Genomic DNA, 55,259 nt, shown 5'->3' on the forward strand with positions numbered 1-55,259 from the left:
CGGTGGAGCACTCACCACACAGGGCATCTTCGACGGTGACGCCGCAGCAGCTGGCGTCAACCTCGTGATGAGCCCCGGTGCCGTCTGGTGGGGCAACTATCTCTTCCGCGACACCTGGAAGATTCCTGCCGGCGAGATGAGTGCAAGCGCACCGTTGACCTGGGAAGGCGAATCAAGCCCGACCGCCGGTAACGAAGGTGGCGGCCTCTGGGGCGTCTCCTCGCACATCACCGGAAAGCAGCTCGAAAACACGCTGACCTTCGCCACCTTCGTCGCGACTGACCCGGCATGGCAGGTTGAGCTCTCAACCGGTCTCCCCGGCTATGGCCCGATTCAGGATGCTTGGCTCGACAAGCTCGCAGAAGACGGCTACTTCGCTGATGTTTCCTCCGTGCAGCAGGCATTCAAGGATGCAGCGGCAGCAGTAGCGCCGTACTCCTACATGCTCTACGACACCGGTGCAGCCTGGACCGAAACGGTCAGCCCCACGCTGATCGCGGATGGATCCGTCAGCGATGCACTCAGCACCTTCGGTACTGAACTCGTCAACCGCGCCAACTCGGTCGGCTACACGGTCACCGCCGAATAGAAGTAACCAGCTAGGCACAGCAGGTGTGGGGGTTTCAGATCCTTGAGGCCCCCACGCTCTGTTCCACTCCCGAACTCATAGGCGAGGACTACATGAGCAGCTCAACGCTAGCCACGAAAGGCACGGAGCCACCGGCCACCGGCCCCCGTGCATCCACCACACCCCGGCGTCACCGTACACGCCACGCGGAATCACGCGGCGCCTGGATTCTGCTTGCCCCCTACCTCGCGCTGCTTCTTGTTGCCGCAGCGATCCCCATTGGCTATGCCTTCTGGATCGCCCTGCAAAAAGCTCCAACACTCGTCGACCCCACCAGCGGATTCGGCGGCTTTGACTCGTTCATCACGGTAATCACCGACTATCGGTTCTCCGGAACGTTCATCAACATCTTCTCCGTCATGATCGTGTGGTTGCCGCTCATGATGGTCGGCATCGTCGGCCTAGCCTTGCTGGTTCATGCCAGCCCCGGCCGCTTCGGCGACACAATGCGGTTCTTCTACTTCATCCCGGGAGCGTTGAGCGGAATCGCGAACTTCGTGCTCTGGGTTTACCTCCTTCACCCCACCCAGTCACCGCTCGCGCCGCTCTGGCAAGAAGTCGGGTTCGGGTCGCTGAAAGAGATCGTGACCGACGGCAACATGCCGATGATCCTCACCGGAATGTTGTTCTTCCAAGGTGTCGGAACCTGGATCATCGTCGTCAACGGTGGCCTCAACGGCATCCCTGACGAAATCTTTGAAGCCGCCAAGATCGACGGCGCGAGCGCCTGGGATCTGGCGTGGCACATCAAGCTTCCGCTCATCCGCCCCTGGATTGGCTACGCCGCCCTCATGAACCTTGCCTATGGATTCCAGCTCTTCTTGGAGCCCTACCTGCTGCGACAGATTTCGTCTGGCGCGATCGCCGGCGAATGGGCACCAACCCAATTGGGTTACGCCTTCGCTTTCACTAACCGAAACTTCCCGGCCGCAGCAGCACTCTCCATCATTCTGCTCGTAATCACCCTCAGCATTGGAGTCGTCATCGTGATGAAGAGTGGACTCTTCGGCGACGAAAAGGAGAAGAAGCGATGAGCAACAGCGCTCCCGGCGTCGTCGGCGCCAAACACTGGACCGTCGGCCGAATTGCCCGCATCACCGTCATGGTGATCGTTGCTGCCGCCTTCATCCTTCCCATCATTGGCTTCATTGCGATGGCCTTCCGCAGCCAAGAGGGTGTCCTTGCGGGCACCGACGGATTCCTTGGTCTCGGCGGTGTCTCGTGGGACAACGTTGTGTTCAGTTGGAGCCAGATCAACGGCTTCGGCCCCGGTGATGGTGGCCTCTTCACCCGCTGGGTAGGAAACTCCCTCGTGATTGCCATCGTTGGTGGGGTGCTCGCCCTTATCGCGGCGCTTCCAGCGGGGTATGCGCTAGCGCGACTGCGATTCCGTGGCCGCAAGGTGCTGCTCTTCGCCACCCTGCTCGCCATGGTGATGCCGAACACTGTTCTCGTCATCCCGCTGTTCCTCGAAGTGAACGCGATCGGAGCCGTCGGCCAGCTCTGGCCGGTCGCCGTCATCATGGGCTTCTTCCCCTTCGGCACCTACCTCGTCTATATCCACTTCATGACGACCATGCCGCAAGAGCTCGTAGAAGCAGCCCGCATCGATGGCCTCAGCGAGATTTCTACCTTCTTCTACGTGGCACTGCCCATCTCGAAGCAAGTCGTCGCGCTCGTCGCGTTCTTCTCCTTCGTGGCCAACTGGACGAACTTCTTCCTGCCGCTGGCTCTACTAACCTCGAACCAGGAAAACAAGACGATTTCGATCGGCATCCAAGAGCTCATCGGCGCGAGCCCACTGTTCAATGCAACAGTGGCGGCCGGCCTCGACGTGAAGCTCTACATGCCCCAGCTCGCGCTCGCCACGTTCATCTCCATGATCCCGCTGCTGATCGTGTTCCTCACGGCCCAGCGTTTCCTGATGCGTGGACAAACCGTTGGTGCGGTGAAGGGATAACCATGAAACGAGTAGCCCAGGTCATCGGCCTCCCACCCGAGAACCGCGACGAGTACGAGCGGTACCATGCCGCCGTGTGGCCAACGATTCTCGAACGACTCGCGGCCAGCAACATCCACAACTATTCGATCTATCGTCACGGCGACCTGCTGTTCTCGTACTTCGAATACACGGGGGACGACTACGAAGCCGATCAGGCAGCGATTGCCGCGGACCCCGAGACGAAGCGGTGGTGGGCTCTTCAAGAACCGCTGCAGCAGCCTCTGGATGATCGTGCCGAAGGCGAGTGGTGGAAAGAGCTGCCCGAGGTCTTCCACGTTGACTAACTGACCAGCCACCTAGCGATACCGCGCACCGCAGCGCACCAGATGCGCCTCACCCGCGCAGACATACCTCTTATTGGTTCTGAGCAAGGAGAACTCTTCAGCATGACTACTATCACCAGCGTCGACGTCTATGACGTGCGTTTTCCGACGTCGCTCACCGCCGACGGCTCAGACGCCATGAATAAGGATGGCGACTACTCGGCCGCCTACGTTGTACTCCGCACCGACGAAGAGGGCGTCGCGGGTTACGGCTTTACCTTCACGATTGGTCGAGGCAATGACATCTGTGCGCTCACTGCTGAGCAGCGGGCTGCACCGCTTGTTGGCCGGGATGTCGATGAGATCGTCGGCGACCTCGGCGGCATTTACCGCGAGCTGAAGTCTGACTCGCAACTGCGCTGGCTTGGACCAGAAAAGGGTGTCGAGCACTTGGCGATGGCCGCCGTGATGAATGCCGTGTGGGATCTTGCTGCTCGCCGTGCGGGTAAGCCGCTGTGGCGTTTGCTTGCCGACATGACTCCTGAGCAGCTCGTCGACACCGCCGATTTTCAGTACCTCACCGACGCCCTCACTAAAGAGGAAGCGATCGCGATGCTTCACGAGCTCGCTCCCACCAAGGAGCAGCGCATCGCCGAACTCACCGAGTCGGGGTACCCCTGCTACACGACGAGTGCCGGCTGGTTGGGTTACTCCGACGAGAAGCTTCGCCGTCTCTGTCAGGAGGCTGTGGATGCTGGCTACCGCCACATCAAACTGAAGGTCGGCGCAAACCTTGACGAGGACATCCGTCGCTGCGGTATCGCTCGCGAAGTGATCGGTGCCGACGCGAAGCTCATGATCGACGCCAACCAGGTGTGGGATGTCAATGAGGCAATTGTCTGGGTGAAGGCGCTTGCCGAGTTCAACCCGCTGTGGATCGAAGAGCCGACGAGCCCGGATGACGTGCTCGGCCATGCCGCGATCCGTAAGGCTGTTGCTCCGATCGGTGTCGCCACGGGAGAGCACGGCATGAACCGTGTGCTCTTCAAGCAGATGTTCCAGGCCGAAGCCATCGACTTCTGCCAGCTCGACTCTGCCCGCCTCGCGGGCCCGAACGAGATCATCGCCGTGTACCTGATGGCCAAGAAGTTTGGCGTTCCTGTCTGCCCGCACGCTGGTGGCGTTGGCCTCTGCGAGCTCGTGCAGCACCTCTCGATCTTCGACTACGTTGCCGTGTCAGGCACGCTCGAGAACCGGGTAACCGAGTTCGTCGACCACCTGCACGAACACTTCGTTGACCCCTGCATCGTCGAGAACGGCGCCTACCGGGTGCCGATGGCACCGGGCTACTCGGCGCAGATGCACGAGTCGTCGGTCGCCGAGTTCTCGTTCCCCGCGGGGAGCTACTGGGTGGGTGTCGCTGCGGCTGTCGCGTCGTAGTTGCGGGGGCGCCGCACGATCACACCGGAGACATCGTGCACGAGCGGGAGTTCGTACCGTCGGCTGCTGATCGTGTTGTAGCCCGCAGCAGCTTCACGCGTCTCTCACGCCTCGACTCGGTTGTAGCCGTAAACCTGCATCCACCCGAGAGCGAGTCCACTCGCTATCGCAAGCGTGACTCCGACGGGATATGCGACGGGAATGCCTTGTGTGCCGATAACGATCAGAGTGAGCCCGACGGCGGAGAGAGCAACGCACACTGTGATGAATTGAACCGCGCTTCGATGAAGGCGTCGTGCGCTTGTTCCGGGCACGAGCGGCATCCGTCGAGCTTCAAGCATCACACCCACGCTTTCCACGTGCGGATCACGCGAGAGGTGCGGCGCGCCATCCACTTGTCGAGCTCGGGGTCAGCGCCGGGCGCTCCGAGCAGCGTGGGGGAGAGGAAGCCGAGATACGGGCGCGTCTGGAGTTTCACCACTCCGAACTGCCCGAAGGCTTCAATCTGCTCCGCAATTTCGGCCACCTGGGCGTCGATGCCGCCGGGTTCGGTGTTGCTTTCGAAGACGAGATCGGGGCCGGCCTCAAGAACGTAGCCGCCGTCAGAAACCACGGTCACAGAGATGTCGACAGCGTCGGGCGTGGGTGGTGTGAAGTCAACCGTCGCCGTAAATGTGTTGAGAAATTGCGGATGCACGACGACCTCAATTGTCGGAAAGCGGGCGGCAATCCGCTCGGCCACCTTCTCGGCAACGGGTACTGCAATGTTCGTGGTCACTTCGGCAGCTCCGGTCCGTTAGGGATCAACTCGATTCGACCGCGACCCTGATGGCGGTCCCACGGAATCCACGTCGCTGAAATGCGAAGCACGCCCCGCCCACCATGACGCTCCCACCCCACTCGGGTTTTTAGGCCGCGCAGGTTCTGGGTCCCGTAGCCCGCTGGTCCGCCGACGCCATACTGGTACCGCACTAGGGCGTGCACGAGCTCCGGCAGTGTTGCATCGGCCGAAACCTCTATTCCGCGCTGCTTCACCCAGTCATTGTTCAAGTAGCTGCGCAGTCGTTGTGCGAGCTCGGCGGGTTCCGGCTCACTGTTGACGTTCACTTCGATCGAGACGAGTTCCCCGTGGGCTGACAGGGTCAGCGTGCGGCCGAGTGCATCAAACCCCTCGTACTCTTCGTTGACAACGTCGATCGCTTCAACGGCAAGGCAGGCAGCTTCGATGGTGAGGAACATCGAAAGGTCACCGTTTTCATCGAGAACGATCGGAAGCGTTGCATCCATCACGAGATCGCCTTGCCTGCACGCAGCAACTCAGACTTCTCGAAGTCGAGAGCGCGATCAAGACTCGCTAAGGCGCGACGCTGTGTGCGATCGAAGCGCAGGATGTCGCTGAGCCGGGGTTCTGGGCTGCCGAACTCGCCAAAATCCGCAGCCCCCTCCTGCCAAGTAATGAGGAAGGACTGAAGTGACTCCTGTGGGTCGTCTAGCTGGCCCCACATCTCGCGATAGCTGCTTACGATGAGAAAGCGGCAGACGCGCGCCGCTTCGGTGAAGTTGTGCAGGGTCACGTCCAGCAGTTCGACCTCAACTTCGTGTGCGTCGTCGCGGAAACTGAACGCTCTGCGCTCCTCCCGCTGGGATACGGTCACACCTTCTGCGAGACGCTGGAGTGTTATTCGAACCGCATCGGAAGCCGAAAACAGGCCTACCTGAAACCCGACGCTCAGTACCTCCTCGGTGAGTAGCCTCGCCGGGAGAAAAGTCTCGGCAGGCATCACGCTCGGGCACACGAGCCCCACGGAAACACGCTGGTTGGTGAACCACTGCTCACGGGACTGCAGATCCTTCACGTACCCGTCAGCTCCCTCGCAATTCCTGCGCGGTACAGGACACTGTCACGCTAGCGGTTGAGCACGTTCAATCGCTAGGGAAACTGAGCATTAGTGGGCGCTTGTGCCTCTATTGGGGTGGGGGCTCACTGCGGTGCGCGAGGGAGCAATGAGCCAGAGACCAACGCTGAGTAGCGCAATGGGCGCAATGATAAGAGCGAGTAGGGCCCAAGCGGGAGCAACCTGCCATGCTGCTGGGAGGATCCAGAACTGGGCAGGCGTAAGGGCAAGAGTGCCGATTCCGACGCCAAAAAGGATGCGAAACCGCGAGGGGTCGGCTGCCCAGAAGCCCACGAGGCTGATTGACCACACGACGATGCCGATGACTGCGCCGATTGTTGAACCGGTCAGCACGAAGAGCACCGGATTGGTCGTCGTTGATGATGGTGCCGGAAGGAGGACACACACTAGGACGAAGAGTGCACCGATGGCTGCACCAGCGAAAGCGGCTAGCGCAGTTGCGCGAGAATCGCGAAGCCTGCCGGTGGTGGGGCTCTGTGGGTTCATCGCAGCTGCCGGGCGCCGAGGGAACGTCGTGGTGGCACGAGTCCGGAGGGCGCGGGCTTGCGTTCAGGGGGGAGGGCGCGCAGTCGCACCGACGAGTTAATGAAGTACCCAGCGATGAGCAGCGTCTGCAGCAGAGAGAGAATGTGCGCTACCCAAGCGATCAGCCCTACTGCGGGCTCAGCGACGAGAAGCCATACTTCGTACCCAGCGAGCCACATCTCGAGCGCTCCGAGAACGAACCCGGCGGTGGGGCGCGCAGTCGCGCGCCACCAGGGCCGAGGAGGAGTGATGGGCTCGGCGCGGCCGCGAAAGGTGCGCACCGCCACTACGAACGCAAGCGACGTGAAAGCGACGCCGAACAAGAGTGAGACGGCCGATGATGCTCCGACGGCATCCAGCAGAAGATAGCAAAGTTGAAGCAACGCTATTGCCGTGACAAAGAAGAGCAGCTTTGCCCACCACGCCATGAATCGCAGGGGATCGGTCGTGAAGCCGCTCATGCATTTTCGGGCCTCCCGCTCGGTGAATGTTGAGTTCACTTCGAAAGCTACACCAGTCGATGCACCTGGGGCACGTGCTCAACACCGTCAAGCGGGTAGACCACTTGGCGGTACTGGCCCGGGGCGTTTGCGGCGAGCACAACTCTGAAGTGGGGCTGCATCCCTGTAGTTCCGCTGGATTTGGTTGGCGAAAACGGTCGCGTCACCCAACCGACACGCCGCGTACCCCCCAAAATGGGGGTACGCACCCACGGGGAGGGGGAGTATCTTCACCACTACCCCCTTTGGGGGGTCAGAACGATCAGAGCAGTTTAACCAACCCGCCCCCGCAGTGCGTGCCGATTGGCACGCCATCCCGCAGCGCGCCCCCGCAGCGCTCCTATTAGCGTCCCCTCTAGGCCGACACCCGAAATGTCGTGATCCCGATGCAAGCCATGATCGAATCTCCCCTGTCATCCGCCCAGCAGCTGCACCAACTTTCTGTGCAACGCCCGGAAATTCAGGCGTGCCAGATCGGGAGTTGACCGATGAGTCAGCTCCGAAAGTTTCCTGAAGCAGAGCCCAGCGACAACGAACGTGCACGACTTCGACTGGTCGATGGCGTTGAATTCGAACCCCATGCTCCGAGCAATCCCCACCCTGACTCTGGGGTGGCGTGGGCTCGTGCCTACCAAACACGACTGCTCATTTCGGATGCCGCCATCATTGTCGTCACGATGATCGCTGCGGTGTTTACCCGGGCGGTCGTCGATAGCACCCCCGGTTTCATCTCAGAGTTGCCGCCAATCGTGTGGCTGGGGTTGGGCGCGATTGCGCTCGTGTGGATCCTGGTGCTTGAGGCATTTCACACCCGGGATTGGCGCATCATCGGTTCCGGTCCCAATGAATATAAGCGCGTAATCACGGCATGCATGACCGCGTTCGGGCTGCTGTCGGTCACGGTATTGGTGATTGAGGTCGGCTTCCCAGGCAAAGCCACCGTGGTGACTATGGCGTTGGGCGTCGTTGGCCTGCTCGTCAGTAGGTGGGCGTGGCGTCGGTGGCTCACGACGCAGCGTCGGTACGGGCACGCGCTCTCGCGCGTGGTGGTGGTGGGCACGCGCTCCGAGATCGACTACGTGGTGTCCCGCATTAAGGGAAACCTGAGCACTGCGTTCAAACTTGTCGGGGTTCTCACCGACCCAGAAATCAGCGCCCCCAGGACCGCTGGCGCTCCCCACCCCTACAGCTTCACGCCCGAAGAGGTAGTGGAGGCCGCAGCGGATCTCGGGGCTGACGCCGTGATCGTCGCCGGCGATCACGGCTTTGGCAATGACTTCATCCGCAATCTCGCCTGGAGATTGGAAGGCACCGCGGCTGAGCTGATCTTGGCTTCGTGCCTTGCCAATGTGGCTGGACCCCGCATCCACTTTCGGCCAGTGGAAGGTCTGCCGCTCATCCACGTAGAAATTCCGCAGTTTGATGGTGGCAAGCATGTGGTGAAGCGAGGGCTCGACATTGCGGTCTCTGCGATTGCCCTCATCGTGCTGGCGCCGCTGTTTCTGCTTCTGGCGCTCATCATCCGTGCCGAAAGCCCGGGTGGCGCGTTTTACAGCCAAGTGCGGGTGGGTCGAGATCTCGAGACGTTCCGAATGTTTAAGTTCCGTTCGATGGTCTCGGATGCCGACGCCAAGTTGGCCGAACTGCAAACGGAGAACGAGGGCTCCGGTGTGCTCTTCAAACTGAAGAACGACCCCCGCGTGACCAGAGTGGGACGTTTCATCCGTAAGTACTCTCTCGACGAATTGCCCCAGATCTGGAATGTACTCAAGGGGGACATGAGCCTTGTCGGCCCCCGACCGCCCCTACCCAGCGAAGTGCGCGCCTATAAAGGGAAGGTCAATCGTCGCCTCTACATCAAGCCAGGCCTGACCGGCATGTGGCAGATCAACGGCCGCTCCGACCTGAACTGGGAAGACAGCATGCGCCTCGACCTCTACTACGTCGAGAACTGGTCCGTCGTCGGTGACCTTGTCATCATGTGGCGCACCTTCAAAGTGCTCGTCAAGCCGGTCGGAGCCTACTGACGATGTGCGCGCACCGCTATTCACCTCAACCAGCATGTCTCCCCCCAGACGCCCTCACCGTTGTCATCGGGAGATCGGTGAGGGCAAAACCCGTCGCTGATATGCGCCACGAGAAGTGGGATTTTCGTGTACCCGTGCAGGCCGACATGAGAGGAGCTGTCGTGAACGGAACCGATGGCACGCTCGGGAGGCCTCGGCGCCCTCCGACACTCACTCATCACCGCCGCACGGCAAGTCCACCAGCTCACGCGAAGCGGACTGCGCAGTCAGCGGCGGGCGCCCGATCATGAGCCACAAAGGCCACCCCATTAAGAAGAATGAAGCCGCGTCGGGAGGGCCGTGCGCGCGTGCCCTTATTAAGAGGAGTAGCTCTGTTCGAAATGGAGCGGTTAGCGTGAGGCCCGGTGTGGGTCGTCGACGATGCGCGCGCGGAGGGCGCGAACGCTGGCAGCCCAGGAATAGCGGGTGCTTTCTGCTGACTGTGGAGCGGCATCCGAGGCTAGCGTCACGCCGTCCGTGGACGGATGCTCGCGCGCGGGCGCCGAACGGATTGCCGCAGCGATAGCCGCCACATCATCAGGGTCGGCGAATGTCGCCTGCGCTCCAGCTAGTTCGTGAAAGACAACGATGTCGCTCACGACAACTGGTGCGCCGAACGAGAGCGCCTCGATGACGGGAAGCCCGAAGCCTTCGTCACGAGTGAGAAAGAGCAGCAGCGCCGTGTGGGCGTAGAGCCATGCCAATTCGTCGTCGTCGATGAAGCCGAGAAATCGGATGGCGCCGCTCCTCACTGCAGCGTCTACCGCAGCCGGCAGCTCAGCGCTGCGCCCTTGCGGTTCGCCGACGATCACGAGCGGAGTGCGCTCGGTGGCGCGACCTGAGGCAAGGGCTGCCTCGATGGTGTTCGCCAGATTCTTGCGGGCATTGAGTCGGCCAACACAGAGCAGAAAATCGCCTGCTAGGTCGTCGAGCCCCGGCGGCTTTCGTGGAGCGGACTCCGTGAGCCCGCGCCCCACGGCCAGCCCAATCGGCGTGACCGGGCGACCCTGGCTCAGCCGGCTGATGCGCGCAGCCTCCGTCGCCGACGATGTGAACAGCCACGTCGCCCGCCGAGAGCTCAGCGGCATGAGCGCAAAGTACGCGCGCTCCTTGAGCGTGAACCACTCGGGCGACGTGAGAAACATGTAGTCGTGGATGAAGACCGCTGAGCGACCCAACGCTGGCGTGAAATTGTGGGTGATGGTGACATCCGCGTGCAGTCGTCTCGCGATAAAGGGCAGCTCGACGATCGCACTGACGCCCTGAGGTCGGAGGCGGGTGCCGACAACGTCCGCGCTCGCGGGCAGCTCTGAACGCGCAGTATCGATGGATGCTCGGGGCACCGCCACCGTGACCTCGTCATTGGGGAATTCGCGCAGCCAGGCCCACACGAACTCGCGCAGCACTTGACGGTTCGAGGCCGGACCTCGAACCCACCAGAACCCGTCAAAGAGAACGCGCATGACCCCCATGCTAGACCCGGCGCTTCCGCTGCCCACCGGGGAGAGCTCTCGACCCAGCCCCGAGCCTGGGGCTATGGTGAAACATGACCGCCACAGGGGAACGCCCAGAAGTGCCGGAAACATTCGGTGCGATTGTCCGCTCGCTCGCGTCCGCTCAAAAGCCCGGCCGGGGTGCTCCGCCGTATTCGCGGTGGATCAACCGCCGCCTTGGCCGCCTGCTCGCCGCCGCGGCCTATCTCGCCGGGCGCACACCCAATCAGGTCACCGGCCTCAGCGCGCTCATGACGGCGATCGCGCTTGTGCTCGTGGCCACCGTGCAGCCGAGCTGGTGGCTCGGCATCCTCGTGGCATTCCTGCTGCTGCTCGGGTACGCCCTCGACTCTGCTGACGGCCAACTGGCGCGCTTGCGCGGCGGCGGTACGAAAGCGGGAGAGTGGCTCGATCACGTGGTCGACGCGTTCAAGATCGTGATTTTTCACGGTGTCATCCTGATCTCGCTGTACCGTTTCGACACTGGATGGCCCGACACGATCCTGCTGATTCCGCTCGGCTTCATCGTGGTGTCGTCGGTGTTCTTCTTCGCGATGATTCTCACCGATCAGTTGCGCCGCATTGCCTCCGCCGAGCGCGGGCGCGCCTACGCCAAGCCCAGTGGTGGTGGTGGCTGGCTGCAGACGATTGTCGCGATTCCCACCGACTACGCCGTGTTGTGCCTCGGCTTTGTTCTCTTTGGCTGGATGAACGGCTTCGTGGTGTTCTATGGACTGCTGTTCCTCGCCAACGCGCTCATCCTGCTCGCTGTGCTTGGGCGCTGGTTCCGCCAGCTGCGCGCTATCGACGCGAGTTAGTTCTCGAACTCGCGCACGAGCGCCACGGTGCTCTCGATGTGAGAGCGACTGGATGCCCCGAACACGATTGATTCGATTCCGGGCTGGGCATAGATCCACTCCAGTGCCTCTCGCGGGGGGATCGCTCCCGACGCAAACACCGACATCGCGACAGCACGGAACGGCCGCTTGGCCAACGCATCCTGATAGGCCTCAACGCCGCCCGACATCCGGAACCCGATCTTGTTGATGTTGGAACACACGAGCGGATTCTCGATGCCGGCCTGGTCGAGGTGATCGAGCAGCATCGGCAGGTTCATGGTGATGAAGCCGGGCTCGGCGCCGTAGCGGGTGCGCACATGGTTCGCGAAGATCGCAAAGGCGTCGGTAAAGCCGAGCCCCAGCAGCAGATCGACGACAACGTTCTGCAACCAGACCACAGGCGTGCGCACGCCAGCGAAGCCGGCCATCTCGGCATCCACCAGCAGGGTGATGATGCCCTCGATGTCTTTCTTGGCCAGCGAACGGCCGCCGCGCATCATCGCGTTGAGCATGCCTTCGCCGGGCATGAAGCGATTGAGGGCCCCCAAGATTCCGTTCTCGGTGACCGCGTCTGCGTACTTGTGCGCGTAGGGCATGCAGGGGAAAAACGAGAACCCGTCGTAGCGCTCGGGGTCAGCGCGCACCCGCTCCACGACATCGGCAATGCGGTCGTGCGTTGTGCACATGAGAGTGCGGATGCCGCTGGCGTAGGCATCGTCGATGACCGCCATGATCGCATCCAGATCCTGAAAGCGCATGGCCTGCTCGCGCGCTTTCTCCTCGGAGCGATGGTTGATGCCAAAGAACTGGTTATCGCCAAACAGCACCGGGTCGAGTTTCGACGAACCGGGAGTGGTGAGCGGGCCGCCCGAGTCGGCGGTGCGCGGGGCGGTGGTGCTCATGAGCGTCTCCCTAGAAGGCTTCCACGGCGGGCTTTGGGTGCGGTCGAAGCCGTGGTCTCGCCGACGAGGGTGGTCGTGGCGGGCCCGGCAGCGGCATCCGCTGTCAGCAGTTCGATGATGCGGTCGGTGATGGCAGCACTCGCGAAGTCGTTGGTGGCGGGCAGCGAGGGGTCACCGATGCGCTGCACGAAGTGATCGAGTTGGGCGCTGTACTCCTCTCCGCGGAGGTAGAACCACACCTCATCGGTGAGCTCGGTGGTCGACTTGATCGTCCAGCCGGGTTCGTAGCCCTCGAGTTCGGGGGCGGTGCTGCGCAGGTAGACCTGAATCTCTTGGCGGTCGGCAATGATCTTGCCCTGAGTGCCGAAGATGCTCACCCGGGTGGTCATCTTGCGGTACGACTCGTCTGACCAATTCACCGAGAGCTGCCCGCTCACACCGTCGGCAAAGTAAATCGTGCTGTAGACCTCGTCTTCGGTGTTCTCCGAAAAGACGCTGCCCAGAATGGTGCCGCCGACGCCGGTCGCGTTGCCGACAAACCACGTCGCGAGGTCGAGTGGATGCGCGGCATAGTCATAGAGACAACCGCCGCCCTCGGTGCGCTTGCTGCGCCACGTCGTGCCCTTCGCCTTGAGCACGACCGGGCCATACGACTCGGCCTGCAGGTGGGTGACCCGGCCGATCGCGCCCCCCTCCAACAGTCGCTTTGCCTCGCGGAAGGTGCCGACGAAACGGTTGTGATAGCCGACCTGCGTGACAAGGCCACGGACGGCTGCGACTGCCGCAAGCTCGGCGGATTCCGCTGCGGTGAGCGTGAGGGGCTTCTCGCAAAACACGTGAAGGCCGCGGTCGAGAGCCGTGCGCACCATCGCCGCATGAAAGCGGGTCGGGGTCGCGATGAGCACCGCATCGAGTTCAACGCTGTCGAGCATCTTCTCGAAATCGGTGAAGGTCTTCAGGCCCGTGTACTTCGACAGCACCCCCAAGATGTAGCCAGCCGAATCGACAACTGCCTCCACCGAGACGTCCGGATGCGCCCGAATCATCGACAAGTGTGAGAGCCCCATTTTGCCGAGCCCGACCACTCCCACGCGGATCATGCGTTAGCTCCGGCCTTAGCGGGGAGGTGCTCGGCGAGGAGCTCCGCGTACTGCCCCGCGACGCGTTCCCACGTGAACTCGGCGGCATGCCTGGCGCGGCTGGCGGCCGCGAGCGAAGCCCGGCGATCGGGCGACGAGAGCAGCGTCGTGATGTGGGCGGCTGCGTCATCCACGCCCGAAAAATAGAGTGCACCGTCACCGGCTACCCAACGGTTGTAGGGATTGTCGTGAGCGATCACCGCATTGCCGGCGGCCATTGCCTCGACGAGCGAGGGGTTAGTGCCGCCAACGGTATGGCCGTGCAGGTAGCCAAGGGAATGGAATCTCAAAGACGACACCTCATCGGGTTCGTAAATCGGGCCGACGAACAGCACCTCGTCGCTGGCGGCGTCGCGCACCGCCCGCGCATAGGGATCGCTGTCGTCGTAGGTGCCGAAGATCGCCAACTGGTGATCGCGGCGTTCTCGGGAAAACGCGGTGACAAGTTCGAGAATCGTGTTCTCGGGGATGGGCCGACAGATGAGCGTGAGATAGCGCCCGGGCGTGAGGCCGCGACTGGTTACCGGCAGAGTGTCAGCGGCTTCGACAGCGTGGGCGCCGTACGTGATCGTGACGAGTTTCGAGCGTCGAGCGCGCGTGGCCAAATAGGTTTCGATGACCGGATGATCGGCAATGAGTCGATTGCCCACCCAACACGCGATCCGTTCGTTTATCCACAGAATTGCCTGCCGACCCTTGCCCCAGCGGGAACGAGACCACTCGATGCCGTCCATGTTGATGACATTCGGGATGCGCTTGAGGCGCTGCAGGATGTTGAACACGGCCGTGTTGTAGCCAAACGTGAGGCAGATGTCGCGGTGTCGAATCGCATGCCGGATCGAGGTGAGGTCGAAGCGTGCGGTGCCCAACCATCCTTCGCGTTCTTCCGGAATCAGTACCCGTTCGATGCCGTGCCACAGGTCTGTCGTGATGGGGCCGGTGCCCGGAACTTGGCAGTAAACAACAGGACACCAGCCGTGGTCGCGCAGAAAAATGGCGACGTTCTCGGCTGCCGTTTCGAAGCCGCCGTACGCGGCAGGAATGCCGTGAGTTCCGAGGAGGCGCACAATTGGTTCGCGCTCGGCAGGGGAGTGTGGGTCGTTCAACTTTCCCTCCTCCGTTGACGGACTCAAGAACTTCGACCAGACTCCCCACTGTCTGGCTTGGAAGTGTACGCCGCTCGCGTTTTACGCTGTGGCCCCAGAACAGGGGGTACGGTGCTGAAGGGCGCGGGTGTACCGTCCAGTACCGACCACTCCCGAGGCACGGAGCTGCCATGACTATGTCGAAGCACCCAGGAACCGAGTTAGAGCCTGAAGCCGTGGCGGCCACGCCGTCGTGGCTGGGCACCCGCCCCCGTCGCATGATTGCGGGCGGTATCGTCGTTGCGCTCCTCGTCGTGCTCGGGGTGGTGCTGTTTGGGCAATTCGCGCCGACCGCGAATCCCGGCGTTTCCCCCGGGGCGACGCCGAGTTCAGGGGCAGCGACGGAGTCGCCAGCAGCATCAGCGACAGCGGCACCGGTCGACGGGCCAGCCGTGCCCGATGTCACACCCGTTCCGATCGAGGAGCCAGCGGACGTCACCCCCGGCCTCGTGGCAAAAGTCACCAAGGTTGAGGAGGTCGATGGCACCGCTCGCGGCCCCGGTGAAGTCGCTGGTCCGTCGTTGCGCGTGACGGTCACGATGACGAACTCGACCTCGTCAGTGGTCTCGTTGCGCACAACCGTGATCAGTTGTTACTTCGGTGCCGACCGCACGCCGGCGCCCGAACTTCGTGAGCCGGGCGGCTCACCGCTGCCGGCATCCCTCGCGGCAAATTCGGCGATCGATGGCGTATACATTTTCACTGTTCCTGCTGATCAGCGTGGCAATGTCACCCTTCTCGTCGACTACTCCGTCGACGTGCAACCGGTTGTTTTCCAGGGGGATATCGCGGACCTGCTGTAACGATCGGTCTACCCACCTCGGCGGGCGACCCCTGAAACGTGACCCCCTTTTGGGGGGCACCCAAACGGGGCGGAGGGGGAGTATGGTGACCCACCAAGTGGAACCTGAATAGCCACAAACCCCCGAGAAGGCACATCATGCGCTTAACCCGCCAGATGCCACCGAACCCGCTGAGACTTGTTTCCGCCGCAGCGGCGATGACATTAATTGCGACTTTGCTCACCGTAACGCTGCCCACCGCAGCTGTTGCCGACACTGCGGCTGCCCCGCCTGTGCCCACCACTGTGTCTACTGATCCCTTACCCACGCCCCAGATCAATGGTGTGGTCTGGGACCAGGTCATCGTGGGCAACACTGTCTACGCGTCTGGCGATTTCAGCTCAGCCCGACCGTATGGTTCGCCCGCGGGCACTAACGAGCAGAGTCGCTCGTACGTGCTCGCGTACAACCTCACGACTGGCGCCCTGCTGTCGTGGGCTCCGACGTTCAACGGGCAAGTTCGTGCACTGGCCGCATCTCCTGACGGAAGCCGGCTCTATGCGGTCGGCGACTTCACGTCGGTGAACGGTGTCTCCAAAAGTCGCATCGTTGCGTTCAACACCGCCACGGGAGCCATCTACGGTGGCTTCGATGCTGGCGCCAACTATCGCGTTTATGCGGTCGTGGCCACGAATACGCAGGTCTTCTTCTCGGGACCATTCACCTCGGTGAGCGGAAACACTCGGCTGGGTGGTGCTGCCGCCCTCGCCTCGAACGGTGCGGTGACCTCGTGGGCTCCCGAGCTCGCCGGCGGTCGAGCCTTCGGCATCGTTGTCTCCCCGGATGAATCCAAAGTCGTGATTGGCGGAGACTTCACGACCGTGAACGGATCGAGCAATCCCGGCTACGGCCTTGCCATGGTGGATGCCGCTGGGGGCGCGCTCATCACGCCCTTCGCCACCAATAATCAGGTGCGTAACGCCGGCCTCAACGCCGCCATTTTCTCGCTCTCGTCTGACGCTGACAGCTTCTACGGCACCGGCTATGTCTACGGCTCCGGCGGCAACCTTGAGGGCGTCTTCCGGTCGAACTGGTCGGATGGCGAACTCGTCTGGGTGAACGACTGCCACGGTGATACCTACTCGGTTTCTCCCGCGCCCAACGGAGCCATCTATGCCGCAGGGCACTCGCACTACTGCGGCAATATCGATGCCTTCCCGCAGACGAACCCGTGGTCGTTCAACCGCGGAATCGCGTTCTCGAAAGACGCCACCGGAAGCATCTCCCGTGACCCTTACGGCTACCACGACTGGTCGGGCAACTCGAGCCCGTCGCTGCTGAACTTCTTCCCCGACATCAACCTCGGAACCTTCACTGGCCAGTACCAGGGCCCGTGGGATGTCACGTCTAACGCTGAGTACGCCGTGTTCGGCGGCGAATTCACGCGCGTCAACGGGCAGAACCAGCAGGGACTGCTGAGATTCGCGATTCCGGCGATCGCTCCCAATGCGGATGGCCCGCGCCTGACCGGTGCCGACTTGACCCCGACGATGAGCTCTCCCGCTCCCGGCACGATCGCGTTGAGCTGGACCGCCGACTGGGATCGTGACAACGAAAATCTGACGTACCACCTCATCCGTGATGGCAAGAGTGGATCACCCATTTACGTCACCGAGCAAGCGTCGCGGTTCTACGACCGCCCGACCATGACCTACGTGGATACCGGCCTGACGCCGGGCCAGACCTACACGTATCGACTGCGCGCCATCGACCCGTATGGCAACAACGGCTGGGGTTCGACGGTGTCCTTCACCGCCGGTGCCACTGGCCAGTTGAGCGATTACGCGGCGGCCGTGATGGAGGATCAACCCTCCAACTACTGGCGCCTTGGCGAGAGTGGAAACACCGTGGTCGACAGCGTGGCTCGCGACAACGCGACCGCGACCAACAACGTGGGCTTCGGAACATCCGGAGCAATCATCGGCGACAGCAATACCGCCGCGACCTTCACGGGAAGCTCGAATAGCTACGCCGGATCGAACACCCAAATCTGGCGCGACAACACCTTCTCGGTCGAAGCCTGGTTCAAGACGAGTACAACCTCGGGCGGCAAGATCGTCGGCTTCGGTAACCGTCAAACCGGCAACTCAAGCAACTACGACCGCCATGTGTACATGGACAGTTCGGGCCGCCTGAACTTCGGCGTGTACACCGGAAGCACTCGCATCGTGCAAAGCGCGAAGGCGTACAACGACAACGAGTGGCATCAGGTCGTCGCCAGCATGGGCGCCGACGGAATGGAACTCTTCGTTGACGGAGTGCGCGTTGGCGTGAATCCCGACGTGGTGTGGGGCCAGAACTATTGGGGCTACTGGCGCATCGGTGGAGACCGCAGTTGGAGTGGCTCTGACTACTTCAACGGTGCCATCGACGAAGTAGCGGTGTACCCGACCCCCCTCACCTCGAGCCAAATCCAGAACCACTTCGAGCTCTCGGGCCGGTCGCTCTCCGGACCGCCCGCACCGACCGACGCCTACGGTGCTGCGGTCTACAACGCGAGCCCGCAGCTGTACTGGCGACTGGGGGAAGCCTCCGGTGCTGTCGTGAACGACTCCGGTCTGCAGGGACTCAACGGAAACCTCAGCGGAACCTACACGCGCAACGTGCCCGGTGCTCTGGGCGGAACAACAGATTCGGCCACGCAGTTCACGCAGGCGCTCGCGGCGACAACAACTTCACTGCCGAACCCCTCGACGTTCTCGAGCGAAGTGTGGTTCAGAACCACGAGCAGCACCGGCGGAAAGCTCGTGGAGTTCGGATCCTCCGCCACCGGCACCGCCAGCAACTATGGCGACAACGTGATCATGCGCAACGACGGAACGCTCGTGTTCGGTACGGGCAGCACCACCGTCTCGAGCACCGCCTCCTACAACGATGGCAATTGGCATCAGGCGGTAGCGACCCAGGGATCAGCAGGGCTGCAGTTGTTCGTCGATGGTGCGGTGGTGGCATCCAGTGCTGCAACACCGACCCAGACGTTCTCGGGCTACTGGCGACTTGGCCGCGGCAACACCGTGGGAGTGGCATCGTCGAACTACTTCGACGGTGACCTTGATGAGTTTGCGGTGTACCAGACGGTGCTGACCCCGAGCGAAATCAGCTCGCACTTCCTCATCGGCACGGCGAACGAAGCACCGGTTGCGGAGTTCACGCACTCGGAGAGCGATCTCGTCGCGAGCTTCGACGCGACCGGATCGTCCGACCCCGACGGCACTATCGACGCCTACGCGTGGGACTTCGGTGATGGTGCATCGAGCACGGATGCCGTGGTCGATCACCCGTATGCCGCCGCGGGAACCTACGACGTCACCCTCGCGGTGACCGACAACAAGGGAGCCTCGGCAACCGCCTCCGCCACAGTGACGGTGTTGGCTCCGAATGTGGCGCCCACCGCAGCCTTCACGAGTGACACCACCGACAACGTGGTGAGCTTCGACGCGAGTGGCTCGGCCGATAGCGACGGCACGATCAGCTCGTTCGCCTGGGACTTCGGCGACGGAGCATCCGCTAGTGGAGAAAGCACTTCGCATCTCTACACGGCAGCCGGCACCTACACCGTCACCCTCACCGTGACCGACAACCAGGGGGCTACAGGAACGGTCAGTCATGACGTGATCGCTCTCGATCCGCCCGTCGTGACCGTGCTTGCTCGCGACGAATTCGCTCGCTCCGAAACCTCCGGCTGGGGCACAGCTCTCGTCGGTGGTGATTGGTCGACGAACAGCAACGGCAACTTCTCGGTCGAATCGGATGTCGGAGTCGTGAACCACAGTTCGTCGGGCACTACCCGGCACGCCTGGCTCCCGAGCGTCTCGACGGACGACGTGACCGTCAGCGCGAGCATCTCCGTCGACAAAGCAATCACGGGTGGTGGCGCCTACACGGGCATCACGATGCGCGAAGTGGGCAACGGCTTCTACCAAGCCCGCGTGCGCTACTTCTCCAACGGCACCCTCGCCTTCCAGCTACTGAGTGGCAGCTCGACCAACATTGCGTACACGGATGTTGCGGGCCTCACTTTTAGTCCAGGCGACGTGTTGCTCGTGAAAGCGCAAACCTTCGGAACCTCGCCGACGACCATTCGCGGCAAGGTCTGGAAGCAGGGAACAAGTGAACCCAGCGACTGGACCCTCACCGCAACCTCGTCGGTTGCCAACCTGCAAACCGCGGGTGCCGTCGGTCAGTACAGCTACCTGTCTGGCTCGGCTACGAATGCTCCCGTGCATGTGAGCTACGACTCGTTCGTGGCGACTGCAGGCCACGCCGAGGAGCCCGTGACGCCGACGAATTTGCTGCCAACGGCATCCTTCACCAGCGCGGTGAATCTGTTGACCGCAAGCTTCGACTCGAGTGCGTCGAGCGACCCCGATGGCAGCATCGCCTCTCGATCATGGGACTTCGGCGATGGTCAGTCGAGCACCGCAACGAGCCCCGATCACAGCTATGCGACCGCGGGTACCTACTCGGTAGTTCTGACGGTGACGGATGATCAGGGCGCCACGGCTACCGTGACGCACCCCGTCACCGTCAGCTCGACTCCGGCGAACCAGGCACCCACTGCCGCGTTCACGTCGTCGGCGGCCGAGCTCGCCGTGACGTTCGATGCGACAGGATCGACGGATGCCGATGGCAGCGTCGCGAGCTACGCCTGGGACTTCGGAGATGGTGCGAGCGACACCGGAGCAACGCCCTCGCACAGCTACGCCAGCTCGGGTACCTACACGGTCGTGCTCACGGTGACGGATGACGAGTCGGCGACAGGAACGGTCAGTCACGATGTCGTCGTGACGGCACCGCCGGGCGCAGCCTTCGCCGAAGACGCCTTCGAGCGCACGGTTGCCGCTGGCTGGGGCTCCGCCAACACGGGTGGGGCCTGGTCGTCGAATACGAACTCGACCTACACCGTCGGTAGCGGCGAGGGTGCTTTCGTGCACACGAGTTCGGGTACTACTCGCCGGGCGTTACTGGCGGGCGTGAGCGAAACCTCGGTAGAGGCTCACGTGGAGATCACCACCGATAAGGCTGCCGAATCCGGCCACATTGTCGTGGGCGTGATTGGTCGTCAGGTTGGGTCGGCGTTCTACCAAGCGCGCCTGCGCCTGCAAACTGGCGGAGTCGTCGGACTGCAGATCATGTCGGGCTCCACGGTAGTGCTCGCCAACATGAACGTGCCGGGAATGACCTACGCGGCTGGGGATACCTTCATCCTGAAGACCACGGTGGAGGGCACGAGCCCGACCACGATTTCGGCCAAGTTGTGGAAGGAGGGAGACACCGAGCCGGCCGCCTGGCAGCTCGTGACTACCGATTCCACGGCAGCGTTGCAGGCGGCAGGTTCGGTCGGGTTCGAGAGTTACCTCTCGGGCTCGGCACCCAACGCTCCCGTGACCGTGAGGTTCGACAACTTCAGCGCGCGCCCCGTGCAGTAGGCAGCCTGAGCGTGTCAGGCAAACGGTCGGCCCTCGGAGCAATCGGCTCTCAGGGAATGCAGGCTCTCTCGAGCTTCACGATTCAGGCGCTTGTCGCGCGCACGCTCGGTTTTGATGGCCTCGGCGCTTTTGCCATCGCGTATGGCGTGATGGTGCTCGTCGCCGGACTTGCGAGTGGGATGGTCGGCGACTCGCTCGTCGTACTGGAACGGCGTGCTCCGGCCGTGCGCTCGGCGCTGCAGCAGTTCGCTCTCGGTATTGCTGTGGGGGCCGGAGTGCTGTCTGCTGCGCTCGCGGGAGCATCCGGACTTCTGGATGCCCCAACCGCCGCGATGTTCGGAGCCGGCGTCGCCCTCTTCGCGCTCGAAGAACTCATGCGTCGCCTGCTCATGGCCGGCTTCGGATTCTGGCGCGTCATGGTGATCGACTTCGCGTCGTTCGCGGTCGCGCTCGCCGTGATCGGGCTGAGTGCGCTCGCCGGAGCCCTCAGCCTCTTCGTGTTTCTCGGTGCCGTGGCGGCCGGTCAGCTCGCCGCTATCGGGCTCGGCGCAGTGCTGCTGCCGCGGCAAGAACGCTTCGTCGTGGGCTTCGTGCGCGGGGGCGTTGGCACCGTCTTTCGCTACGGCATCTGGCGGGCTGGCCAACAGTTCCTCCGCCCCGCCCTGCTCACCGTCGTGCGCACCCTCGTGACCGTGCTCGCCAGCCTCGCCGCCACCGGACTGCTCGAGGCGGGCCGCGTCTTCGTCGCCCCGGCCACTCTCGCGGTCAGTGGCCTCAGCTCGTATCTCTTCGTCTCCTTCGCGCGCGACAACAGCAAGCCTCTGGCCGAGAAACTACGGCGAGCGGACCGGGCCGTCAGCACTCTGGTCAGCCTCACCGTGGTCGTCGGCGCGCTCCTTGTCGCGCTCCTGCCGTGGGGAGGTGCGCTACTCTTTGGCACCGCGCCCGATCTGCTCGCCGTGATTGGCTGGATCGCCTACACCGCGTCTATTGCCGCCGTGACTCCGTATGGTGCGCTCGCGGCGGTCGGCGGAAAACAAGCGGCCGTGTTCGCTATTCGGGCGGCCGATACCGTTCTCGCCATCGGATTCGTGAGCGCCATCTTGCTGGCCGGGGGAGACGTGCAGTGGGTTCCGGCGGCGCTGGCCGCGGCATCCATTCTGGGCGGGCTCGGGATTCGTTGGATGATTCTCGTGCCGCTGGTGCGGGCCGGCTAGCGCTCGATCACGCTGCCGCCGAGGTGCTCGAGCCCGGTCTGCTCTTGCCCGGTGCCGCGTGCAAAGTCGGCGAGCGAGCTAAACGGGGTCACCCCGATCGCGTTGGTCGGCCAGGCAATGAGGGTTCGCGGTTCGAGTTCGGTCGCGCGCACGTAGAGGTTGTTGTCGACGGTGATGCCGAAGTCGCGGGCGCTGCGGGTGCGGGAGTAGTCCTCGATCCAGATGAGAGCTTCACTGCTGTCGACCAGTGTGTTGCCGACGATGCTCACGTCGGTGCCGACCCAGGTCATCTCGGCGTCATCCAGATACCGTTCGTCGTGACCGGCTTCGTTCTCGTCGCTCTTGAGGCGGTTGTCTTGAAGCACCGCGATGGCGTTGCGGCTGCCCACGACGACGTTGTCGCGAATCTCGACACTGCTCGTGTCATTGATCTTCATGCCGAAGATGCCATTGTCGGCGAGGTAGTTGTCGGCCACGAGCGCGCGGGCCGAGATTTCGAGAAAGAGCCCGTGGCCGGCATTGCCCACGAAGGTGTTGCCCGTGATGGTCAGGTCGCGGCACGACTGGTCGAACCACAGGGCGGTCGCGTTGTTGTCGGAGAAGTCAGAGTTGCGAATCTCGACGGTGCGCGAGCGCGTGAGTTTTAGCCCGCCCGCGACGGGTGCGCGGTTGAACCACTCCGTGTTGTTGCCGGATGCCTTCAGCCCGTCGATCTGGAGGTTATCGGCGTAGTTGGCGGCCACTCCGATCATCCCGCTTTCGGTAACCGTCACCTGGCGGATCGTCGTGTTGGCCGCCGTGATGAACAGGCCCGTTGTAGCCGACTCGGTGATCACCACGTTCTCGATTGTCACACCGGGTCGCTCGACCGTGACTGCGCCAAAGTCGGGCACCGAGGGCGCAAAGCGACGAATGCCGATGCCGCGAATCGTCGATCCTTCTGCCCGGATGCTCAGGGCCCGCTGAAGCGTGCTTGCCCTCACGGTGTGGCCGCTGGGGTTCTCGCCGAGGTACAGCACGCCCGCGCTCTCGTCGTGGAAGAAGCTCGACGCCGTCACCTCGTCGCGCGAGCCGACCTGCGTGAGTGGGGCGTCATCCAGCCACAGTTGGTCCGGATGCGCGGCGAGCGGATGCCCGGCGGTCACGAAGTTCCAGTACTGCTCGGTGTTGTCGGGGGCGCCCCGTTCGTAGGTGGGGCTCGAGTCGAAGACGGTGCCCCACGCCACCGACCAGAGCTCGCCATCAGCCTGCTCCCCGTCGGCCTGCCAACCATCGACCACTTCGCTGCCGTCGAGCCAGACCACCTCGCCCGGGTACGACTGCACCGTTACCGGGGTGCCCTCGGCGATCGTGAACGCCTCGTGGTACTCACCGCCGCGCAGCACGATCATGCCGCCGGCAGTCACCCGCGCCAGCGCCGCCCTGATCGTGCGGAGCGGTGACGCGAGGCTGCCGTCCGCGTCGTTGTCGCCGGTGGGCGAGACGAAGAGAGCGCCGGACTGGATGTCGTAACTGGTGGTTCCGAGTTCGGCTGCTCCGGCATCCGCAGCCCTCGCCGCAACATCGTCGGGGGCGCCGACGCCCTCGACAACAGGAACGTTCGTTCGAGCGGTGCTGTTGGCGCTGCCGCCGAGAGATGAGACCACTAGAGCACTCGCAGCGATGGCGAGAGCGAGCACGATTGCGACCGCAGCGAAGACCTGTCGGCGTCGAAAACGCCGATTCGTCGTGCCTGTCGCAACGCTCACTAGCGCTCCTTATGGCGTGAAAACCGCAGCAATCGGGGGTGCGCTGCGGAATCGATCCGGTATCTATTCTCCCAGAATCGCCCGGAAGCTACTAGGGTAAGGAAACCTGCAACGCTTGTTCAGCACACTGTCGTGCTGATTGTTACCCATCCCGATTGGGGTTCAACGCGTGGAAAGTTTGAGCTATCTCGAAATTTTCCGGCAGCGATGGCGTGCGATCCTTATTGCTGTCGTGGTCGGAGTGGGTTCCGCTGCGCTTATTGCGTTCAGCATCGCGCCGACCTACACGTCGACCGCCACTCTCTTCTTGTCGGTGAAAGACGTCAACGCCACGCTCGCGGAGCGATCGCAATTCTCCCTTGCTCGGGTCAACTCATACACCGACCTCGTGCGCAGCTCCGAGGTTCTTGAGCCGGTCATTTCAGACCTCGGCCTCGACCTCACGGTGCAAGAGTTGCGCAGTCAGGTCTCGGCAACCAACCCCAACAGCACCGTCAACATCAACATCGCTGCTCAGGCCAGTAGCGCTCAGGATGCCGCCCGCATTGCCAACGCGGTTGCTGACAGTCTGTCGCGCCTTGTTTCCCGCGTCGAAAATTTCGGCACGTTCTCGGTCTCGCTTGAGCGACTCATCCCGGCGCTGCCGCCAGCGGCACCGAGCGCTCCGCAGAAGACGGTCATTCTGGGTCTCGGCCTGGTTGCGGGGCTCGCCGCCGGCGCTGTACTTGCCCTGCTTTTGGCGCGCTTCGACCGTCGGATGCGTCAACCCAGTGATGTGCGCCGCGTCACCGGATTGCCCGTGCTCGCGGCCGTTCCGCGAGGGCATCGTCGCTCGCGAGGCAACGGTGCTGACCCCGAGTCGACGGTAGAGGCTGCGTACACAGAAGCTCTCGCCCGCATCACCCAGGCCAACGGTGGCACGGTGCCGCGCATCCTGTTGCTCGCGCCGGCCGGAGCCACAGCCAATCACGCTTCGGTCTCGTTGGGCGTTGTCGGTGCAGTTTCTGCAACCGGCAGGCAAGCGCTCTTTGTCGAAGCGGAAGTTTCTGGGGGCGATGACACCGCCCTTGGCCACTTCGCCGGCACCGCAGGACTCGCTGAACTGCTCAATGAGTCGACGACTCTGCCTGAAGTCACGCGCACGCTCGATGGTTCGGAGGCACTATTCGTCTCCGCCGGGGTCGCCGAAACGACCGAAGTTGCCGCCGACAAGACCCTGCGATCGGTGCTCACGCGGCTCATTTCGCGAGCGGATGTTGTGATCACGCAAGCGACATCCGAGAGTCGCCCGCTGAGCGTTCCCCTCATCGCCCCGTTCGTGGAGGTGGCTATGATCGTGGTTCGCTACAACCACACCTCCGAGGCTGAACTTGCGCAGACCGTCAGCCAGCTTCGTATTGCTGGGGTTCGCCCGCTCGGTGTCGTGCTGACGGATGTGCCGAATGCTCGCCACCTCGAACTGATGGCGACGTGGACTCCGGATGACTTCGCAGGCGGCCCCGCGAAAGCGCACGTGCATTTGCGGCGCAAGGCCAGCAAGCCCGCGGCGCCCACAGCGAACGCTACTGCCACCGCGGACCCCTCAACGGAGACCAAGGTTGGCCCCGACAGGAAGAAGAGCATGGCATCCGAATCCTCACCTTCGCCGACGCCCGTACCGAAGCCGTCACCGCCTAAGCCTGCCCCGCCCTCAGGACGCACCGAGCCTGCTGCTGCCTCTGCCTCCGAGCGCTCAAGCGAGAATGAACGCGTGGTCGTGGACTGATGTTCGCGACAGAACAGCGGGGGCGCAGTACCGTCTCACGTTCCTTGATCGGAACGTGGCTCCTCGTTGTTCTGAGCGTCGTCTCGTGGCGTCCCGATGCCCTCTTCGATGGCGGCTTTGATGTCGTGGTTATTGCGAAAGCCCTTGTCGCGTTTACTGCTTTTCTGTGCGCGGTAACGATTCATTCGCGCGCTCGCGTTCACGCGCGAGTCGGCGTGCGATCGGTCATCCTGCTCTTCATCGTTGTGGGCCTCTCGTGTGTTGGCGCACTAGCGGCAGACAGCCCGATGCCGTCGCTCGTGCTCGCCGTACGCATCGTGCTGCTCGCCGCCACGGTCTACGTGTTGGCGAGCAGTGCTGCGCCGCTCGAGGTGTTGACGTCCCTGTTCATTGCGATGGGCATCCTGACTCTTATCGGTGCCGCGAGCGGGCTGCCCGAATTTCTGAGCGACGGCCGGCTGCCGAGTGGCATCCCCGCCATGAAACCCAACGAGCTCGCCGGGCTTGCCGCGCCGCCCCTGCTCGCTATTGCGATCGATATCGCGCAGCGCGGGCTCACCCCGCGCAAGTCGGTGTTGCTCGTCACCTTTGCCGCGATCCTGTTGGCGACCGGATCCCGCACCACCCTGATCGTCGTCGTCATCGCGATGGTGCTGGCCGTCGTGCTGGCGTGGCCCGTTCCGCATTCCACGGGCATCGCCCTCATCCTGCTTGTGCCCGTCTCCTATGCCATGGTGGCGTTCACGAATGTGGTGTCTGAGGTCGCTATTCGCGGTCAGGATGTCAGTGAACTCGCCACTCTCAGTTCCCGCACGATTGCGTGGCAAGCGGTGTTCAGCATCCCGATGGACACCTGGCACAAGTGGATCGGTGTCGGCCTCGCGGCCAAGACCATCGAGGTTGATCAGCGCTGGTGGGATGTTCAAGTGCTCGACAGCAGTTGGATCTCCATCCTGTCGCAGGCCGGCATCCTCGGACTGATCGCGGTCGGAATCTGGGTGCTCTTCACCCTGAGGGACAGTCTCAAGAATCGCGAACTGCGCACCCTCACGCTTCCCCTGCTCGTTCTGCTTCTCGTGCGTAGTGCGCTCGAGAACGGGCTTATCGAGTCGAGCGTGATCTTCACGCTCTTCTTCCTCACGTCGCTCGTCCTTGAGCGAGGGCACCGTTACCCCTTCGAACGCAACCACTCTGTGCGGTTCGCGCTCGCTGTGGCACCAGCGCCCATCCCCCTCGAAGAACTCACACCTCCCCCGACCCGAACCCGGTGAGCACATGTCTCAAAGAATTGGATACGCCGCAGGAGCCTACGACCTCTTTCACGTTGGCCACCTCAACATTCTCAAACGCGCAAAGGAAGAGTGCGACTATCTGATCGCTGGCGTTGTTTCCGACGAAATGCTGGAGCAGACCAAGAAGCTGCGACCCACAGTTCCTCTTGAGGAGCGCTTAGAAATTGTGCGCAGCATCTGCTACGTGGATGAGGCGGTCGCCGAAACGGTGCCAGACAAGTTGGAGATGTGGCGTCGCTTGCAGTTCACGACGTTCTTCAAAGGTGACGATTGGCGCGGCACCGAAAAGGGGCTGAAGTTGGAGCGCGAGTTCGCCGCCGTCGGCGTCGAGGTTGTGTACTTTCCTTACACGGCCAACACGTCGAGCACCGGCCTGCGGCGGGCGCTGGAGTTGATCGAAGAGATGTCGGCGCGCGCACGGGCATAGTGGGGCAAACGCACCCAATTCACGCGGCAACCATTCAGACACCCGGAATAGCGTGGCGTTGCGGGCGGTTCTCCCCTGCAACGACATTTTCCCCAATTTTTGGAGCGCCATGAATCTCACCCAGCAGCTCAAAGAACGTGCCGACAACAGTGCGGCCACAAAGTCTGCCGAAGACAGCGCGACCCTCACGAACTCGGTGACCGAAGTCGAAAAGGCTGGCATCGTCAACAACGCGCTCAAGGTCGGCGACACCGCCCCTGACTTCTCGCTGCCGGATGCCGAAGGCAACACGGTGCGCCTCAGCGAATTGCTCGAAAAGGGCCCCGTTGCGATCGCGTTTTACCGCGGCTCCTGGTGCCCCTACTGCAACATCGAACTCAAGGCCCTGCAGGACATGCTTCCCGAGTTCCGCGCCGCTGGAGCAACGCTCGTGGCGATCTCGCCGCAAACCCCCGACGAGTCCCTCTCTCTCGAAGAGAAGCACAACCTCGAATTCCCCGTGCTCTCCGACGGCGAGCTCGAAGCGATCAACGGCTTCGGACTCCTTCACCCCGTGGATGACCGCACCAAGGCGTTCTACGAAAAGTCCGGTTACGACCTCGTGAAGTCCAACGGTGCGACTGGCTGGCAGCTGCCGCTTCCCGCAACCTACGTGATCGCGCAAGACGGCACTATCGCGTACGCGTTCGTGCAGGCGGACTACAAGTTGCGTGCCGAGCCCGCCGACGTCATCGAGGCGATCAAGGCTCTTTAGTGCCTCGGCCGCGTGCTGGTTTCTGGCACGTGGCCGCTGCGTCCCAGCCCAGGCGTAGGCTGGCGGGATGATTGAAACTCAGACACTTCTCGATGGCAGTTGGGCGTGGATTGCCCTCGCTATTGTCACCGCCGGCCTTGCGGAAATGAAGCATCGTCGGCGCTGGGTGTGGTTTCTTCTCGCCCTCATTTTCGGGCCGATCGCCACTGCGCTCGTCGTGATCTGGCGCCGCCCCGATTCCCCCTTCGGAAGGTAACGCAGTATGTCTCACCAGTTCGCTAGCTACGTCGCCATTGGTGACAGTTTCACCGAGGGCGTCGGAGATGAACTGCCGGATGGTCGGGTGCGCGGTTGGGCAGACCAAGTTGCTCTCGGTCTTGCGCTCGCATCGCCTGAGCCAGTCACCTATGCCAACCTCGCCATCCGTGGACGGCTCCTCGCACCCATCGCGGGGGAGCAGTTGCAGGCTGCGGTTGCCCTCCGGCCTCAGCTGATGAGCCTCAATGGTGGCGGAAACGACATCATGCGCCCCAAAGTCTCGCTGGAATCGATCACCGACCAACTACTGGCCGCAGTCGATACGGCCACGGCCAGCGGCATCCACGTTCTCTTACTCAGTGGCGGAAACCCGAGCAAGCACTTGCCGTTCGGATCGGTGATGGCCACGCGCGGTGATCGTTTAGCTCACGAGGTCATGTCGCGGGCGTCGAAGGACAACGTGACTTTCGTCAACAACTGGGCGGATGCCGAACTCACCAAGCTGCAGTACTGGTCGGTCGACAAACTGCACCTCAACGCGCGCGGGCATGCCCGCGTGGCGAGCAACGTGTTGTCGGCGCTCGAGATTGCGGTGCCCGACTTTGGCGCTGATGAGGGGCCAGCGGATGACGCTCGCCCCCGCACTGCGGCCTACTGGCGTGAATACGTGCTCCCGTGGATCGGCCGCCGTCTCACGGGGCGTTCCTCGGGCGACAACCGCGAACCGAAGAGTGCGACCTTGCAGCCCGTGGAGATCGCGGGGCGCTAGGTTTTTCCGGCGGCGTTGGCGAGGCTGGCGCCGCACAACGATGAAGGAGCTCTCATGACAACGGCACCGACTACTTACGAAGTTCACGGGCGAAGCGTTGCCCGTCACGAGGCGTCAATTCAGGCCGGAAATCAGACGATTCCGATCGATGCGCTGTGGGGTGCCGCAGAGTCTTCTGCGCTGCCAGGGCCAGCAGATCTGCTCGCATCAGCGTTGGCCGCGTGCATGCTCAAGAACCTCGAGCGATCTGGTGCGCTCATCCCGTTCAGCTACGAGAGTGCTGAAATTGATGTTCGCGCCCGCCGCCAAGATGCGCCGCCGAAATTCGTCGAGTTCGAATACGAAATCCGCCTTGTCACGAACGAAGACGAACGACGGGTCGAAATGTTGCACCGCAACCTCAGCCACTACGGCACCGTGTACAACACGCTCGCGGCGGTTGCCGACGTGCACGGCACCATTGTTGTGGTCAAGCCCTCCGCCGAGATCTAGGCGCGCGCGGCGAGCTAGTTGCGCGCGGCGAGCAGTTCCGCGAGACGCGGCAACTGGGTCTCATCGGCGAGTGCCGAACCGACCGCAACAACCTTTGCGCCCGCGGTGAGGTACTCGCCGGCGTTGCCGGCATCCATTCCGCCGGTGGCGACGAATCGCATCGCGGGGAACGGTCCGCGCATTGCGCCGAACCAGCTTGTGCCCAAGAGGGATGCCGGGAAGGCCTTCACCCAGGTGAGGCCAGCGGCTTGTGCGGTCTGAACCTCGGTCGCGGAGGCAACGCCCGGCAGCGGGGGCATTCCCGCTTCGAACGAGGCGCGAACGACGTCGAGGTCGAAGCCGGGGCTGACGGTGAAGGCCGCTCCGGCCTCCGCAGCTTGGCGCACGTGCTCGAGGGTGACGACGGTTCCGGCGCCGACAGACTTGCCGAGCTCCTTGCCTGCAGCAACGACGGCGCGCAGTGCTTCAACATCTTCGTCGCTCTGGATGGGCACTTCTACGGAGTCGATGCCGAGCTCCCACGCGGTGCGCGCGAGGGCAACACTGCGGTCGACGCCGAAGCCGCGAAGGATCGCCATGAGGGGCTGGCCTTCGAAGAGCTGGTCGAGGGATTCGTTAGAGATCTGAGCCATGAGAGTGAGCCTTTCAGCGGTGTGGGGAGAAAAGTTAGAGCGTGGGGAGGTCGGTTGTCGATTGCAGAACGAGGGCAGCGCGGTCGTGGCCGAGGCTCAAGCGCTGCTCGGGGGAGAGCCCGGTGAGGTAGCCGCTGAGGTAGCCGGCAGCGAACGCGTCGCCCGCTCCGACGGCTTCAACGACGTCGACCTTGTGGGCGGGCACGAAGACGCTGCCCTCGGCGCTGAACTCTGTCGCGCCGACGTCGCCGTCTTTGATCACGAGGATGCCGGGGGCGTCGAGCAGCGCCCGCACTTCTTCCGGCGTGGTCGTGCCCCACAGCACTTCGGCCTCATCGAGACCGACGAGCACGATGTCGGCGCGGCGGGCGAGAGCGAGGAGAGTTGGCCCGGCCTCTTCGATGGGCCAGAGAGCGGCGCGGTAGTTGACGTCGAAGCTCACAACAGTGTCGCTGTGCTGGGCGCGATCGAGCACTGACTCGATGAGCGCGGCACACGTGGCTGAGAGCGACGGCGTGATCCCCGAGATGTGAGTGATGGCCGCCTGCTCGAACGGAACCTCACCGAGATCATCCGGTGTCATTGCCGACGCCGCAGAACCCGCGCGATAGTAGGTCACACCGTTGCCGGGATCTTTGAAGTAAAAGCCGGTGGGGGCATCCGGAGTGAATTTCACGAGACTGGTATCAACACCGCGCTCGCGCAATTGGCGTTCAACGCGACGACCGAAAGCATCGGTGCCGAGGTGGCTTGCCCACGCGGCGTGATGGCCGAGAGCGGAGAGGTGCACGGCAACGTTCGACTCGGCGCCACCTGTTTCGAGGTGGAACAGTTCGGCGGTTTCGATGGGCTCGGCGACCGTAGGCGCAATGAGCACCATGGTCTCGCCGATCGTAATGATCTCCGGCTGCGTCGTCGTCTGCACGGTTCCACTATCGGCCATATGCGCATTCTGTGCAACACTGTTGCATATAGTGCAACAGACTCGAGCGGGACAAAGCTCCGCCAGTGCAGCAACGAGAGGGAGCCCGGATGTCGCAGAGCGTTCGTCGTGCAGCACGCATCGTCGATTCAATCGCCCGTCGCCCGGCGAGTGTCAGTGAGCTCGCCGAGGAGTTCGGAGTGCACCGCTCAACGATGTTCCGCGAAGTACAGTCGCTCGAAGAAGTTGGCTACCTGCGCAAGCGAAAGAATGGCGAGTACGTGCTCGGGCTGCACCTCATTGCTCTGGCTCATCAGGCATCCGACAGCCTTGATCTGCGGGAAATTGCGCACGATCGACTCGCGAAACTTCACCGCACGGTCGGCAACACCATCCATCTCGCGGCGATGGTCGACCACAGCATTGTCTACGTCGACAAGATCGAAGACACCAGCGGTGTGCGCATGTATTCGCGCATCGGCAGCCCAGCCCGGCCGTACTGCAGTGGCGTTGGCAAGGCGATCCTCGCGGAACTTGCTGCCTCTGACCGGGATGCCGTGCTGCGAAACGTGGTGTGGGAGAAGTTCACGCCCAAGACGCTCACGACGCGCCCCGAGCTCGATGCCGAACTCGCGATCGTCTCCGCCCGCGGCTGGGCGGTCGACGACGGCGAGTTTGAGGACTTCGTGAACTGCGTCGCCGTGCCGATCTATGGCCCTGCCGGTGTCGTAGGTGCACTCTCGAACACAGCAATTCGGATGGTCGCTGACCTCAACGCCCTCAAAGCCAACCTGCCGCTGCTGCAAAGCGTGGCGCGCGAGATCTCGACGGAGCTCGGAGCGGCCTGAGCGGGTGAAGGGGCGCACGAGCGGGCTAGTGGATCTTCTCTCAGCTATCGCCCGTAGGGTGAGGCCATGACACAGCTCACCGTGCTCCTTCATCGGCTCGGCGCGTTCGCGGCCAATATCGCGCAGATGTTCCTGCAAAACTATGGCGGCGGTAACGGCGATCCCCAAGTCTTTGACGAGACGGCCAAGCGCGATCGTGACTCGGATCCTGAAACCGGGCCCAAGGCTCGCGGGAACTGAGCGAGCAACGTGCGCACGCAGGTGAGCCCTACCGCGTCGGGTCGAAGACCTGACCGTCGTCGTTTTGCACAGCCCAGCTGAACCACATCTCGAAATAGAACGGAATCTCAGCCCCCTCTGGATCGATTATCTCCAGCTCGCCATCAGTTTTCGTGAGCGAGACCGTGCCCTCAGCGACAGTGGTTTCGTAACTGATGCCATCGTCGAGCGTCAACCACGGTGCGGCCACGTGGGTGTCGCCCACCGTGAACGCCACGAAGATTTCTTTGGACGGGTAGCGGTCATCAACTCGGCTGGGCACGAAGTAGAAGCTGTCGCTGTCGTCATAGCCGGCGTAGGGATTGTTGGAGTAGTCGCGCGTATGGCCGGTAGCTTCGCTGAGCACCACGGCATCCGGGTGGCGCTGTTTGATCTCACCCAGACTGAGCAACTGGAAGCTGTGCAGCTGGAGTTCGCTCGGGTAGTGCGTGCCGGCCAAAGCGTTGCCGGTGCTCTGCTGCCAGAGCGTCTCGGTTTCGCGGTCGAACATGATCATGTTGCTCTCGAGAAGCCCGCCACTCACTCCGAAAGTAGTGACGGTTCCGTCGGGCAGCACGCTGTCGTACACGGCTGCGCTGCCGCAGAGCGGGCAGAAGCTGACGGCGATCGGTGCACCGTCAATCGTGTCGTTCACAATTTCGTGCCAGACCAAGATGTTGTACGGGTACACCTTCGTTTCGGTGTCGCCCTGCACCACAATGGCGAGAACGTCATCCGGATGCTCGAAGTCGGCTACTGGCTCGAAGCGGGGCTCATCGATCGCCGGGATGCCATCTTTGGGCGGCCCGCCGCTGAGCGCCTGGCTGATTGCCGGGTCGGCCTGCGACCAGTCGGTGGCGGCAAAGCCTTGCTCAAGGAAAGGCGGGATATCAACCGCGCTGGATGACGAACCTGTCGTTCCCGCGGAACCGCTGGGCGAGGTGAGGTTGCTGCCGCTCAGCGCAATGCCCGCGACGATGGCGGTGATTCCCGCGACGGCGGCGGCAATCACGATTGCGGTTGTTCGCTTCTTCATGAGCTGGCTCCCGGTCGTGGCGCGTGGTGTTCGCCCAGACTAAGAGGAGCCTGCTATTCGTGTCTGTGACATGGCGCACAGAGCGGTCGATAGCGCGCTATCGACCGCTCTGTCGCTAAGAATCCGGTCTAGGAAACCGCGCTCGACGCCGCCCACAGGTTGATGCCGGCATCCTTGGCGTGCTCGTCGATCGCAGCCAACTCGGCTGGCTCGAATTCGAGGTTCTGAACCGCAGCAAGGTTCTGCTCAAGCTGCGTCACGCTTGAGGCGCCGATGAGGGCCGACGTGACGCGGTCGTTGCGTAGTGCCCACGAGATGGCGAGCTGCGCGAGTGACTGGCCGCGTCCGGAAGCGATGTCGTTGAGCGCCTTTACGCGGCCGAGGGTTTCGTCGTTGAGCATTCCCGACTTGAGCGAGCCACCCTTGGCTGCGCGCGAGTCTGCAGGAACCTCACCGAGGTAGCGGTCAGTGAGCAGACCCTGGGCGAGCGGCGAGAAGGCGATAGTGCCCAAGCCGAGCTCCTCCACGGTGTCGAGCAGACCGTTTTCGATCCACCGGTTGAACATGGAGTACGAGGGCTGGTGGATGACCAGAGGCGTTCCGAGGTCGTTCATGATGCGCACGGCTTCGCGCGTGAGTTCGGGGGAGTAGCTCGAAATTCCCGCATAGAGCGCCCGGCCCGAGGTGACGGCGGTGTGCAGCGCACCCATCGTCTCCTCCAGAGGAGTGTCGGGGTCGGCACGGTGAGAGTAAAAGATGTCAACGTAGTCGAGACCAAGGCGGTTAAGCGACTGGTCGAGACTCGCGAGCAAATACTTGCGCGATCCCATCACACCGTAGGGGCCTGGCCACATGTCATAGCCGGCCTTGCTCGAGATGATCATCTCGTCGCGGTACGGGCGGAAGTCTTCGCGCAGAATCTGGCCGAAGTTCGACTCGGCAGAACCGGCGGGAGGGCCATAGTTGTTGGCGAGGTCGAAGTGAGTGACGCCGAGATCGAAAGCGCGGCGCAGGATGGCGCGCTGATTCGCGATCGGTTTGTCATCTCCAAAGTTCTGCCAGAGGCCGAGAGACACGGCCGGCAATTTAAGGCCACTACGCCCAACACGGCGGTAGGGCATCGGTTCGTAACGGGCATCATCAGCGACATAGACCATTCGCTAATGCTGCCATAACTTTCCTCACTGCAGCAGGGAACGGGAGTTCCTCATCGGGGCCAGTCTGCTGCTGAGTAAGTCACATCACACTTCGGGCGTGGGCGGGAGACGTAGCATTGGCCTAATGACAAAGCCCCGCACCTCAACTCTGTGGCGCGCTGGCGTGCTTCTTGTCATTTTTGTGGCAATTGTGGTCGTTGCGTTGACGGTGCAACTCCCTTCCGTGGATGAGATCCACGAGTGGACCCAGAGCGCCGGAAGTCTCGGGATTGCCCTTTTTGTGATCGGCTACGCACTGCTCACTCTGACTCCCATTCCCAAGAGCGTGCTGAGCATGGCTGGTGGTGTCGCGTGGGGACTCTGGGTAGGCACTCTCATTGTGCTGATCGGCGCCTTGATCGGTGCGACCCTCTCGTTCTGGCTGGGCAGAGTGTTAGGGCGGGATGCTGTTGAACATTTCACGGGAGGGCGAGTGCGCGCCGTCGATGAGATGTTGCAGCGCCGCGGACTGCTCTCGGTGATTGCGTTGCGACTCATCCCTGTGCTCCCGTTCACGCTCATCAACTACGCGGCAGGACTGACTGCTGTGCGCATTCGGGATTACGCCCTGGGCACTGTCATCGGGATCATCCCGGGAACCTTCGCGTATGTCGCCGTTGGGGCGTACGGGGCAGAGCTCAACAGCGGGTTCTACATCGCGGTGGGAGCACTTGGCGTGCTCGCCCTAGGCGGTGTGATTATTGCGCACCGCATCCGCAAAGATGACTCGGTGCCAGAAGAAGTTGTGCCGGAGCAAGCTGCTCCAGAGCAGGCATAGTCCTGCAGGGGCGGGTGATCGCCCCAAGGTCGCCGCGTCTGGCCCGCTAAGCGGGCACCGTCCACAGCGCTTCGCAGGGAAGGCTCACGGTGACGGGGTCGCCGACCGAGAGTAGATTGCCGGGAGCTGCCTCGGTGTGAACATCCGCATCTCCGACCCGCACGACAAGTTCGCGGCGTGGGCCACGCTGAACGGCAGCCGTGACGGTGCCGCGAAGCTCGCGCGGGCCTAATCTTTGGCAGGCAGCAGCATCGGCGTGAGGGGTGGCGAGAGCAGCGGCATCCGCCCCGCTTGTGGCGTGACGCAGCGTGGAGGTGACGGCTTCGTGGCGAAAGACGAGCGTTGCGCGGCCGGAGCCAACGTCGCCGTCAATAGCGACGGCACCGATCGCGGAATGGTGCACGCCATTGTCGATCACGCCCGCAAAAGCATTCTTGCCGCCAAGCAACCGGGCGACGGCAAGCGACGCAGGCTGATGAAAAACATGATCAACGGTGTCGTGCTGCAGCAGCTGACCGTTCTCCAACACGACGATCCGTTCGGCCATCGCGCTCGCTTCGTCGCGGTCGTGAGTAACGAAGAGAATAGTCGGATTCACGGCCGCACGAATGCTCGCAATCATCGCGTGCATTTCATCCTTTAACCCGGGATCCAGGGCACTGAATGGTTCATCGAGCAACAGCACCGAGGGCTTCGCTGCGAGAGCACGCGCCACGGCAACGCGCTGCTGCTGACCGCCCGAAAGCGACTGCGGTGAGCGGGAAGCGAAAGTGCCCATCTGCACCATCTCGAGATGTTCGCGGGCCTGTTTCCGCGCCTGCGCACGGCTGACGCCCGCAGCGCGATCGGCGAACGCGACATTGTCGAGCACCGTCAAATGCGGAAACAGCAGCGGGCGCTGGAACACCATCGAGATACCGCGCTGCTCCGGGAGAAGCGCGGTGACATCCCGACCGCTGAGGCGCACACGGCCACCATTGGCATCCTCAAGACCGGCAATGATTCGCAGAATCGTGCTCTTGCCTGAGCCACTCGGCCCGACAATGGCGGTGCTCGTGCCGGGCAGAATGTCAAGGTTCACGCCGTGCAGCGCGGCTGGCGCGGTGGTCGAATAGCTCTTCGTGACAGACGTGAGCGTGATCGCAGAGGTCATCAATTCGGTGGTCATCGTTGTCTCCCTGGGTCAAGATTACGGCTGCGAGCGATGAGGCCAAGCAGAATGAGCGGCGGAATCACCGCAGACAATGACAGCACCGCCACACTTGATTCGTTGCCGACCCCGGATGCGCTTGACGCAATAATCAGCGGCAGTGTCACGAGGTGGCCACCTCCCACCACCAATGTGATGAGGTAATCGCTCCAGCCCACGAGGAACGCAAGAAACGCGGACCGTGCCAGCGCCGGAGCAATCAGCGGCAGATGGATGCGCCACAACGTCAGTCGCGAACTCGCCCCGAGCGTGCGGGCGGCTTCATCGAACCCATCGTCGTAGGCGGCGTAGGCGGCACGCATCGAAAAAGTCGTATACGGAATCGCGACGGCCACCAGCACGAGAACCACGCCAACAACGGGAGGAACCCATGCCCGCAACAGCAGCACATTGAGGCCGAGTACCGCAGCAAAGGGTGGCAGCATCACCGGAGAGAAAAGCAGAACGGTGATCGCCTTGCCGAAACGCACCTGACCGCGAGAAAGGGCGCGGGCCGCCATCGCTCCGAGCGGGGTCGCGATCGCGGCCACGACAAGTGAGAGCGCCAGCGAATGGAGGAAAGCGCGCCCGCCTCCGTTGGCGATAGCGGCGGTGAGGCCGTCGGTGCCGGTCTCCATCGGAAACGCTGCGGGGTGCATCCATTGGTCGGCAAACGACCACAGCACGAGCGGCAAGAAAGGCAACGCGAACCACAGCGCAATCAGCGCGGTCGACAGGATGCGCAGGGCACGGGCGAGCCCGCGAGACTGGGTCAGGGGCCGACCATGATCTCCGGGCATCCGCCGCTGCTGCTGGTTGCTGCGCGCAGTGTCGAGGTCGACGCTCGTAGTGGTGACGGTCATTGCCACGCTCGCATCCGGCGGAGTCCGAGCATGGCGAGCACCACAACGGCGGCAGTGAGAAGCAGAGTAATCACGGCAACGGCGGCCGCTTCCGGCCGAGCGGTGAGGCTAGCTGAGTTGAAGAGGCGAAGCGCCATCACCGAGAGCGGCTCAGGGTAGGTCTTGCCGAGCAGCCATGCGACCTCATAGGAGCCGAGCGTGTAGGCGAAAGCGATAGTGGATGCCACGAGTAGCGACGGGGCGGCCAGCGGCAAAACGACGAAGCGCAGCCGTGCTCCGCGGTGAGCGCCGAGCACCGCGGCAGTTTCGTCGTAGGACGTGATGCGGGTGGCGAGGGTGCCGACAATGATGAGCGCGATGAACGCTGACTCTTTCCACGCGTACTCGGCGATGACGGCAAACCAGGTGGGGCCGGCGACGAGCGCGGGCCATGACTCTGGCGGGATGCCGAAAATGCGCGCGAGCACACCAGAGTCGGAGAGGAGGAGTCCAACGCTCGCGGCGCCGACGAGGTGGGGCACGGTGACGGCGGCAGCGCTGAGCGCACCCACGATGCGGCCGCCCCAGTTTCCGGAGATGATCAGCACGGCGGTGAAGAAGCCGACGACGGCAGCGATCGCGGTCGAGACGACGGCGATCCCGAGGGAGAGCAGCGCCGAGCTGAGGAGATCGTCGGTGCCCTCGAAGGTCTTAACGCTCAACGCGGGCGTGCCCACGAGGGGCATGAGCCCGAGACTCTGCACCACTGTGGTGCCGATGCCACCGATCACCACAATCGCGACCGGGATCACGGCTGGCAGCACGAGAAGGGTGGCGCGCACCCCTCGGCGTCGCGGCCGGCTCAGCATCGCTGTCATCAGCGAGCAGCGATCCTCGTGCGCCAAGCGTCATCGAGAGCGGGGACCCATTCGGCCGAGAGTTCGGGGTTGGCGTTCTGCGAAAGGATGTCAAAACTCGGCACGACGGGCGATTGCGGCAGCGCATCGAAGAGTGCGCGGTCATCGGCAGAGAGAGCATCCAAATCCAACACCGTGAACTGGCCCCACACTGCCGGGTCAGCTTTCGCGACCTGCTGCTCAACCGACAGGGCTTCGTTGGCGACAACCATCGCGCCGGCGATGTTGCCGGAGTTGCTGGGGATGCCGAAGAAGCTGGCGTTGCCGAGCGTTCCATCGTCGACGGTCAGCACTCGCGTCGTGTCGGGCAGGGTGCCGTTCTCGACGAGGGCGGTAAGGGTGGCTGGCCCGTAGGTCATCATCATGTCGATCTCACCATCGGCAAAGAGCTTGGTGAGTTGTTCGGATGTTGCGGGGTACGTGCTGCCTTCACGCCACAGCGACGGAGCGAGGGCGTCGAGGCGGTCGAACAGCGCCGGCGAGAGTTCGTCGAAAGCCTCATCGCTGAAGGTGGATGGGACGTTCTCGTAGCCACCTGACTCGCTGTAGAGCACCGACCGCAAGAAAGCGGAGCCGGTGAAGTCGGGGGCGGCCGGGTACGTGAAGCGGCCGGGGTTGGCTTCAGCCCACTCGAGGATGCCTTCGATCGTGGTTGGCGGGTCCGGCACGGTCGCCGAGTTGTAAACGAACGAGAACTGCGCTTTGTGCCAGGGAGCTTCGCAGCCGTCGACGGGGGTGCCAAAGTCTTCCGTGAGCAGCGGGTCGGTGGCGGAGACCGCAGTCATGTTCGGCAGGAGGTCTGTCCACTCGCAGAACCAGGCATCCGCTTGTTTGCCGGTGCGGAAGTTGTCGCCGTTGATCCACACGAGGTCGACAGCGCCATCCGTATTGCGGCCAGCCTGCAGCTCAGTGAAAACGCGGTTGAGCGCGTCCTTGGTGTCGGCAATCGGTACGCGTTCGAGCGTGACGCCCTGCGCCGCCGCGGCCGGAGCTAGTACGTCGTCGACGTAGGCGTTGCCCTGATCGTCGCCGCCCCACATCCACAACTTCACGGTCTGGCCGTCGGCCGCGACCTGCACATCAGCCCAATCGAAGAACTCGGGGCCGCGAGGAGTGGTCGTCGGCGCCGAGCACGCGCTCAGGGCCAACACGGTCAGTGCTGCCGTAGCAAGCACGGGAAGGATGCGGCGGCGTGCGGTCGTGGAGTGCTGGGGGCGAAACGGATTGCGAATCGGCACGCACGTGCTCCTTGACAGTCGACGGAAGAGGAAGCGCCAGACACCCAGCGCAGTGAACTCTAAGACTAAGTGCGAACTTCTTCGTTGCTCAGTAAGCCACATCACATACGCAGCGCGGAGCCTCGACATAACATTGGCCAAATGAAAAAGAACCGGTCCTCTTCCCTGTGGAAAGCTGGCGCGTTTGTCGTCTTCCTCATCGCAATTGTGATCGTGGCGTTCACGATCGAAATCCCGTCCGTTGACGAGATTCAAGGATGGGCAGAAGGCACCGGACTGCTTGGTGCTGTGATCTTCATCGTCGCCTACGCCGTGCTTACCCTCACTCCAGCGCCGAAAGCCGTGATCAGCATTGCGGCCGGGCTCGCGTGGGGATTGTGGATCGGCACGCTGCTGGTGCTCGTGGGCGCCGTTATCGGCGCAGCCCTCTCCTTCTGGATTGGCCGCCTTCTCGGCCGCGATGCTGTTGAGCAGTACACCGGCGGCAAGGTTCGCGCCGTCGACGAGATGCTCCAAAAACGCGGACTGCTTTCCATGATCGCGCTGCGCCTTATCCCGCTCATTCCTTTCACTGTTATCAACTACGCCGCTGGCCTCACCGCCGTGCGCGTGCGCGACTACATGATCGGCACCGCCGTCGGCATCATCCCCGGCACCATGGCCTTCGTCGCCGTCGGCGCCTACGGGGCCGAACTCAACACTGGCTTCTTCATCGCCCTCGGAGCGCTCGGCGTGCTCACGATCGGCGGTGGCATCGTTGCTGGCCGGCTCCGCAAGAAAGATGCGGCGGCCGCAGCGGCTGCGGAGAACAACTAACGATGCTGGATGTCCAGCTGCGTCGGGCGGTCAGTAAACCTCTCAACGCAATGGCTTCCGCGCTCGACGTGCCCTGGATCACCCCCGACCGGCTCACCATCGCCGGACTCGTGATCGGGTTGAGCAGTGCCGCGCTCGCCGCAACTCAGCTCTGGGCGTTGGCCCTCGTGGCGTGGTTGCTCTCGCGAGTGCTCGACGGGCTCGACGGAACGCTGGCTCGCCGCCGGCGCGCTGCGGCATCCGTACCCCGGCCCGCCACGGCGAGCGAAGCGGGCGGTTTTCTCGATATCGTCGCCGACTTCGTGGTTTACGGCGCGACGGTTCTGGGCGTCGCAATCGGCGCCACGACCGCCTTCGATGCGCCGTGGTGGCCGTTCTTGGTCGTGCTGTTCGCGTACTACATCAACGGAGCAGCGTTCTTGGCGTTCTCCTCGATCGCTGAACGCACCGGCCGCACGCTTTCAGACGACGACAATCGCTCGCTGTTCTTTCTCGGACGCATCGCCGAGGGCGGCGAAACCGTCTTCGTGCATACCCTCTGGCTCGCGCTGCCGTTCATTGCCTGGCAGATCGCACTCGTCTGGAGCGTTGTCGTTCTCGTCAGCGCTGCCCAGCGCATGATCGTCGGCTACCGCATACTGCGCTAGCGCCGCCTTCTCGCCGGGCCGCCTCACCTCTAGTCGCGGGGCGTGCCCAACAGCGCACGCCGCACTCGAGCCAGCAGTTGGATGCCCGACTTCACGACTCCGCTCTTCAAGCGGAATTGCACGTCGGCGATCGCGGCATTCCACAGCGCATCGGTGAACGTCGGGTAGGCGTGAGTGGCGCTGGCCAGAGTGCTCGTGGAGAGTTTTGCGCTCACGGCAACCGTCAGCTCGCCGAGGCTTTCTCCGGCACGGGGGCCGACGATTGTTCCGCCGAGCACGCGCCCGCCGGAGTTCACAACGATCTGCGCGAAGCCGTCGTCGTCGCCTTCAGCAATGGCGCGATCAGTGGCACTGTGTTCGCCGGTAAAGACGCGGTGCTTTCCTTCGACGGCATCCGCTGCGGTGAGGCCAACCGCGGCAATTTCGGGCGAGGTGAACGTCACACGCGGCACGACTGCGTCGTTGAATTTGCGGCGCAATCCGAGGATGGCGTTGGTGCCGGCGGTGCTGCCGCTCACGCCAGCAACGTGGCTGAACTTCGGCAGCCCGGCAACGTCTCCCGCCGACCAAATGTGCTTGTTTGTGGTGCGCAGCGAGGCATCCACGTCAACGTAGCCCTGATCGGTGATGGCAACGCCGGCCGTTTCGGGGGAGAGAGTGTCGAGGTTGGGGGTGCGACCGATTGCGGCGAGTAGGCGATCGAAGGGAACGCGGGTTCCATCGTCGAGCACGAGTTCGCCACTGAGGCCGTCGCTCGAGACGACCTCAACGGCGCTGCGGTTGTGCAGCATGGTGATGCCGTCGCGCTCGAACGTGGCGTGAAGCACCGCGCTCGCGCGCTCTTCTTCGCCGGGGAGGATGCGGCTGCTGCGGTTCACGATCGTGACGTCAGAACCGAGCCGTGCCATTGCTTGGCCGAGCTCGCTGCCGATTGCGCCGCCACCGAGAACCACTAAGCGTTGAGGGAGTTCGTCGAGTTCCCAGATGGTGTCGCTCGTGAGTATCTGGACGCTGTCCGCGCCGGGGAAAGAGGGAACGCGCGGCACGGTGCCGGTCGCGATGACGGCCTGCACGAAGGTGTGGCGAGTGCCGTCGATCTCGAGAGAGTGGCGCCCCGTGAAGCGAGCATCGCCGTGGGCGACTTCGATGCCGAACTCGGCAAAGGCTTCAACCGAGTCGTGTGGTTCGATCGTGGCTACCGCATCCTGAACGTGGCCCATCGCGCGAGCGAAATCGACCGTCACGTTCTCGGCGATGACGCCAAAGCGTTCCGAGGTGCGCGCAACGTGCGCGGCATGAGCGGCAGCAATCAGTGACTTGGAGGGCACGCAGCCGGTCCATAAGCAGTCCCCACCGAGGCGGTGTCGTTCGACAAGCAGCACGCGTGCTCCAAAACGGGCGGCGGTCTTGCTGGCGACAATTCCGGCGCTGCCGGAGCCGATGACGATGAGATCCCACTGAGCGGGCATGCGTGTTCCTTTCGAGAGGGCGTTTGCCCCCAGTCATGTTTAGCAGCGCATTGTTCAGCGAACCGTACGCTAGATCACAGTTCGCAGGGAGGGCTCGCCCGTAACATCGGGTCATGGCTACCGAAACTAACGCGAATACCGTTCCTGCTGACGCTCCCCGCTACGACGGGCTCAAGGCCGTCTTCATTAACTGCACGCTCAAGAAGAGCCCCGAGATGAGCCACACCCAGGGGCTCATGGATTCCAGCATCCAGCTGATGCGCAGTGCCGGAGTGCACGTCGACAACGTGCGCTTCATCGACCACGACATCGCGATCGGTGTCTACCCCGACATGCGCGAGCACGGCTGGGAGAAGGACGCCTGGATGGCCGAAGTCTGGCCCCTCATCGAAGCGGCCGACATCCTCGTCATCGGCGGACCGATCTGGCTCGGTGACAACTCCTCTGTCACCCGGATGCTCATCGAGCGTCTTTACGCAATGAGCGGCGAGTTCAACGACAAGGGCCAGTACGTCTTCTATGGCAAGGTCGGCGGCGCGCTCTTCACCGGTAACGAGGATGGCGTGAAGCACTCCGCCATGTCGGTGCTCTACAGCCTTCAGCACATTGGTTACGTCATCCCGCCCGCAGCGGATGCTGGCTGGCTCGGCGAGATCGGCCCCGGCCCCAGCTACCTCGACGAAGGTTCGGGCGGTCTCGAGAACGACTTCACGAACCGCAACACAACCTTCATGTCGTGGAACCTCATGCATATGGCATCGATCCTCAAGAACGCCGGCGGTATCCCCGCTTACGGAAACACGCGCAAGGCGTGGAACGACGGCGAGCACTTCGGCTTCGAAGCCAACCCCGAATACCGCTAGGCGCACGACATGGCGTGGAAGAAATACCGCTTCGGCACGCAATTTTACGATGCGATGTCTGGCGAATGGGCGGTCTATCGTTCAGGCCGTGTTGCCGGTATCGAGCTCATGGGGCTGCGCCCGGGAGACACTGTTGTGGATCTCGGCTGCGGCACCGGCCTTAGTTTTGAGTTGCTTGTCGACGCGGTTGGTCCAACGGGCCAGGTGATCGGCGTCGACGCGAGTGCCCCAATGTTGCAGGTCGCGGCCAAGCGTGCGGTGCGCAAGGGGTGGTCGAACGTGCGCGTAGTGCAGGCGGATGCCACGAAGCTGTCGGCCGCAGACCTTGCCGTTGACGGCGTGGTTCCCACTGTTGACGCGGTGTTCTCTGCCTACGCCCTCAGCGTCATGGGCAGCCACCCGACGGTCTTGGCGGGGGCTCAGAAACTGCTCAGGTCCGGCGGTCGCCTAGGCATCGTCGATATGCAGCGACCGGTGGGAGCAGCGAAGATCTTCACCCCGCTCGCCCGTCTCGCGTGCCGAATGGGTGGCGCCGATATCGAAGCGCATCCGTGGGAGTGGCTCACCCAGCGAGCCGACGATGTGCGGCAGACGTCTCGTCGTGGTGGCCACATTCGCGCTGTCACCGGAACTCTCAAGTGACCGTGTCATGATGGATTCGTGCGGCAAGCAGGTGGCGTCAGCCCCGATGGCGAGCGAACGCCCGTGGTCGCCGCAGCGAAGGGATCCTGAACCACTCATGCCGATCGACAACGGTTCGTTTAGTTGCCTCAGCGAAGTTGACCTGTTTGCCGACCTCTCGCCTGCCGAGATTGAGCAGATGGATCGCATGGCGCCCTCGCGCTCGTATTCGCTCGGCGAAATGGTCTTCAGCCAGAGCCAGCCCGTCACGGCACTCTTCATTCTGAAGAAGGGCCGCATCCGCATCTTCCGAGTCACCGAAGACGGCAAGGCGCTGACGATGGCCATTCTTGAGCCCGGCGCAGTCTTTGGCGAAATGATGATGGTCGGCCAGCGCATGTACGACAACTACGCCGAAGCGATCGACAACGTCGAAATCTGTCTCCTCAATACGGCAGATGTCGAGCGGTACCTTCTTGCCGACCCGCGTATCGCGATCCGCATTTCGCGTCACCTCGGCGAGCAAGTGGTCCGGCTCGAAGAGCGCCTCACCGATCTTGCCTTGCGCCCGCTGCAATCGCGCGTGTGCAGCACCCTGGTGCGCCTGGCGGAAACCTCGCGCACCCCTCGCTTCGCGAACCCCACGATTCGTCTCAGCCACGACCAGCTCGCTGGGCTCCTCGGTGCAACCCGCGAATCCACGAGCAAGGCCATGTCTGATCTGGCCAGCCGCGGCATCATCCGGCAGGGCCGCGCCCGCGTCGTCATTCTCGATGCGGATGCCCTCGGCCAGCTTGCGCGTCAGTCCAGCTAAGGCGCTCGCGAACGCTCCGCTCACACGATGAAGTAATTCTTACTCACGCGCAGGGTAGAGCGGTTGGTCTACCTTGCTGTCATGGATGTTCTGCAGGGCCCAAAAACAGGGGTGGCGAGTTCACCCGTTCGCGCGATCGTGGCGTCAGCCGGAGCGTTTCTCGTTGCGCTTTCGCTGGCTGGGTGCACGCCCGCTAGCCCTGATGGGGGAGCGCCGTTGCCATCGCAGCCGCCAACCACGGCTGAACCAGGGCCGACAGTGTCGTCAGAGCCCGAGGCTGACCCACTGTCTCTTCCGGAATGCGACACGTTGTATCCGATCGCCGATGCACGGGCCCTGTGGGGTGCAGCAACCGAGCTCTACTTCGAGGGAGACGGGTCAGATGCCGCGCACTTCACTGCCGAGCCCATCGCGGCTATCGATACTGCGGGGGCGAACGCGACCGTAGGGCGCACCTGCTTTTGGGGCCTCCCCAACTCGGGTGCGATTTTCGGACTCACCGTTGCCGATATCGCGCCGACAGACGCCGACCTGCTCTCGGCGGCTCTGATGGGGGCTGGGTATTTCAGCTTTGAAAGCCGCGGCGCAACGTCCCTCATGCTCGAAGCAGATGGTCCGATAGAGGCCAGTGGCCGAACGCATTATCTGATCGATGACCTCTGGGTTTACGCAGCAGGCACCAGCTTCAGCATTACGGTTCCCGTCGCGAATAGCGCGCTTGAGCAGGTTCGCGCAGCCAACCTGACTCGTGACTACTAGAGGCCTGAGAGCGGCGCGCGCATCAGCCAGAGTTGCCGTCTTCCGGTGCGAGCCGTACGGGGTTACTCTTCAATCATGAACAGTGGGTGGGGCGAAAAAGTGGAACTCGGGCGTCGACAACTGACACGGATATTGGCGGCTGCGGCATCCGCCCTGCTCGTGAGCGGAGCGCTTGCCGGGTGCGTTCCCGCGGAGCCAGAAAGCGCAACGACAGCGAGCGCTCCACCGGCCACAGCGTCGCCTAGTTCTAGTCCGATTCCGACCCCGGATCCGTTGATCCTCCCGGGCTGCGACACTCTGTTGCCGCTGAACGACGCGAAGAGTCTGTTCTCTCCCTCGACCGTTGTCTTGGGGGCTGACGACACGATTCCGATTCGCGGCGACGAGTTGCCGGAGATCGACACCGCGGCGGGCAATGCGTCCGTTGCTAAGAACTGTATTTGGGGAGTTCCGAATTCGGATGGCGGCTTCACCGTGGTGGTCGCCGACATTTCCGAGGCGGATGCCACCAATCTGCAAGATGCGCTGCTCGCAACGGGATTCACCGGTGCCAGCGCGGGAACGGTGACAACGCTGGAGAAGGAGTTCGAAACCGCCGTCGGGTGGAGCGCTCAGACTCACTACTTCGTGAGCGACCTCTGGGTGTACGTCTCCGGCACGAGCACCGAGCTCACGGTTAACGTCGCCGACGCGGTGCTCGATCAAGTACGAACGGCGAACCCCACCCGCACCTACTGATTCGAAAGGGAAACCAATGAGTGAGCACCTGCAATCTGTCCGAGGTTCAATCGCTGCGGCATCCGCTGCCCTGATCGTGCTCACTCTCACCGGCTGCGTGCAAGCGGAAACCCAGACCGCGACCGAACCATCAGCGGTGCCGTCAAGCGAGCCAATCGAACCCAGCCCTGACCCAACTCCCGTTGTTGAGCCTCTCGTTCTCCCCGACTGCGAGACACTCATACCGTTGGTTGAAGTGCACGAATTTGCCAATGACCGGTCGGAGTTGTTGCAAGAGGATGACGCTGTCCCTTTTCGCGAGATGGAACTCGCCGAACTTGAACCTATTTCTCAGAATGCCGCACCCGCTCGGAGGTGCCTGTGGGGGCTGCCAAGCTCTGAGTATGGTTTCGAGGTCACCGTCGCTGGCGTCGCTGAAAGCGATGCGGCTAATCTCATGACTGCACTGCGCGACGACGGGTTTTCTGAGCAGGCGGCGGGCGGCGCGAGCACATTCGAGTTCTTGACCGAGCAGGCGGGGTCTGACTTTTTCAGCAGCCATTATTTCGACGGTGACCTGTGGCTGAGGGTGCTGGCTCCGCGTGACGAGCTCGCGACCGAAGTCACAACGCGAGTACTGGAGCAGATTCGCGTAGCGAACCCCACGCGCACCTACTGACTCCGGTCTTCCTCCGCTAACGTCAGTAGCAACCACTCATGCGCTCCCGGGCGCACGATCTGTCTGCCCGCAGCGAATTAATCGCCGCGTATGGCCGATGGGGGATGGCCACCAAAGCGACCGTAAATCAAGTTTGCACAGTCAATCTTGATCATGTACGTTTTGTCTAGCCATCCAATGACGGATAAGGCCTAGGAAGGAACCTGGATCCAAGTGAACACACCTCTTGATTCCAAGAAACTGCGAGGCCTCGGCATCGCAGGACTCTTGGCCACAGCACTCACGCTCTCCGCCTGCACAGCGCCAGCCGAAGTAGCAACACCCGACGCCGACGACCTCCTGATTTCGCAGGAGGCCTGTGACCGCAACGCCGCGGCCGGCACCATCACCTACATCTCCGGCTACGGCTACTCCGCCAGCGCCGGTCAGCTCGACGTATTCCTCGCCGAAGAGCTCGGCTACTTCAAGGACCTGTGCCTCGACGTCGAGATCAACGCCTCGGGAGCGAACGGGCAGCAGCTCGTTTCTTCAGGGCAGGCCGAGTTCACCGCGCTCGGTTCGGCATCCGATGTCATGCTCGCCGCCGCCAACAGTAAGAACCTCACCGCGGTAGCGACCTACGGCAACACCCCGCCATTCTCGATCTTCGCCAACGAAAAGATCGAGAGCCTCAAGGACCTCGAAGGTGGCTCGCTCGGCTACTTCATCAACCTCACTCCGATCGCCTCCGCCATGTTGGATGCCGCTGACGTCGATGTCAGCAAGGTCGAACTGATCAAGATGACCAACTACGATCCCACCGTGGTCACCCGTGGACAGGTCGATGCGATCGTCGGCTATGCCTCGAACCAGCCCGAGAACCTTCGCGCTCAGGGGCTGCCGTTTAGTGAGTTCTTCCCCTCTGATGTGGGCGTCGAAGGCACCTATAACGTGATGGAGGTCAACTCCGAGTTTCTCGCCGACAACCGCGAAGTCGCCGCAGACTTCATGCGCGCCTCACTGCACGCCCTGCAGTTCTGCCTCGACAGCTCCGACGAATGCATCGACATGATCGCGCAGCTCGCCGAAGACAACGGTCAAGGTTCCGCCTTCCCGCGCGATCAGCTCGAGCGCACCTGGAATGTGGAATCGCAGTGGGTCAAGGACAGCAACAGCGGGCTCCCCGGAACCCAGACCGCCGCTGACTGGGAGGCCGAGTACGAACTCGTGAAGAAGTTCGGCAACGTTGACACCCTTCCCGCTATCACCGACATGATGGATGAAACGCTTGTCGCTGATCTTTACGCAGACGGCGAACTCATCTGGCCGGGCAACTAACCCGACCATCCCGCTCGGATGCCGCACCAACCCACCCGGTGCGGCATCCGGCTTCACAACTCAGGGAGTAACTGTGGAAACCGCACAGCCACACGCGGGCGTTCATATCGAGAACGTCTCTAAGAGCTTCGGCCCCGATGGGGCTCGCACGCTCGTGCTCAATCAGGTGAGCCTCTCGATCAAGATGGGCGAGTTTGTCTCCGTGATCGGACCGAGCGGCTGCGGCAAGTCGACACTGCTCAAGACGGTCGCCGGCCTCATCGACGCCGACAGCGGCACCGTCATGGTCGACGGGATGACGGTGAAAGCCGCGACGAAGAACAAGATGATCGGTCTTGTTCCTCAGTCTCCGGCGCTGCTCCCGTGGCGCACGGTGCTCGACAATGTGCGGCTGCCGATGACGGTGAACCCGAAAGCGAATGCGAACCGCAACCTACGAGACCCTCGCGAGATTCTGGAGTCGTTCGGGCTGGGCGCTGCGCTCGACAAGTATCCCGGTCAGCTTTCGGGTGGGATGCAGCAGCGCGTCGCTATTGCCCGCGCGTTCGTGTTCGACCCGAGTGTGTTGCTCATGGACGAGCCCTTCTCGGCGCTCGACGAGATGAACCGTGACGCTCAACGTTTGGGATTGCTCGATTTCTGGCAGTCCAACCGCAAGGCCGTCATGTTCGTGACTCACTCGGTGCCGGAGGCAATCATGCTCTCTGACCGCATCGTCGTGATGGGAGCCCACCCGGGCCACATCGCCGAGATCATCGATGTTCCCCTGCCGCGCCCTCGCACGATCGACGTGTACGCGACCGACGAATTCCGTGACCTTGAAGGCCAAGTTCGTGGCACGCTGCGCGAAGTGATGGGACAAAAGAGTGCCTAAGTCACGCAAGAACGAGGACACCATGTCAACAACCGACACGTCAGCGCTCGCCGTTCAGGCGGCCACGAGCGCTACCGGCCGCCGCTTTTCACCGTTGGCCTCCGCCAAGTTCAAACAGAATCTGCGCTGGAGCAACTGGGCTCCCGCCGTCATCACCTTTGTGATTGCGGCAGCCCTCTGGCAGATCACCGCGATCGCGAACCCGTATGTGATTCCGACTATCGACCAGGTCTGGGTCAGCCTGATCAACGATGCCGACACCTACTGGGCGAACATGCTCGTGACGGGGCTTGAGGTTCTCGTGGGTGCAAGCTCGGGCATTATCGCCGGGTTCATTTTGGCGATCATCATGGCTGAGTTTCAGGTCATGGAACGCGCGGTCATGCCGCTTGTCGTTGTCGTCATGGTTACGCCAATCGTGGCCATCGCGCCGGCCCTGGTCGTGGCCTTCGGCTTCGGCATGACGCCCAAGTTCATCGTGACCGCCCTGGTCGTGTTCTTCCCGATGCTCGTCAACTCGCTTGCCGGGCTGCGAGATGTGGATGACCGAGCTCTCGACGTGATGAAGACACTGCATGCCAGCCGCTGGGAAATCTTCCGCGACCTGCGTTTCACCGGTTCAATGCCCTACGTGTTCGCGGGACTGCGCATTGCTCTTCCGCTCGCGATCGTCGGTGCAGCCGTTGCCGAGTTTGTCGCCGCCGGCCAACAGGCGGGGCTCGGATCCCTCGTGACGATCGCCGCAGCCCAAGCCAACTTGCCCGTCACCTGGGCCAGCATCACCTTGCTCTGCTTCATGGGCGTCGTGCTCATTTCACTGCTCGCTCTCGTGCGCAAGCGAGTGCTGTGGTGGAGCGATGGAGCCGCCGTCGGCCGCTAGTTTTCGGCTCCGCCCACCTTTTCCCGCTACCACTCTGACTTTTTTCACCACCACCTGACTTTTTCACCACTACGAAAGGTTTCACCATGAAGAAGCTTCGCTTCGGTCTATTCGAAAACCCCCAGGCCAACGACTCGGGAACGTCCACGTGGCGTCATCCCGACAACAAGCGCGACATGTTCGACCGCCTCGACTACTGGCGTGAGATCACGACCATCTGTGAAGAGGCCGGCTTCGACTTCATGTTCTTGGCGGATGCCTGGGGCTGGGCTGATGTCAACGGTGAGCGTCCCGAGATCTGCTCGGTCGAGGGCCTCGACCTGCCCCGTCTTGATCCCGCGATTCTGGCTGCTGCCCTCATCTCGACCACCACGAACCTCGGACTCGTGCTCACGGGATCCACTCTTCTTGAGCAGCCCTACGCTTTTGCTCGCCGCATTGCGAGCCTCGACCACCTTTCGGGTGGCCGAATCGGATGGAACGTCGTGACGACGGGAACCGCCGAGACGGCATCGCAGGCGTTTGGTGTTCCGATGGTCGCGCACGACGAGCGCTACGACATGGCCGATGACTTCATGGAGGTCGTCTACAAACTGTGGGAGGGTGCCTGGGAGCGTGACGCTCTCGAGCGCGACAAGAAGGGTCGCTTCGCCGACCCGGCCAAGGTGCACCGCATTGAGCACGACGGGCCGTACTTCAAATCGCACGGCTACGGAAACTCGTCGTACTCACCGCAGGGCACCCCGGTGCTCTTCCAGGCCGGCACCTCACCGCGCGGTCGCGAATTCGGTGGCAAGCACGGCGAGGCCGTCTTCCTCGGTGGCGGAGCGGTGGAGAAGGTGGCCGAGCAGGTCGCATCCATCCGCGAAGAAGCCGTCAAGAACGGTCGCGCTGCCGACTCGGTCAAGATCATGTCGGCCTTCACGTGCGTGATCGGCGACACCGAAGATGAAGCCAAAGCCAAGCTGCAAGCGGTGCTGGATGCCGAGAGCCCCGACGTTGCTGTCGCCTCCTACGCGTGGTTCACGGGCCTCGATCTCTCATCCTTCGACCCGGCAACCCCGATGAAGGAGCTCCACACTGAGCTTTCGCAGACTCAGGTCACCCGCTTCGGCGACCAGACTGTTGGCGATGTTCTCGCTCAGTGGCACGGCAACGGTGTGCGCAGCAAGCCGTTCGTGGGCACTGCTGAGCAGATCGCTGACGAGATGATCGCTCTCGCTGAGGGTGCTGACCTCGACGGCTTCTTGCTGACGCCGATGATCCAGCCCAGTTCGACGGTCGAGTTCATTGAGAAGGTGCTGCCGATTTTGCGCGAGCGGGGAGTTGCTGGCGAAGGCTACGACGCTCCGACGTTGCGCGAGCGTTTGCTCGGCACCGACGATTCGATCTTGCGCGACGACCATCCGGGTGCCGCCTACCGGGCGACAGCCGCGGTCGAAGCGACGAGCTAGCTGGTAGCGCGTCGAGCGGGACGGTCGCCATCCTCTCCGGCAAAGACGTAGTCGCCGGAACGGATGCGACCGATCACGTCGCGAGCCCACTGCTGTTCTCCGCGCAAGCGAGATGTCGCAAGTTCGAAGATTTCGCGCACGTAGGCGGGAGTGGAAGTCGAGGTCGCAACATCACCGATGTGATAGGCGTTGCTGGCAATGCGGGCGTCGATTTCGGTGACGCGATGCTCAAGGCCGGCGAGCACTTCTTCGCGCTGCAGGGCGTACATAAACGAGGTGAGCACCATGACCGGTTTGGTGTCGAAGACCTCGACCGTCCAGAGGGCATCGCGCAGCATCCGGAGCAGTTCAACTTCGCCGGCTTCGGTGACGCGGTAGGTCGTGCGCTCGGGTCGGTTGCCGGCAGATTCGGTGCCGTTCTCTGCGAGGTAACCGTCGTTGGTAAGCGATCGCAGCGCGTTGTAGATCGAGCCGGGTTGGATGTTGGCCCATTCGTCGATGTGCCAGGTCATGAGTTCGCGGCGCAGGAAGTAGCCGTGAACTGGCTGGAACTGGTTTACAGCTCCCAGCACGACCAAGCGAGTTGTAGTCGACATGCCCCCAATCGTAGGCCAAGCGGTGTGCGTGCAGGGCAGAAAGTCAGTTGTTTACATGATCAAAAATGACTAACATGTAGTCATATGTTCAAACTTGACTAGCAGTCGCTGGTTGAACATTTCAAGCAAAGGAGTCCGCCCATGTCGCATCAGACCACCGCGGAAGAAGTTCCACCCCAGGTTGCTCTTCGCCGAGCACTCTCGCTCTTCCCCACCGGCGTCGTCGCTCTCGCCGCCGTCGTTGACGGCGCGCCAACCGGCATCGCGGTCAATTCCTTCACCTCCGTGTCCCTCGACCCACCCCTCGTGGCCGTGTGTCCTGCGCGCACCTCCACCACGTGGCCCGTGCTCGCTCGCGCCACTCGCATTGGTCTGAGCGTGCTCGGCGCCGATCAAGAGAGCACTGCCCGCAGTCTGGCGTCCCGCACCGGCGACCGCTTCGCCGACATCGCGTGGCGTGCCACCGAAGGTGGAGCAATACATATGGATGGCGCCGCGCTCTGGCTTGAGTGCGAGATCCGCAACAGCTTTGATGGCGGCGACCACGAGATCGTGACTCTCGAAGTCATCCACTCCGAGGCATTCCCTGAAGTCACCCCTCTTGTCTTTCACCTCAGCCAGTTCCGCGGGCTGTAGGCCGCGAGCGTGCTCGGCAGGCCCGCCGCTAGGGTTGGGCTAATGGAGCATCCACCGACGCTGAGCTTTCGTGGCATCGTGGTGCACGGCGATAAGCGTGGTCGCGAACTGGGATTTCCCACCGCGAATATTGCGGTCACCGACCACGCGGCGTTGCCTGTCGACGGTGTCTACGCGTGCTGGGTGACCTTCCCGCCAGCTGCCACCCGTCATGGCGCGACCATCAGCATCGGTGACAACCCCACTTTTGACGACGTGACCGAGCGTCGAGTCGAAGCCTTTATTCATGATTTCGACAGCGATCTCTACGGCGCCGAGGTTGAGTTCACGGTGCACGCCTGGTTGCGGGGAATGTTCCGTTACGAGAGCCTCGACGAACTCATCGAGAAGACGGCGGCGGATGTCGCGGCCTCGCGCATCGCTCTCGCTCTTCCGGCGCAGCACCCGTAACTTTCGCGGCTCCCCAGATTCGCTCATCTGAGCACTACGCAGCCGGGATTTCGTTAGTCTTAGGCCATGCTTCTCAGTGATCGCGACATCCGGGCCGAACTTGCCACTGGCCGCATCGGCCTTGACCCTCTCGATCTCGACATGGTGCAACCGTCGAGTGTTGATGTGCGGCTCGATCGCTTCTTCCGCCTGTTCGATAACCACAAATACCCATTCATTGACCCGGCCGTAGATCAGCCAGACCTCACTCACCTCATGGAGGTGGATGCCGACCAGCCGTTCATCCTTCACCCCGGTGAGTTTGTGCTCGGTTCCACGTTCGAACTCGTGACTTTGCCCGACGACGTTGCGGCTCGCCTCGAGGGCAAGAGTTCACTCGGGCGCCTCGGTCTGCTCACGCACTCGACTGCCGGCTTCGTTGACCCTGGCTTCTCGGGTCACGTCACCCTCGAACTCAGCAATGTGGCGACCTTGCCGATCAAGCTCTGGCCAGGCATGAAAATTGGGCAGCTGTGCTTCATCAAGACCACGTCGCCGGTTGAGTCGCCTTACGGCTCGGGGCAGTACGGTTCGCGCTATCAGGGCCAGCGTGGTCCAACGGCTAGTCGCAGCTTCCAGAACTTTCACCGCACCGACGTGCGAGCGAATGACGCGGGTTCGCTCGGGGGCTAAACCTGTCCTGGTCACGCAAGATTGAACGTTAGATCACGATTCCAACTTCGATAGTTGTTTAATTCTCACTCTCGCATACTATTGCGTTCATGAACACATTTGCGGGGTCAGGAGTACCCTCAGCGCGACCCTCTACTCGTCGTATTCTTGCTGCAGCATCTGCGGCTCTCGTCGCAATTTCGTTGACCGGTTGCACCCTTCCGGTGGACGGTGCTGACGCTTCAGACCAGCCAACCTCTAGTCCGGTTGAACCAACGGCAGCGCCGGCGGCAGAGCCGCTCGTCGTGCCGAATTGCGAGCAAATGTTGCCCGAAAGCATCGCGCTGGAATACTTAGGCGACCGAGGCGAACTGCTTCCCACTGAGGGCGATCAGGGGCCGGAAGAAGTGCCGTGGGCGCTTCACGCTCAAGGCTTCGACACCATCCTCGACACGGTCGCGCAGCGCGATCAGTGCATCTGGGGCTACCCCGACAACTTCCACTCGTTCTTTACGATCATGGTCGCTGACGCATCAAGCGTCGAGGCTGCGGCTCTCCGCGATCAGATCGCGGAAGCGGGTTACGAGAGCACGCCAAACGGTGATGTAGAAACCTTCGTGCTACAAGAAGAGACCTCCGACGGCTACGACTACCCCACGATCGCTCTCGTTGATGACCTGTGGCTATTTGCCGAGCTATTCGAGCCCGAAGACAGCTTGCGTGTCGTCAACGCGATGCTCGACGAAGTGCGCACCCTCAACCCCACTCGCGGCTACTAGTCGCGCTGAGCGTCCAGCTGCTCCAACTGCCAGCCGAGCCACGGGCTAAACGCGAATGGGGTTGCGGCCACTGCGGTGTGCAGCGATTGAGGGGCGACCCAGTCGAATTCGTCGACCTCGGCCGGGTTGGGGGCTGCGGTATCCGTCGTCACTGCGCGGTAGACGGGGCAAATCTCGTTCTCGACGATGCCGGAGGAGTCAACGGCGCGGTAACGAAAATCGGGCAGCACGAGTTGTACGTCGTCGACGGTAATTCCGAGCTCGTACTTGGCCCGGCGGATGATCGCCGCCGCCATATCTTCACCGGGAGCCGGATGCCCGCAAAACGAGTTTGTCCAGACGCCAGGCCAGGTGAGCTTGGAGAGTGCGCGACGAGTGACAAGCACTTTGCCGTCGGCGTTGTAGACGTGGCACGAGAACGCGAGGTGCAGGGCGGTGTCGGTCGTGTGAACGAGGGCCTTGTCAGCGACGCCAATGTGCTCGCCGGACTCGGAGAGAAGTACAACCTGCTCAGGGATTTCACTCATGAT

Annotated in this window: 58 protein-coding genes (1 of these 58 only partly in view); 36 read left to right on the forward strand and 22 right to left on the reverse strand. The window is 62.7% G+C overall.

Annotated features, from left to right (window positions below; all coding sequences use genetic code 11):
* From I6E73_RS01590 to I6E73_RS01610, 5 genes are all read left to right on the forward strand, one after another.
* Window positions 1–589, forward strand: the final stretch of a protein-coding gene (locus I6E73_RS01590; RefSeq protein WP_197122567.1) for an ABC transporter substrate-binding protein. The gene continues 737 nt to the left of window position 1, outside the view; only the last 589 of its 1,326 coding nucleotides appear in the window; its start codon lies off the left edge, out of view; its stop codon occupies window positions 587–589.
* A gap of 92 nt (window positions 590–681) precedes the next feature.
* Complete coding sequence (locus tag I6E73_RS01595) at window positions 682–1,662, forward strand: carbohydrate ABC transporter permease (RefSeq protein ID WP_197122569.1); 981 nt, start codon at window positions 682–684, stop codon at window positions 1,660–1,662.
* Window positions 1,659–2,588: a carbohydrate ABC transporter permease gene (locus I6E73_RS01600; protein WP_197109214.1), complete on the forward strand. Its 930-nt coding sequence runs from the start codon at window positions 1,659–1,661 to the stop codon at window positions 2,586–2,588. The genes I6E73_RS01595 and I6E73_RS01600 overlap by 4 nt, the downstream gene beginning before the upstream one ends.
* A 2-nt stretch (window positions 2,589–2,590) precedes the next feature.
* Window positions 2,591–2,914 carry an L-rhamnose mutarotase gene (locus tag I6E73_RS01605; protein ID WP_197122571.1) on the forward strand — a complete coding sequence of 108 codons (324 nt, stop codon included), beginning with the start codon at window positions 2,591–2,593 and terminating at the stop codon, window positions 2,912–2,914.
* A gap of 102 nt (window positions 2,915–3,016) precedes the next feature.
* Window positions 3,017–4,333, forward strand: a complete 1,317-nt coding sequence (locus I6E73_RS01610; RefSeq protein ID WP_197122573.1) for an L-fuconate dehydratase — start codon at window positions 3,017–3,019, stop codon at window positions 4,331–4,333.
* A 104-nt stretch (window positions 4,334–4,437) separates the two neighbouring features.
* Here I6E73_RS01610 and I6E73_RS01615 read toward each other — a convergent pair whose 3' ends face one another.
* The 6 genes from I6E73_RS01615 to I6E73_RS01640 all read right to left on the reverse strand — a co-directional run bounded on the left by I6E73_RS01615 (window position 4,438) and on the right by I6E73_RS01640 (window position 7,235).
* Entirely contained in the window at window positions 4,438–4,674 is a 237-nt protein-coding gene (locus tag I6E73_RS01615; RefSeq protein ID WP_197122575.1) for a hypothetical protein, read from the reverse strand.
* On the reverse strand, window positions 4,674–5,111 hold the full coding sequence (locus I6E73_RS01620; RefSeq protein ID WP_197122577.1) for a hypothetical protein: 438 nt from the start codon (window positions 5,109–5,111) through the stop codon (window positions 4,674–4,676). Before I6E73_RS01620 ends, I6E73_RS01615 begins: the two co-directional genes overlap by 1 nt.
* Complete coding sequence (locus I6E73_RS01625; protein ID WP_197122579.1) at window positions 5,108–5,620, reverse strand: hypothetical protein; 513 nt, start codon at window positions 5,618–5,620, stop codon at window positions 5,108–5,110. The genes I6E73_RS01620 and I6E73_RS01625 overlap by 4 nt, the downstream gene beginning before the upstream one ends.
* Window positions 5,620–5,988: a hypothetical protein gene (locus tag I6E73_RS01630; protein WP_197122580.1), complete on the reverse strand. Its 369-nt coding sequence runs from the start codon at window positions 5,986–5,988 to the stop codon at window positions 5,620–5,622. Before I6E73_RS01630 ends, I6E73_RS01625 begins: the two co-directional genes overlap by 1 nt.
* Before the next feature lie 291 nt (window positions 5,989–6,279).
* Window positions 6,280–6,735: a hypothetical protein gene (locus tag I6E73_RS01635; RefSeq protein ID WP_197122582.1), complete on the reverse strand. Its 456-nt coding sequence runs from the start codon at window positions 6,733–6,735 to the stop codon at window positions 6,280–6,282.
* Entirely contained in the window at window positions 6,732–7,235 is a 504-nt protein-coding gene (locus I6E73_RS01640) for a hypothetical protein (protein WP_197122584.1), read from the reverse strand. The genes I6E73_RS01635 and I6E73_RS01640 overlap by 4 nt, the downstream gene beginning before the upstream one ends.
* Before the next feature lie 527 nt (window positions 7,236–7,762).
* Here I6E73_RS01640 and I6E73_RS01645 point away from each other — a divergent pair.
* Window positions 7,763–9,301 carry a sugar transferase gene (locus I6E73_RS01645; RefSeq protein ID WP_197122586.1) on the forward strand — a complete coding sequence of 513 codons (1,539 nt, stop codon included), beginning with the start codon at window positions 7,763–7,765 and terminating at the stop codon, window positions 9,299–9,301.
* Window positions 9,302–9,690: 389 nt separating this feature from the next.
* Here the strand turns inward: I6E73_RS01645 and I6E73_RS01650 are convergent, their stop codons facing one another.
* On the reverse strand, window positions 9,691–10,803 hold the full coding sequence (locus tag I6E73_RS01650) for a glycosyltransferase family 1 protein (RefSeq protein ID WP_197122588.1): 1,113 nt from the start codon (window positions 10,801–10,803) through the stop codon (window positions 9,691–9,693).
* An 83-nt stretch (window positions 10,804–10,886) separates the two neighbouring features.
* Between I6E73_RS01650 and I6E73_RS01655 the strand changes: the two genes are divergently transcribed.
* The gene (locus tag I6E73_RS01655) at window positions 10,887–11,651 is read left to right on the forward strand and encodes a CDP-alcohol phosphatidyltransferase family protein (protein ID WP_197122590.1); all 765 of its coding nucleotides are present in this window, start codon (window positions 10,887–10,889) and stop codon (window positions 11,649–11,651) included.
* On the opposite strand, the gene I6E73_RS01660 is transcribed toward I6E73_RS01655, so the two are convergent.
* Genes I6E73_RS01660 through I6E73_RS01670 form a run of 3 tightly spaced genes read right to left on the reverse strand, consistent with a single transcriptional unit; the run spans window position 11,648 to window position 14,819 of the window.
* On the reverse strand, window positions 11,648–12,574 hold the full coding sequence (locus I6E73_RS01660) for a hypothetical protein (RefSeq protein ID WP_231600504.1): 927 nt from the start codon (window positions 12,572–12,574) through the stop codon (window positions 11,648–11,650). The two genes, I6E73_RS01655 and I6E73_RS01660, sit on opposite strands and share 4 nt — an antisense overlap.
* Complete coding sequence (locus I6E73_RS01665; RefSeq protein WP_197122592.1) at window positions 12,571–13,674, reverse strand: Gfo/Idh/MocA family protein; 1,104 nt, start codon at window positions 13,672–13,674, stop codon at window positions 12,571–12,573. Before I6E73_RS01665 ends, I6E73_RS01660 begins: the two co-directional genes overlap by 4 nt.
* Window positions 13,671–14,819, reverse strand: coding sequence for a DUF1972 domain-containing protein (locus I6E73_RS01670; RefSeq protein ID WP_197122594.1), 1,149 nt, complete (start codon window positions 14,817–14,819; stop codon window positions 13,671–13,673). Before I6E73_RS01670 ends, I6E73_RS01665 begins: the two co-directional genes overlap by 4 nt.
* Window positions 14,820–14,995: 176 nt before the next feature.
* On the opposite strand from I6E73_RS01670, the gene I6E73_RS01675 reads away from it, so the two are divergent.
* From I6E73_RS01675 to I6E73_RS01685, 3 genes are all read left to right on the forward strand, one after another.
* On the forward strand, window positions 14,996–15,661 hold the full coding sequence (locus I6E73_RS01675; RefSeq protein WP_197122596.1) for a hypothetical protein: 666 nt from the start codon (window positions 14,996–14,998) through the stop codon (window positions 15,659–15,661).
* A 137-nt stretch (window positions 15,662–15,798) separates the two neighbouring features.
* Window positions 15,799–21,129, forward strand: coding sequence for a PKD domain-containing protein (locus tag I6E73_RS01680; RefSeq protein ID WP_197122598.1), 5,331 nt, complete (start codon window positions 15,799–15,801; stop codon window positions 21,127–21,129).
* Window positions 21,130–21,140: 11 nt separating this feature from the next.
* A complete protein-coding gene (locus I6E73_RS01685) occupies window positions 21,141–22,346 on the forward strand; it encodes a hypothetical protein (RefSeq protein WP_197122601.1) in 1,206 nt (401 codons plus the stop codon).
* Here the strand turns inward: I6E73_RS01685 and I6E73_RS01690 are convergent.
* Entirely contained in the window at window positions 22,343–24,094 is a 1,752-nt protein-coding gene (locus I6E73_RS01690; RefSeq protein WP_197122603.1) for a right-handed parallel beta-helix repeat-containing protein, read from the reverse strand. The two genes, I6E73_RS01685 and I6E73_RS01690, sit on opposite strands and share 4 nt — an antisense overlap.
* A 169-nt stretch (window positions 24,095–24,263) precedes the next feature.
* Between I6E73_RS01690 and I6E73_RS01695 the strand changes: the two genes are divergently transcribed.
* From I6E73_RS01695 to I6E73_RS01725, 7 genes are all read left to right on the forward strand, one after another.
* Window positions 24,264–25,859, forward strand: a complete 1,596-nt coding sequence (locus tag I6E73_RS01695) for a Wzz/FepE/Etk N-terminal domain-containing protein (RefSeq protein WP_197122605.1) — start codon at window positions 24,264–24,266, stop codon at window positions 25,857–25,859.
* Between the two features lie 44 nt (window positions 25,860–25,903).
* A complete protein-coding gene (locus I6E73_RS01700; RefSeq protein ID WP_197122607.1) occupies window positions 25,904–27,130 on the forward strand; it encodes an O-antigen ligase in 1,227 nt (408 codons plus the stop codon).
* A gap of 4 nt (window positions 27,131–27,134) precedes the next feature.
* Window positions 27,135–27,578, forward strand: a complete 444-nt coding sequence (locus tag I6E73_RS01705) for an adenylyltransferase/cytidyltransferase family protein (protein ID WP_197106797.1) — start codon at window positions 27,135–27,137, stop codon at window positions 27,576–27,578.
* Between the two features lie 109 nt (window positions 27,579–27,687).
* Window positions 27,688–28,332, forward strand: coding sequence for a peroxiredoxin-like family protein (locus I6E73_RS01710; RefSeq protein ID WP_197122609.1), 645 nt, complete (start codon window positions 27,688–27,690; stop codon window positions 28,330–28,332).
* Between the two features lie 67 nt (window positions 28,333–28,399).
* Window positions 28,400–28,588, forward strand: a complete 189-nt coding sequence (locus tag I6E73_RS01715) for a hypothetical protein (protein ID WP_197106795.1) — start codon at window positions 28,400–28,402, stop codon at window positions 28,586–28,588.
* A gap of 6 nt (window positions 28,589–28,594) precedes the next feature.
* Complete coding sequence (locus I6E73_RS01720; protein ID WP_197122611.1) at window positions 28,595–29,359, forward strand: SGNH/GDSL hydrolase family protein; 765 nt, start codon at window positions 28,595–28,597, stop codon at window positions 29,357–29,359.
* A gap of 54 nt (window positions 29,360–29,413) precedes the next feature.
* Window positions 29,414–29,851 (forward strand): OsmC family protein, encoded by a 438-nt coding sequence (locus I6E73_RS01725; protein WP_197122613.1) that lies wholly within the window; start codon window positions 29,414–29,416, stop codon window positions 29,849–29,851.
* A 14-nt stretch (window positions 29,852–29,865) separates the two neighbouring features.
* Here the strand turns inward: I6E73_RS01725 and I6E73_RS01730 are convergent, their stop codons facing one another.
* Window positions 29,866–30,483 carry a bifunctional 4-hydroxy-2-oxoglutarate aldolase/2-dehydro-3-deoxy-phosphogluconate aldolase gene (locus tag I6E73_RS01730; RefSeq protein WP_197122615.1) on the reverse strand — a complete coding sequence of 206 codons (618 nt, stop codon included), beginning with the start codon at window positions 30,481–30,483 and terminating at the stop codon, window positions 29,866–29,868.
* Window positions 30,484–30,517: 34 nt separating this feature from the next.
* Window positions 30,518–31,426 carry a sugar kinase gene (locus I6E73_RS01735; RefSeq protein ID WP_197122617.1) on the reverse strand — a complete coding sequence of 303 codons (909 nt, stop codon included), beginning with the start codon at window positions 31,424–31,426 and terminating at the stop codon, window positions 30,518–30,520.
* 89 nt (window positions 31,427–31,515) lie between these two features.
* Here I6E73_RS01735 and I6E73_RS01740 point away from each other — a divergent pair, with 89 nt between their 5' ends.
* Together I6E73_RS01740 and I6E73_RS01745 are read left to right on the forward strand one after the other, a co-directional pair.
* The gene (locus tag I6E73_RS01740; RefSeq protein WP_197122619.1) at window positions 31,516–32,253 is read left to right on the forward strand and encodes an IclR family transcriptional regulator; all 738 of its coding nucleotides are present in this window, start codon (window positions 31,516–31,518) and stop codon (window positions 32,251–32,253) included.
* Between the two features lie 66 nt (window positions 32,254–32,319).
* Window positions 32,320–32,493 (forward strand): hypothetical protein, encoded by a 174-nt coding sequence (locus tag I6E73_RS01745; protein ID WP_197122621.1) that lies wholly within the window; start codon window positions 32,320–32,322, stop codon window positions 32,491–32,493.
* Between the two features lie 28 nt (window positions 32,494–32,521).
* Here the strand turns inward: I6E73_RS01745 and I6E73_RS01750 are convergent, their stop codons facing one another.
* Both I6E73_RS01750 and mgrA read right to left on the reverse strand, forming a co-directional pair.
* A complete protein-coding gene (locus tag I6E73_RS01750; RefSeq protein ID WP_197122623.1) occupies window positions 32,522–33,547 on the reverse strand; it encodes a DUF3179 domain-containing protein in 1,026 nt (341 codons plus the stop codon).
* 128 nt (window positions 33,548–33,675) lie between these two features.
* Window positions 33,676–34,704 (reverse strand): L-glyceraldehyde 3-phosphate reductase, encoded by a 1,029-nt coding sequence (mgrA, locus tag I6E73_RS01755; RefSeq protein ID WP_197122625.1) that lies wholly within the window; start codon window positions 34,702–34,704, stop codon window positions 33,676–33,678.
* A gap of 124 nt (window positions 34,705–34,828) precedes the next feature.
* Here mgrA and I6E73_RS01760 point away from each other — a divergent pair, with 124 nt between their 5' ends.
* Entirely contained in the window at window positions 34,829–35,521 is a 693-nt protein-coding gene (locus I6E73_RS01760; protein WP_197122627.1) for a TVP38/TMEM64 family protein, read from the forward strand.
* A 46-nt stretch (window positions 35,522–35,567) separates the two neighbouring features.
* Here the strand turns inward: I6E73_RS01760 and I6E73_RS01765 are convergent, their stop codons facing one another.
* From I6E73_RS01765 to I6E73_RS01780, 4 genes are read right to left on the reverse strand one after another with little or no spacing between them, the layout of a single operon-like run.
* On the reverse strand, window positions 35,568–36,689 hold the full coding sequence (locus I6E73_RS01765; protein ID WP_197122629.1) for an ABC transporter ATP-binding protein: 1,122 nt from the start codon (window positions 36,687–36,689) through the stop codon (window positions 35,568–35,570).
* Window positions 36,686–37,573: an ABC transporter permease gene (locus tag I6E73_RS01770; RefSeq protein ID WP_231600505.1), complete on the reverse strand. Its 888-nt coding sequence runs from the start codon at window positions 37,571–37,573 to the stop codon at window positions 36,686–36,688. Before I6E73_RS01770 ends, I6E73_RS01765 begins: the two co-directional genes overlap by 4 nt.
* The gene (locus tag I6E73_RS01775) at window positions 37,570–38,394 is read right to left on the reverse strand and encodes an ABC transporter permease subunit (protein ID WP_307784195.1); all 825 of its coding nucleotides are present in this window, start codon (window positions 38,392–38,394) and stop codon (window positions 37,570–37,572) included. The genes I6E73_RS01770 and I6E73_RS01775 overlap by 4 nt, the downstream gene beginning before the upstream one ends.
* 35 nt (window positions 38,395–38,429) lie before the next feature.
* Window positions 38,430–39,707: an ABC transporter substrate-binding protein gene (locus I6E73_RS01780; RefSeq protein ID WP_197122633.1), complete on the reverse strand. Its 1,278-nt coding sequence runs from the start codon at window positions 39,705–39,707 to the stop codon at window positions 38,430–38,432.
* 141 nt (window positions 39,708–39,848) lie between these two features.
* On the opposite strand from I6E73_RS01780, the gene I6E73_RS01785 reads away from it, so the two are divergent.
* On the forward strand, window positions 39,849–40,523 hold the full coding sequence (locus I6E73_RS01785) for a TVP38/TMEM64 family protein (protein ID WP_197122635.1): 675 nt from the start codon (window positions 39,849–39,851) through the stop codon (window positions 40,521–40,523).
* Window positions 40,524–40,525: 2 nt separating this feature from the next.
* On the forward strand, window positions 40,526–41,170 hold the full coding sequence (locus I6E73_RS01790) for a CDP-alcohol phosphatidyltransferase family protein (RefSeq protein ID WP_197106780.1): 645 nt from the start codon (window positions 40,526–40,528) through the stop codon (window positions 41,168–41,170).
* Between the two features lie 29 nt (window positions 41,171–41,199).
* Here the strand turns inward: I6E73_RS01790 and I6E73_RS01795 are convergent, their stop codons facing one another.
* The gene (locus I6E73_RS01795; RefSeq protein ID WP_197122637.1) at window positions 41,200–42,639 is read right to left on the reverse strand and encodes an NAD(P)/FAD-dependent oxidoreductase; all 1,440 of its coding nucleotides are present in this window, start codon (window positions 42,637–42,639) and stop codon (window positions 41,200–41,202) included.
* A gap of 113 nt (window positions 42,640–42,752) precedes the next feature.
* Between I6E73_RS01795 and I6E73_RS01800 the strand changes: the two genes are divergently transcribed.
* From I6E73_RS01800 to I6E73_RS01845, 10 genes are all read left to right on the forward strand, one after another.
* A complete protein-coding gene (locus tag I6E73_RS01800; protein ID WP_197122639.1) occupies window positions 42,753–43,502 on the forward strand; it encodes a flavodoxin family protein in 750 nt (249 codons plus the stop codon).
* A 9-nt stretch (window positions 43,503–43,511) separates the two neighbouring features.
* Window positions 43,512–44,144, forward strand: coding sequence for a class I SAM-dependent methyltransferase (locus I6E73_RS01805; RefSeq protein ID WP_197122641.1), 633 nt, complete (start codon window positions 43,512–43,514; stop codon window positions 44,142–44,144).
* Between the two features lie 7 nt (window positions 44,145–44,151).
* Window positions 44,152–44,937, forward strand: a complete 786-nt coding sequence (locus I6E73_RS01810; RefSeq protein WP_231600508.1) for a Crp/Fnr family transcriptional regulator — start codon at window positions 44,152–44,154, stop codon at window positions 44,935–44,937.
* An 81-nt stretch (window positions 44,938–45,018) separates the two neighbouring features.
* The gene (locus I6E73_RS01815; protein ID WP_197122643.1) at window positions 45,019–45,696 is read left to right on the forward strand and encodes a hypothetical protein; all 678 of its coding nucleotides are present in this window, start codon (window positions 45,019–45,021) and stop codon (window positions 45,694–45,696) included.
* 75 nt (window positions 45,697–45,771) lie between these two features.
* Entirely contained in the window at window positions 45,772–46,434 is a 663-nt protein-coding gene (locus tag I6E73_RS01820; protein ID WP_197122644.1) for a hypothetical protein, read from the forward strand.
* A gap of 16 nt (window positions 46,435–46,450) precedes the next feature.
* Window positions 46,451–47,092: a hypothetical protein gene (locus I6E73_RS01825; protein WP_197122646.1), complete on the forward strand. Its 642-nt coding sequence runs from the start codon at window positions 46,451–46,453 to the stop codon at window positions 47,090–47,092.
* A 213-nt stretch (window positions 47,093–47,305) separates the two neighbouring features.
* The gene (locus tag I6E73_RS01830; protein WP_307784196.1) at window positions 47,306–48,409 is read left to right on the forward strand and encodes an ABC transporter substrate-binding protein; all 1,104 of its coding nucleotides are present in this window, start codon (window positions 47,306–47,308) and stop codon (window positions 48,407–48,409) included.
* Window positions 48,351–49,283, forward strand: coding sequence for an ABC transporter ATP-binding protein (locus tag I6E73_RS01835; protein ID WP_197122648.1), 933 nt, complete (start codon window positions 48,351–48,353; stop codon window positions 49,281–49,283). Before I6E73_RS01830 ends, I6E73_RS01835 begins: the two co-directional genes overlap by 59 nt.
* A gap of 22 nt (window positions 49,284–49,305) precedes the next feature.
* Window positions 49,306–50,163, forward strand: a complete 858-nt coding sequence (locus I6E73_RS01840; RefSeq protein WP_197109252.1) for an ABC transporter permease — start codon at window positions 49,306–49,308, stop codon at window positions 50,161–50,163.
* Between the two features lie 86 nt (window positions 50,164–50,249).
* Window positions 50,250–51,617 carry an NtaA/DmoA family FMN-dependent monooxygenase gene (locus I6E73_RS01845; protein ID WP_197122657.1) on the forward strand — a complete coding sequence of 456 codons (1,368 nt, stop codon included), beginning with the start codon at window positions 50,250–50,252 and terminating at the stop codon, window positions 51,615–51,617.
* Here the strand turns inward: I6E73_RS01845 and I6E73_RS01850 are convergent.
* Window positions 51,614–52,213: a PadR family transcriptional regulator gene (locus tag I6E73_RS01850; protein ID WP_197106770.1), complete on the reverse strand. Its 600-nt coding sequence runs from the start codon at window positions 52,211–52,213 to the stop codon at window positions 51,614–51,616. The two genes, I6E73_RS01845 and I6E73_RS01850, sit on opposite strands and share 4 nt — an antisense overlap.
* Before the next feature lie 141 nt (window positions 52,214–52,354).
* Here I6E73_RS01850 and I6E73_RS01855 point away from each other — a divergent pair, with 141 nt between their 5' ends.
* The 4 genes from I6E73_RS01855 (at window position 52,355) to I6E73_RS01870 (ending at window position 54,729) form a co-directional block, all read left to right on the forward strand.
* Complete coding sequence (locus tag I6E73_RS01855; RefSeq protein ID WP_197106769.1) at window positions 52,355–52,849, forward strand: flavin reductase family protein; 495 nt, start codon at window positions 52,355–52,357, stop codon at window positions 52,847–52,849.
* Window positions 52,850–52,891: 42 nt separating this feature from the next.
* Complete coding sequence (locus I6E73_RS01860; RefSeq protein WP_197122659.1) at window positions 52,892–53,299, forward strand: riboflavin kinase; 408 nt, start codon at window positions 52,892–52,894, stop codon at window positions 53,297–53,299.
* A 66-nt stretch (window positions 53,300–53,365) separates the two neighbouring features.
* The gene (dcd, locus tag I6E73_RS01865) at window positions 53,366–53,971 is read left to right on the forward strand and encodes a dCTP deaminase (RefSeq protein ID WP_010204399.1); all 606 of its coding nucleotides are present in this window, start codon (window positions 53,366–53,368) and stop codon (window positions 53,969–53,971) included.
* 89 nt (window positions 53,972–54,060) lie between these two features.
* Window positions 54,061–54,729, forward strand: a complete 669-nt coding sequence (locus I6E73_RS01870) for a hypothetical protein (protein ID WP_197122661.1) — start codon at window positions 54,061–54,063, stop codon at window positions 54,727–54,729.
* Here I6E73_RS01870 and idi read toward each other — a convergent pair.
* Entirely contained in the window at window positions 54,726–55,256 is a 531-nt protein-coding gene (idi, locus tag I6E73_RS01875) for an isopentenyl-diphosphate Delta-isomerase (RefSeq protein ID WP_197122663.1), read from the reverse strand. The two genes, I6E73_RS01870 and idi, sit on opposite strands and share 4 nt — an antisense overlap.
* Window positions 55,257–55,259: the final 3 nt, after the last annotated feature.

This window comes from Salinibacterium sp. SWN248 (genome assembly GCF_015864575.1).
Taxonomy (GTDB): domain Bacteria; phylum Actinomycetota; class Actinomycetes; order Actinomycetales; family Microbacteriaceae; genus Rhodoglobus.

What these genes read in the sequence shown, in the direction of transcription:
- I6E73_RS01845 (WP_197122657.1), top strand. Translation starts at nt 50,250, where the DNA reads ATGAAGAAGCTTCGCTTCGGTCTATTCGAAAACCCCCAGGCCAACGAC.
- I6E73_RS01660 (WP_231600504.1), bottom strand. Translation starts at nt 12,574, where the DNA reads ATGAGCACCACCGCCCCGCGCACCGCCGACTCGGGCGGCCCGCTCACC.
- I6E73_RS01610 (WP_197122573.1), top strand. Translation starts at nt 3,017, where the DNA reads ATGACTACTATCACCAGCGTCGACGTCTATGACGTGCGTTTTCCGACG.
- I6E73_RS01800 (WP_197122639.1), top strand. Translation starts at nt 42,753, where the DNA reads ATGGCTACCGAAACTAACGCGAATACCGTTCCTGCTGACGCTCCCCGC.
- mgrA (WP_197122625.1), bottom strand. Translation starts at nt 34,704, where the DNA reads ATGGTCTATGTCGCTGATGATGCCCGTTACGAACCGATGCCCTACCGC.
- I6E73_RS01715 (WP_197106795.1), top strand. Translation starts at nt 28,400, where the DNA reads ATGATTGAAACTCAGACACTTCTCGATGGCAGTTGGGCGTGGATTGCC.
- I6E73_RS01850 (WP_197106770.1), bottom strand. Translation starts at nt 52,213, where the DNA reads ATGTCGACTACAACTCGCTTGGTCGTGCTGGGAGCTGTAAACCAGTTC.
- I6E73_RS01600 (WP_197109214.1), top strand. Translation starts at nt 1,659, where the DNA reads ATGAGCAACAGCGCTCCCGGCGTCGTCGGCGCCAAACACTGGACCGTC.
- I6E73_RS01835 (WP_197122648.1), top strand. Translation starts at nt 48,351, where the DNA reads ATGAAACGCTTGTCGCTGATCTTTACGCAGACGGCGAACTCATCTGGC.
- I6E73_RS01855 (WP_197106769.1), top strand. Translation starts at nt 52,355, where the DNA reads ATGTCGCATCAGACCACCGCGGAAGAAGTTCCACCCCAGGTTGCTCTT.
- I6E73_RS01720 (WP_197122611.1), top strand. Translation starts at nt 28,595, where the DNA reads ATGTCTCACCAGTTCGCTAGCTACGTCGCCATTGGTGACAGTTTCACC.
- I6E73_RS01790 (WP_197106780.1), top strand. Translation starts at nt 40,526, where the DNA reads ATGCTGGATGTCCAGCTGCGTCGGGCGGTCAGTAAACCTCTCAACGCA.
- I6E73_RS01725 (WP_197122613.1), top strand. Translation starts at nt 29,414, where the DNA reads ATGACAACGGCACCGACTACTTACGAAGTTCACGGGCGAAGCGTTGCC.
- I6E73_RS01655 (WP_197122590.1), top strand. Translation starts at nt 10,887, where the DNA reads ATGACCGCCACAGGGGAACGCCCAGAAGTGCCGGAAACATTCGGTGCG.
- I6E73_RS01595 (WP_197122569.1), top strand. Translation starts at nt 682, where the DNA reads ATGAGCAGCTCAACGCTAGCCACGAAAGGCACGGAGCCACCGGCCACC.
- I6E73_RS01815 (WP_197122643.1), top strand. Translation starts at nt 45,019, where the DNA reads ATGGATGTTCTGCAGGGCCCAAAAACAGGGGTGGCGAGTTCACCCGTT.
- I6E73_RS01635 (WP_197122582.1), bottom strand. Translation starts at nt 6,735, where the DNA reads ATGAACCCACAGAGCCCCACCACCGGCAGGCTTCGCGATTCTCGCGCA.
- idi (WP_197122663.1), bottom strand. Translation starts at nt 55,256, where the DNA reads ATGAGTGAAATCCCTGAGCAGGTTGTACTTCTCTCCGAGTCCGGCGAG.
- I6E73_RS01840 (WP_197109252.1), top strand. Translation starts at nt 49,306, where the DNA reads ATGTCAACAACCGACACGTCAGCGCTCGCCGTTCAGGCGGCCACGAGC.
- I6E73_RS01820 (WP_197122644.1), top strand. Translation starts at nt 45,772, where the DNA reads ATGAACAGTGGGTGGGGCGAAAAAGTGGAACTCGGGCGTCGACAACTG.
- I6E73_RS01750 (WP_197122623.1), bottom strand. Translation starts at nt 33,547, where the DNA reads ATGAAGAAGCGAACAACCGCAATCGTGATTGCCGCCGCCGTCGCGGGA.
- I6E73_RS01645 (WP_197122586.1), top strand. Translation starts at nt 7,763, where the DNA reads ATGAGTCAGCTCCGAAAGTTTCCTGAAGCAGAGCCCAGCGACAACGAA.
- I6E73_RS01825 (WP_197122646.1), top strand. Translation starts at nt 46,451, where the DNA reads ATGAGTGAGCACCTGCAATCTGTCCGAGGTTCAATCGCTGCGGCATCC.
- I6E73_RS01805 (WP_197122641.1), top strand. Translation starts at nt 43,512, where the DNA reads ATGGCGTGGAAGAAATACCGCTTCGGCACGCAATTTTACGATGCGATG.
- I6E73_RS01860 (WP_197122659.1), top strand. Translation starts at nt 52,892, where the DNA reads ATGGAGCATCCACCGACGCTGAGCTTTCGTGGCATCGTGGTGCACGGC.
- I6E73_RS01605 (WP_197122571.1), top strand. Translation starts at nt 2,591, where the DNA reads ATGAAACGAGTAGCCCAGGTCATCGGCCTCCCACCCGAGAACCGCGAC.
- I6E73_RS01795 (WP_197122637.1), bottom strand. Translation starts at nt 42,639, where the DNA reads ATGCCCGCTCAGTGGGATCTCATCGTCATCGGCTCCGGCAGCGCCGGA.
- I6E73_RS01785 (WP_197122635.1), top strand. Translation starts at nt 39,849, where the DNA reads ATGAAAAAGAACCGGTCCTCTTCCCTGTGGAAAGCTGGCGCGTTTGTC.
- dcd (WP_010204399.1), top strand. Translation starts at nt 53,366, where the DNA reads ATGCTTCTCAGTGATCGCGACATCCGGGCCGAACTTGCCACTGGCCGC.
- I6E73_RS01730 (WP_197122615.1), bottom strand. Translation starts at nt 30,483, where the DNA reads ATGGCTCAGATCTCTAACGAATCCCTCGACCAGCTCTTCGAAGGCCAG.
- I6E73_RS01870 (WP_197122661.1), top strand. Translation starts at nt 54,061, where the DNA reads ATGAACACATTTGCGGGGTCAGGAGTACCCTCAGCGCGACCCTCTACT.
- I6E73_RS01710 (WP_197122609.1), top strand. Translation starts at nt 27,688, where the DNA reads ATGAATCTCACCCAGCAGCTCAAAGAACGTGCCGACAACAGTGCGGCC.
- I6E73_RS01770 (WP_231600505.1), bottom strand. Translation starts at nt 37,573, where the DNA reads ATGACCGTCACCACTACGAGCGTCGACCTCGACACTGCGCGCAGCAAC.
- I6E73_RS01765 (WP_197122629.1), bottom strand. Translation starts at nt 36,689, where the DNA reads ATGACCACCGAATTGATGACCTCTGCGATCACGCTCACGTCTGTCACG.
- I6E73_RS01760 (WP_197122627.1), top strand. Translation starts at nt 34,829, where the DNA reads ATGACAAAGCCCCGCACCTCAACTCTGTGGCGCGCTGGCGTGCTTCTT.
- I6E73_RS01640 (WP_197122584.1), bottom strand. Translation starts at nt 7,235, where the DNA reads ATGAGCGGCTTCACGACCGATCCCCTGCGATTCATGGCGTGGTGGGCA.
- I6E73_RS01680 (WP_197122598.1), top strand. Translation starts at nt 15,799, where the DNA reads ATGCGCTTAACCCGCCAGATGCCACCGAACCCGCTGAGACTTGTTTCC.
- I6E73_RS01740 (WP_197122619.1), top strand. Translation starts at nt 31,516, where the DNA reads ATGTCGCAGAGCGTTCGTCGTGCAGCACGCATCGTCGATTCAATCGCC.
- I6E73_RS01745 (WP_197122621.1), top strand. Translation starts at nt 32,320, where the DNA reads ATGACACAGCTCACCGTGCTCCTTCATCGGCTCGGCGCGTTCGCGGCC.
- I6E73_RS01705 (WP_197106797.1), top strand. Translation starts at nt 27,135, where the DNA reads ATGTCTCAAAGAATTGGATACGCCGCAGGAGCCTACGACCTCTTTCAC.
- I6E73_RS01665 (WP_197122592.1), bottom strand. Translation starts at nt 13,674, where the DNA reads ATGATCCGCGTGGGAGTGGTCGGGCTCGGCAAAATGGGGCTCTCACAC.
- I6E73_RS01735 (WP_197122617.1), bottom strand. Translation starts at nt 31,426, where the DNA reads ATGGCCGATAGTGGAACCGTGCAGACGACGACGCAGCCGGAGATCATT.
- I6E73_RS01675 (WP_197122596.1), top strand. Translation starts at nt 14,996, where the DNA reads ATGTCGAAGCACCCAGGAACCGAGTTAGAGCCTGAAGCCGTGGCGGCC.
- I6E73_RS01810 (WP_231600508.1), top strand. Translation starts at nt 44,152, where the DNA reads ATGATGGATTCGTGCGGCAAGCAGGTGGCGTCAGCCCCGATGGCGAGC.
- I6E73_RS01615 (WP_197122575.1), bottom strand. Translation starts at nt 4,674, where the DNA reads ATGCTTGAAGCTCGACGGATGCCGCTCGTGCCCGGAACAAGCGCACGA.
- I6E73_RS01650 (WP_197122588.1), bottom strand. Translation starts at nt 10,803, where the DNA reads ATGCGCGTTCTCTTTGACGGGTTCTGGTGGGTTCGAGGTCCGGCCTCG.
- I6E73_RS01625 (WP_197122579.1), bottom strand. Translation starts at nt 5,620, where the DNA reads ATGGATGCAACGCTTCCGATCGTTCTCGATGAAAACGGTGACCTTTCG.